A 57,671-nucleotide genomic window follows, 5' to 3' on the forward strand; every position below is an offset into this window, starting at 1 on the left:
AAAGCCGGTGATAAAGTAACGATTTCCGGTCCATTTGGCGAATTCTTTGCCAAAGATACCGATGCCGAAATGGTATTTATCGGCGGTGGTGCGGGTATGGCTCCGATGCGTTCCCACATTTTCGACCAGCTGAAACGTTTGAACTCCAAACGTAAGATTACCTTCTGGTATGGTGCACGTTCTAAACGCGAGATGTTCTATGTCGAAGACTTCGACCAACTCGCAGCAGAATTCCCGAACTTCACATGGCACGTTGCCCTGTCCGACCCATTGCCTGAAGACAACTGGGATGGTTACACAGGCTTCATTCACAACGTAGTTTACGAAAACCACCTGAAAAACCATGAAGCACCGGAAGACTGCGAATTCTATATGTGTGGCCCTCCGATCATGAACCAGTCCGTGATCAAAATGCTCAAAGATTTGGGCGTGGAAGACGAAAACATCCTCTTGGACGATTTCGGCGGCTAACAAACAAAAAGGAAGAAACTTCGGTTTCTTCCTTTTTTATTGCCAGGTCGTCTGAAAACCATACTTTCAGACGGCCTGAACCTTTCTTTTACGATACAATAAAGGCTTCAAAAAATAATCCGCGAATCCCCTATGCCGTTTCTTTCCAATTCGTTTTACCGTCCGATAATCGGCTACACCGTTGCCATCGTTTCCGCACTCACGCTCTCTGCCTGCCAACCTGAAAAACAACAAACCATCACCCTGCAAGGCGAGACCATGGGCACTACCTATACCGTCAAATACCTTTCAGATGGTCAAGACAAACTCCCCTCCCCCGCCGAAATACAAAAACGCATTGATGACGCGCTTAAAGAAGTCAACCGGCAAATGTCTACCTACCAGACCGATTCCGAAATCAGCCAATTCAACCAGCTGCGCACCGTCAATCAGGCCATGCCCATTTCCCAAGACTTTGCCTATGTAACCGGCGAAGCCTTGCGTTTAAACAAATTGACGCACGGCGCACTGGACGTAACCGTCGGCCCTTTGGTCAACCTTTGGGGATTCGGCCCGCAAAAAGAAATCACGCACGAACCGACTGCACAAGAAATCCAACATGCTTCAGAAATGGTCGGTACGGACAAACTCAAACTTTCCCAAGATGGTCAGCAGCCTACACTCGCCAAAACCCATCCCGAAGTCTATTTAGACCTATCCTCCATCGCCAAAGGTTTTGGCGTGGATAAAACCGCCGCCGAACTTGAAAAACTCAATATCGGCAATTATTTGGTAGAAATCGGAGGCGAGTTACATGGCAAAGGCCACAATGCACAAGGCAATCCTTGGCGTATCGGCATCGAGCAGCCCAATATCGTTCAAGGCGGCGCCACTCAAATCACCATTCCATTGGACAATAAATCACTGGCCACATCCGGCGACTACCGCATTTTCCATGTCGATAAGTCAGGCCGCCGCCTTTCCCATATCATCAACCCTAAAACCAAACAACCCATCAGCCACAACCTTGCTTCCATCAGCGTAGTAGCAGAAAACGCCACACTTGCAGACGGCCTTTCCACCGGATTGTTCGTCCTCGGAGAAACTGAAGCACTTAAACTTGCCGAGCAAGAAAATCTCGCCGTTTTCCTTATCATCCGGACCCCGCAAGGCGGCTACCATACTAAAATGTCCAGCGCATTCAAGAAATTATTAAACTAACCTTCAGGAATACACACATGAAAACCCTCCTCCTCACTTTCGGCATTTTTATCATTGTCATCCTTGGCATGGCAGTCGGCTATATCTTCTCCAAACGCACCATCAAAGGCAGCTGCGGCGGCATTTCCTCTCTCGGCATGAAAAAAATGTGCGATTGCGACACGCCATGCGATACCTTGCAAAAAGAGCTGGATAAAAAACAACATTCCGACGACCAAGGCATCAAGGTCGATCATTAAGTCGTTGTTGAATGTTTATTAGCGATTTAAGGCAGCTTATCCTCTATCAGGCCGTCTGAAAAATAAAAGAGCGTAATCCCAATGGATACACGCTCTTTTATTTTGCCTCCTTACAAAGCAATCCAAAAATATCTTGCATACACATTTGAAACAAGCCCCCCAAAAACCAATCAGAAAATAAAAAGAAAAGCTCCTGCAAAACAGGAGCTTTTTCTTGGAAGAAACCGGATTATTTCAATTTAGTTTCTTTGTAAATAACGTGTTTACGGGCTACTGGGTCAAATTTTTTGATTTCCAGTTTGCCAGGCATAGTACGTTTGTTTTTAGTAGTTGTGTAAAAGTGACCAGTACCAGCACTGGACTCCAGTTTGATTTTATCGCGCATTGCAGTAATCCTTAATTAATGGTGTTTAAATTAAGCTTCGCCGCGAGCACGCAAATCAGCCAATACGACATCAATGCCTACTTTATCGATGGTGCGCAATGCAGCGTTAGAAACGCGCAGGCGAACCCAGCGGTTTTCACTTTCTACCCAGAAACGACGTGATTGCAAGTTAGGCAAAAAACGACGTTTGGTTTTGTTGTTGGCGTGTGATACGTTATTGCCAGACATCGGGCGCTTACCGGTCACTTTGCAAACTCGTGCCATGGTTAGTCTCCAAACTTCTAAAATAGTAAAACGCGATTTATACCACGAAATCCGCCTTCAGTTCAAGTCGTTTGCCGAAAAAACGGGATTTATGGAAATAAATCTTCTCAATATGTTGCATCTGCGAAACGGTATTTCGCAAAGCCTTAACTTTTCAATTATAACGGATTTCTTTAAAAAAATCATCTGTCGTTTGCGTGGTCGGCGAAATAAACAGGCCGTCTGAACATTTCAGACGGCCTGTTTTATCGTCATGCTTTTTTCTTCAACGCCGCATTCAAAATGCAACCGAGTATAAAGCAGGCTAAAGAGGGAACAACCCACCCTAAACCGATATTGTAAAACGGCAATGCGCGCTCGATGGCAGCAGCGGTATCGGCATCAAATCCAAACGCGGCCTTATAGGCATCGAGCAAACCGACCACAAGAGCCGCCATCATGGTGCAGAAATAGACAATACGGCCGCCGCCAAACAATTTATCTGTCAAAGCCAGCAGAATGATGACGATGGTCAGCGGATACAACAGCATCAACATAGGGATGGAAAACTGCAAAATCGCTGACAGGCCTTTGTTGGCCAACAGAATAGACACCACCGTATTCAGTATTACAAAGGTTTTATAAGAAATACCCGGGCAAAGACGGTTGAAATATTCGGCACATGAAGTAATCAAGCCAACCGCCGTACTCAGACAGGCAAGCAGCACCATAACGCCAAGCAGCACAATACCGGCCGTACCGAAATAGTGTTGTGCAGTTTTAGACAAAACCGACGCGCCATTTTCCTGCAAGCCGATACCGGCCACACCTGTCGCGCCCATATAGCCAATAAACAGGTAAACTACTGCCAAACAAGAAGCCGCCAACACACCGGAAATCGTCGTTGTCTTCAGCAAGTCCGCGCGGTTGTCCACGCCCATGGCGCGAACGGCATCAATGACTATAATGGCAAACACCAGCGAAGCCAGCGCGTCCATGGTGCCATAGCCTTCCAAAATGCCTTTAACCAACGGATGAGTGACAAAATCGCCTTGCGCCGCCTGCGGCACGCCCATCGGGTTAATGGCGGCATAGCCGACCAATATCGCAATTGACAGCAACAAAACAGGCGTGAGAATTTTACCGATACGGTCAACCAGCTTCCCCGGAGAAATCGACAGCCAATAAGTAATGCCGAAAAACACCAGGCTGAATACTGCCAATGCGATGCTTTTCCAAGATTCATCAATGAAAGGGGAAATCGCGGTTTCAAAAGATACTGTCGCCGTACGCGGCATGGCAAACAGAGGGCCGATTGCCAGATAAAGCGCGGTAGCAAAAGTCACGCCGTACCAAGGCGCAACACGGGAGGCCAATGCTTCCACATCGCGCGAGCCGGAATAGCCGACGGCAATCACGCCCAACAATGGCAAACCTGCGCCCGTCAGCAAAAAGCCGAACATGGCCGAAAGCCAGTTATCACCGGCCTGCTGTCCCAAAAAAGCAGGAAAAATCAGGTTCCCTGCCCCAAAAAACAGGGCAAACAGCATTAAGCCCACCGCCCATAAAGAAGCTTTGTTATGACTTGTCGTCGAATTCATTTTAGTTCTCTTTTTTCAAATTTTCGTTATCGGTTTCATCGGCTTCAAGGCCGTCTGAAAACATTTCGGCTTCGTTTGTTTCCAAACCGTCTTTCAGGCTGATTTCGATTTCACCATAATTTTCAGGCTGCACGATACGCACCAAGCCTTCTTTAGCCAATTCCAGCAATGCAATAAAATTGACCACCACATATGTCGCGCCCTGCTCCGGTTTAAACAAATCGCTGAACTTGCTGATACCGCTTTCGTTCAAACGACGCAAAATCGCTGTCATCTGCGCACGAACAGAAATGGTTTCCCGCACCACTTCATGACTGCACGTATGCTTGGCACGCGACAAAATACCCAACCAAGCCTGCGTCAAATCGGCAACGTACACTTCCGGCAACTTCGCTTCGACCGCAATTTCCAACGGCAGATACGCCCAAGCAAAATCACGTCCGGCACGCGGCAACGCATCCAAACCCTGAGCCGCCAGTTTCATCTGTTCGTAAGCCAACAGACGGCGCACCAACTCGGCACGCGGATCCGCCTCTTCATCCTCAACTTCTTCAGGACGCGGCAACAGCAGGCGCGATTTAATTTCAATCAACATCGCCGCCATCAGCAGGTATTCCGCCGCCAAATCAAACTGATACGCTTCCATTTGGGCAATATAGTGCAGATACTGCTCGGTAATCTTCACCATCGGAATATCGAGGACATCGATATTCTGCTTGCGGATAAGGTACAGCAGCAAATCCAACGGTCCTTGGAAGCTGCTCAATACCACCTTCAACGCATCAGGCGGAATAAACAAATCCTGCGGCACATCGGTGACAGGCTGACCGAACACCCACGCAACGGTATGTTCAGACGGCGTTGCGGCAGTGGAAGAAATAAGGTGTTCTGAAGGCATGGTTAAAGGGTCTTTTTCTTTTTAAGTTTAGTAAGAAGTTTCATCAACAAAAGGCCGTCTGAAACGGGGACAACCCGTTTTTAATATAAAAATCAGCGTTTTTTACGATTGATTTGCAAAGAAACAATGGCGACGGCAAAGGTCTGGGCCAAGGCCATACCCCACAGCGGCAGACTGGCGAAAACTGTACCCGTCAGTACCGAGCTAATATCGCGGGACAACACAAAACCATCCCTCGCAAGCATCGCCACTATCAAAGCCAACAGTAGCAAACTTTCGCAGCCTACCAAAAACCAAATCATTTTAACCGAACGGCGTTTGCGCCATTTCATGATCCCGGCGTGCAACAGGCTGAATATCATGACGGACAGAAACGGATAAAGAAAAGCGGTGAATGGACGGGTATAACCGCTTTGCACACACAAATAATCGCCGGGCAACGTATTGCATTCCATCACATCGAGAAACATCGGATCGACGGCATACATCAACACACCGAACCATACCGCATAAATCAGGCTGGCGATAAAGTAGGCTTTAAAAAATCGGCTCTTACCCATTCCCTACCCCTCACTTCCGCCCCGCGATATGCTCCACCGCCGCCTGCGCACAATACAGCCCAAACGAAGCCGTCACCAGCATACTCGCGCCGTAGCCCGCGCAGGACAAACCTTGCGGCGCGGCATCGGCCGAACACACTTCGCCGGATTGCGGCGGCGTAATATTCTCTGTTGAATAAACGCAAGGCACGCGCATTTTTTCTTTGGTATCGCGGCTGAAGCCGTAGCGCTTGCGCAAGGTATAGCGCAAATTGGAAAGCAGCGGATCGTGGGTAACGCGGCTCAAATCGGCGGTTTGAATCAAAGCCGGATTTTTCTGTCCGCCCGCGCCGCCGCTGATAATAAACGGTTGTTTATGTTGCACGAAATACGCCGCCATAGCCGCTTTGACACGGATTTGGTCAATGGCATCGATAACGAAGTCAATAGGCCGTCTGAAAAGCTCGTCCAGATTGTCTTCGGTAACAAAATCTTCGATTTCCGTCACTTCGCATTGCGGATTGATTTGGGCAATGCGTTCGCGCAAAGCGGTAACTTTTGCCTTACCGAAATCATCGGTCAAAGCGTGCAACTGACGGTTGACATTGGACTCGGCAACATTGTCCAAATCAATCAGCGTTAAACGACCGATACCGCTCCTCGCCAACGCCTCCACCGCCCACGAGCCGACGCCGCCAACGCCGACCACGCACACATGCGCACGCGAAAAGCGCGCCAGTGCTTCGTCTCCGTAAAGTCTGGCAATGCCGCCAAAGCGGCGCAAAGAAAGAAAAGCGGCGTCCTGCATAAGTAACCTTGTGATATATCAATAAATTAATGAAAAACGCCACAGGCGAATCGGACCGATATTATACTTGAAAGCAGATGGGCTGTTGTACCTGCCCGAAAGAGTTTATAATCGTTTCACATTCAGACAAGTTCTGATTTCATATTAAACGAAAGTGCCGCTACTCGGCGCAAAAGGAGAATAAATATGTACAAACATCTGGTTGTAGCCGTTGACGGTAGCGAGACCTCCCTCAATGCATTGAAACACGCCGCCGAACTGGCAAGCCTCAACAAAGCCCAACTGACTTTGGTTCACGTTGCCAACCCTGCCGAATACATGGCTTTGGCTCCTGAATTCCTGCAACACGAAAGCTACGAAGCCGCCGCAGTGGCTCAAGGTAACGAAGTTTTGGATTTCGCAGAAAAAACAGCGCGTGAAAGCGGCGTTGAAAACATCGTAAAACACCTGTTGGTTGCCAACAAAGGCGCGCGCGAAATGGCGCAAGACTTGGTTGACTACGCCGACAACAACGGTGCAGACCTGCTGGTACTCGGTACACACGGCCGCACCGGCCTGATGCACCTGCTGATGGGCAGCTTCGCCGAGACCGTAATGCGTCAAAGCCACCTGCCTCTGCTGATTATCCGCAGCAAAGCCGAAGAAGCATAATCAAGTATTGATTTAAAATAGCGAAAGGCCGTCTGAATATTTTTCAGACGGCCTTTTTTCACATGACAGCTTCAGCTTTTATTTTGCCATTCCTTTGAACACTTCATGTGCCACAGCAATGGTTTCGTCAATCAGCTCAGGCGTATGCGCGGCGGAAACAAAACCGGCTTCATAAGCTGACGGGCCGAATGCGACATTGCGGTCGAGCATACCGTGGAAGAAATGTTTGAAACCGTCGATATTGGAACGCGCCATGTCAGCATAGTTTTGCGGCGTATGGCTGGCAAAATACAAACCAAACATACCGCCCACGCTGTCCGCCGTAAATTCAACGCCATGTGCTTTAGCCGCATCGGCAATACCGTTGGCAAGGCGTTGGGTCAAGGCAGTCAGGTTTTCATAGAAGCCTTCGCGCTGAATGATTTCCAGCGTTTTCAAACCGGCGGCAACCGCAATCGGATTGCCGGACAATGTACCTGCCTGATACACGCCGCCCAACGGGGAAATACATTCCATAATGTCTTTACGGCCGCCGAACGCCGCCAAAGGCATACCGCCGCCGATCACTTTGCCCATGGTGGTCAAATCAGGTTTGATGCCGTGCAAAGATTGCGCGCCACCCAGCGCCACGCGGAAGCCGGTCATCACTTCGTCGTAAATCAACACGGCACCGTGTTTTTCAGTCAATTCGCGCAAGGCTTTGACAAAGGCTTCAGACGGCCTAACCAGATTCATATTGCCGACAAAAGGCTCCAAAATCACACAGGCGATGTCATTGCCGCTTTGTGCAAAGGCTTCTTCCAGTTGGGCGATATTGTTGTACTCGAGTACCAAAGTGTGTTTGGTAAAATCGGCAGGCACACCGGCGGAAGAAGGATTGCCAAACGTCAGCAGACCGCTGCCTGCTTTAACCAACAGGCTGTCGGAATGGCCGTGGTAGCAGCCTTCAAACTTGATGATTTTGTCGCGGCCGGTAAAACCGCGTGCCAGACGGATGGCGGTCATCGTTGCTTCCGTACCGGAGCTGACAAGGCGCAGCTGCTCGACGGACGGCATGATTTTGGCGATTTCCTCGGCAATGACAATTTCGCCTTCAGTTGGCGCACCAAACGACAAACCGCCCAATGCTGCTTCGCGCACGGCTTCAATGACTTCAGGATGGGCATGGCCGACAATCGCAGGGCCCCAAGAGCCGACATAGTCGGTATAACGCGTGCCGTTTTCATCCCAAACATACGCGCCTTCTGCCTTTTTGATAAAGCGCGGCACGCCGCCGACGCTGCCGAATGCGCGCACAGGAGAGTTTACGCCGCCGGGAATAATGGCTTTGGCGCGGTTGAACAAGCTTTCATTACGGTTCATGGTCAATTCTTTCGTAAGAGGTCGTCTGAAAATCAAATCGGAGCCATTTTAACACCAAATCCTTTTCAGACGGCCCAAGCTTCAAAATAAGAATCGGGAGCAAAATCAAAATTATTCTTTAAAAACAAACACTCTATCCACATTTTTCCTGCTTGTGCTATAATCCGCGACCTATTGAAACAATAAAAGAAAAGCATCATGTTACGCGGATTCATACTCAGCCTCGCCCTTTTGGCGTCCTCCCTCGTCCATGCACAACGCAGCCTGCCTGATGATATGGACGTGGCCGTTTTAAAAACTGTCGATCTGCCTTATCTGAAAGTCAGCAAAGGCGGTTTTTCTTGGACGCGCCTGCTGACCTTGGGAATTGTGGACGGCAATGCGGCCAAACTGCAAATCACGCGCTTTACCAAAATCCACGATGAAAACGATCGTTTCATTCCTATGGGCCGCCTGCTGAATCAAACCGGCAAAGCCGTCGCGTTCAAATACAACGAAGAAAGCCGCCTCGTCCGCGAAATCTGGATTCTGACCGATGCCGAGGCCGACAGGTTTGCCGCTCACGCCAAAGCGCAAAAACAGGCGGAAGAATAATTTTTCAGACGGCCCAAGTATTTCACAGGCCGTCTGAACCCTTTTACAACAAGCAAGTCAATCAAAACAAACCATGAAAAAAGTATTTATCCGCACCTTTGGGTGCCAAATGAACGAGTACGACAGCGAAAAAATGCTGTCCGTCCTCGCTGAAGAACACGGCGGCATCGAGCAGGTTACCCAACCTGACGACGCCGACATCATCTTGTTCAACACCTGCTCCGTGCGTGAAAAAGCGCAAGAGAAAGTCTTCTCCGACTTAGGCCGCGTACGTCCGCTCAAAGAGAAAAACCCAAACGTAATCATCGGCGTTGCCGGCTGCGTTGCCTCTCAAGAAGGCGAAAACATCGTCAAACGCGCTCCGTATGTGGACGTGGTTTTCGGCCCGCAAACGCTGCACCGCCTGCCCAAACTCATCGTCGACAAAGAAACCACCGGCCTGTCTCAAATCGACATTTCCTTCCCCGAAATCGAGAAATTCGACCACCTGCCGCCTGCGCGCGTAGAAGGCGGCTCGGCATTCATTTCCATTATGGAAGGCTGTTCCAAATACTGCTCTTACTGCGTCGTCCCTTACACACGCGGCGAAGAATTCTCCCGCCCGCTCAACGACGTATTGACTGAAATTGCCGGTTTGGCGCAACAAGGCGTTAAAGAAATCAACCTCTTAGGCCAAAACGTCAATGCCTATCGCGGCGAAATGGAAAACGGCGAAATCTGCGACTTTGCCACTTTGTTGCGCATCGTCCACGAAATCCCGGGCATCGAACGCCTGCGCTTTACCACCAGCCATCCGCGCGAATTTACCGACGCGATTATCGAGTGCTACCGCGACCTGCCGAAGCTGGTTTCCCACCTGCACCTGCCGATTCAAAGCGGCTCCGACCGCGTATTGAGCGCGATGAAACGCGGCTACACCGCCTTGGAATACAAATCCATCATCCGCAAACTGCGTGCCATCCGTCCTGATTTGTGCCTCAGCTCCGACTTTATCGTCGGCTTCCCGGGCGAGACCGAGCGCGAGTTCGAGCAAACCTTGAAACTGGTCAAAGACATCGCCTTCGACTTGAGCTTCGTCTTTATTTACAGCCCACGCCCTGGCACGCCTGCCGCCAACCTGCACGACGACACGCCGCACGAAGAAAAAGTGCGCCGCCTAGAAGCTTTGAACGAAGTCATCGAAGCCGAAACCGCGCGCATCAACCAAACCATGGTCGGCACGGTTCAACGCTGCTTGGTTGAAGGTATCTCCAAAAAAGACCCTGACCAACTGCAAGCCCGTACCGCCAACAACCGCGTGGTCAACTTTACCGGCACACCCGACATGATCAACCAAATGATCGATTTGGAAATCACCGAAGCCTACACCTTCTCCCTGAAAGGCAAACCGGTATAAACACACACAAACAAAGGCCGTCTGAAACTGTTCAGACGGCCTTTATCTTGGTTCGGCCCGGCATTATCTGATTCATGTATTTTTATTACCCGAACAAAAGGCTTTTCAGTATAATACCGCCCGAAAATTCCCTTATCTGTTGAGAAGTTAAGGCCAAAAACCAAACTTTTTGCAGACCAATCCGACGATGCCGTCCCGCAAGCGGCTTTCCCAAAAGGAATATTTTTAAATGAGTTCTTCAAATCAAAGCGTTTTGGAACGATTGTTCAACCTGAGTGCCAATCAGACCAACGTCCGCACTGAAATCATGGCCGGTTTGACCACCTTCCTCGCCATGTGTTACATCATCATCGTCAATCCCCTGATTTTGGGCGAAACCGGTATGGATATGGGTGCCGTATTTGTGGCCACCTGTATCGCTTCCGCCATCGGCTGTTTCGTGATGGGCTTTGTCGGCAACTACCCAATCGCCCTTGCGCCGGGCATGGGCTTGAACGCCTATTTTACCTTTGCCGTCGTCAAAGGCATGGGCGTGGACTGGCGTGTGGCTTTAGGTGCCGTTTTCATTTCCGGCATCATTTTCATCCTGTTCAGCTTCTTTAAAGTGCGTGAAATGCTGGTCAATGCGCTGCCTATGGGCTTGAAAATGTCGATTGCCGCAGGTATCGGCCTCTTCTTGGCATTGATTGCACTCAAAGGCGCAGGTGTGATTGTGGCCAACCCTGCCACATTGGTCGGCTTGGGCGACATCCACCAGCCTACCGCCCTGCTGGCGATGGCAGGCTTTGTCATGGTGGTTGCACTCGGCCACTTCCGCGTCAAAGGCTCCATCATCATTACCATTCTGACGCTGACCGCCGTCTCCACCGTCTTGGGCTTGAGCGAGTTCAAAGGCGTGGTCGGCGAAGTCCCGAGCATTGCGCCAACCTTCATGCAGATGGACTTTAAAGGCTTGTTTACCGTCAGCATGGTCAGCGTGATTTTTGTATTCTTCCTGGTTGACCTGTTTGACTCTACCGGCACCTTGGTCGGCGTTTCCCACCGCGCAGGCCTGTTGCAAGACGGCAAACTGCCGCGTTTGAAACGCGCCCTACTTGCCGACTCAACCGCCATCGTTGCAGGCGCCGCCTTGGGTACGTCTTCTACCACCCCTTACGTTGAAAGCGCGGCAGGTGTTTCTGCCGGCGGCCGCACCGGCCTGACTGCCGTTACCGTCGGCATCCTGATGCTGGCCTGCCTGATTTTCTCGCCGCTGGTTCAAAGCATTCCTGCATTCGCTACCGCTCCCGCCCTGCTCTATGTTGGCGCGCAAATGTTGCGCAGCGCGCGCGAAATCGATTGGGACGACATGACCGAAGCCGCACCGGCATTCCTGACCATCGTCTTCATGCCGTTTACCTACTCGATTGCCGACGGTATTGCGTTCGGCTTTATCAGCTACGCACTCATCAAGCTCTTGTGCAACCGCACCCAAGACGTACCGCCTATGGTATGGATTGTCGCCGTATTGTGGGCATTGAAATTCTGGTTCTTAGGTTAAACCGCTCAAAAGAACAGGCCGTCTGAAAACTTTTCAGACGGCCTGTTTTATTTTACCCAGCGTTTAAAGCTGTCGGTAAAAGATTATTTTTTCACTTTTTTAGCAGCAGGTTTAGCGGCAGCTTTCGCGCCTTTGTCCAATGCGCAGAAGCGGGTAATGATTTGATCAACCACTTCTTGTTTGCCGTTTACTTCGGTAGTACCACGGATAGTCAGCATATTGCCGTCAACTTTGTCTACGTTGGCTGCAGTGGCTGCTTCAGCAACCCAAGCGACATTGCCACCCCAGAATGCGTTTACATCTTTGCTGCTGTCAGTGATACGGAACAGATTTTCAGTTAATTGACCTTTATATTTTACTTGGGCGGCAACAACTTCATTGCCTTTGAAGCCGTACATTACGCTCAGAGGCTCTTTGCCGTCTTTACCGCATTTGTAGTGAACTTCTTTAGTACCGTCGATAGAGTCTACTTTCAAAGTATTAGGTACTGGAGCTTGAGCTTGTTGAGCCTGAGCTTGAGTTTGTTGTTGCGCAGTAGGCGCAGCTTTAGCTTCAGGTTTAGCTTTAGAACCGCTGCTACATGCAGTCAGGGCAACAGCCGCCAAAACGGCAGGAACGATTAACTTAACATTCATATTCATAATTGACTCCCAAATGGTTTCAATAAAAAACTGGCAAAGGCCGGCTGACATTTACACATTAACAGAGATATTCCGTCTTGTCTTTATCTCAGACGGCATTTTTTAAGAAAAGTTCAAATAGATATTTTTATAAAATAAAATCAAATAATTATAAATATGAAATCATGTAAATTCAGGTTTGGGAATTTTTAAGATGAATACTGTTGTCAATAAATTGAGTTTTGGCAATGGTAAAATGAGATTAAAAAGCGCATATAGATGACAAAAGCCTGGACAATTTATTTTACACACTTCTGCCTCTGGATTTGCTGAGCGTTTCAGACGGCCATAAAACATACACAGCAAATACAATAAAAAAACGCAATCTGAAACAGATTGCGTTTTTTTGAAAACTGGCACGCCCACGGGGAATCGAACCCCGGTTACCGCCGTGAAAGGGCGATGTCCTAACCGCTAGACGATGGGCGCGGATAAATCTTGTGGCGCACCCGGAGCGATTCGAACGCCCGACCCTCTGGTTCGTAGCCAGATACTCTATCCAACTGAGCTACGGGTGCATCCTCATCACTTCGCAAGTGCGTTGTGAATCAAGAAGACCGAATAATATAGGCTTTACTGAAACCTGTCTACTCTTTTCACAGATATTTTTTTATATTTTTATTTAACCAATTGAAGTTAAACAATATAAAATTAACGCAAAATCCCTACTCCTGACAAATCCTGCGCCATTTTAGCGGCGGAGTTATCAGTCATGCCGCCGACAAAATCCAAAATCTTCATATAAGCCTGATACAGACTGTCTTCAGGAAGAATCGGATTGTGCTTTTTCAATAATTCCAACGCCAAAGACTGACGTGTTGCCAGCTGTTTTTCAGCAATCAGTGCATACGCGGCAGGGACAAGTAAATCTAAGATAGAGCCTAAGCATGGGAACGTGGCAATTTCGGTCAACAGCTTGGTGTGATGGCGGAAAATCCGTGTTTGCGCCAATTCTTTCGCTTTTGCCAAAGTGTTTTGCACTTGCGGGCTACACAGAGCAAGCAAGTCTTTGCCTTTGAATGTTCCGTCCAACAAATCGGACTGATGCAACATAAAGGTTTGCGCGACATCATCAATCGCCTTGCCGATCGCAATGCCACGTAACATGGCGCAACGCTGACGGCTGGAGCTGGCGTGCCATGCGCTTTCAGCAAAGGTCAGCTCGGACAAGATACTCTCCACTTCCGTATCCGTGAGCAAATCCAATTCGACGGCATCTTCCAAGTCCAGCAAGGCATAGCAAATATCGTCGGCAGCCTCCATCAAATAAGACAAAGGATGGCGCGCCCAGCTATCCACTCCTGCGGAAACCAGTCCCAATTCGTCGGCAACTTGACGGATAAATGGCAACTCTGTTTGATAAATATTGAATTTCTTTCTGCCGTTCGGATGTTGCGTTGTCCACGGATACTTCAGCAATGCGCCGATAGCTGCCGCAGTCAGGCGCATTCCGCCCGCCTCCGGATACATTTCAAGGCTGGCGACGATACGCAGGCTATGCGCATTGCCTTCATAGGTTTGAATATCGTTGCGTTCCGCTTCGTTTAATGTGTTCAGATAAATTTGATGTTCAGGCCGTCTGAACCAATCACGCAAAGCATCTTCGCCGGTATGACCAAATGGCGGATTGCCCAAATCATGCGCCAAACAGGCAACCTGCACCACGGCACCAATATCGCTGGGCGTATTGCCCTGCGGCAGAAAACCGCCGTTGTGCAACATCACGCCCACGCGGTTGCCTAAGCTCCTGCCCACGCTGGCAACTTCAACGCTGTGCGTCAGGCGGTTGTGCGTCAAGTCATGTTGCGCCAACGGATGCACCTGCGTTTTACGGCCAAGGCGGCGGAAGGCTCCGGAAAAAACAACCCGGTCGTAGTCGATGTGAAAATCCGTACGCAAGGCATCGGCACCTTCCTGAGTCGAAGGGGTAACGGTCGGCACGATTTCGCCGTTTTTAGTGCGGAAGCGTTGGGTGGATAATAAGTTTTGCCAATTCATTCGGATGGTCATAAAGGTTCCTCAAGCAAAGTAAAGGCCGTCTGAAACAAATTCAGACGGCCTTATGCTTATTTACCGCGCATCAATTCAAAGAAATCGTCATTGTTTTTAGAGTCTTTGAGTTTACCCACCAAAAACTCGGTCGCTTCGATTTCGTCCATAGGATGCAGGAATTTGCGCAAGAGCCACATACGTTGCAACTGATCGTTCGGCACCAGCAATTCTTCGCGGCGCGTACCGGATTTATTGATGCTGATGGCCGGGAACAGGCGTTTTTCTGCCATGCGGCGGTCAAGGTGCAATTCCATATTGCCCGTACCTTTGAACTCTTCGTAAATCACGTCGTCCATGCGGCTGCCGGTTTCAACAAGCGCTGTCGCAATAATGGTAAGCGAACCGCCCTCTTCCACATTACGCGCTGCGCCGAAAAAGCGTTTTGGACGGTGCAAAGCGTTGGCATCAACACCACCGGTCAGAATTTTGCCCGAAGTCGGCACGACGGTATTGTAGGCACGCGCCAAACGGGTAATCGAATCCAGCAGGATGACCACGTCTTTTTTGTGTTCGACCATACGTTTGGCTTTTTCAATCACCATCTCGGCCACTTGCACATGGCGTTGCGCAGGTTCGTCAAACGTAGAGGAAACCACTTCGCCGCGTACAGAACGGCTCATTTCGGTTACTTCTTCCGGACGCTCGTCAATCAACAGGACAATCAGCTCGACATCGGGATAATTGGCGGTAATGGCGTGGGCAATGTTTTGCAACATCACGGTTTTACCGGTTTTAGGCGGCGCCACCAACAATGCACGTTGGCCTTTACCGATCGGGGAAACCAAGTCGATGGCGCGGCCGGTCAGATTCTCTTCGGCTTTGATGTCGCGCTCGAGTTTGAATTGTTCGGTTGGGAATAAAGGCGTGAGGTTTTCAAAAAGGATTTTGTGTTTGCAGACTTCGGGCGGATCGCCGTTGATGGTGTCGAGGCGGACAAGCGCGAAATAGCGCTCGTTGTCTTTCGGCACGCGCACGCTGCCTTCGATGGTGTCGCCGGTGTGCAGATTGAAGCGGCGGATTTGCGTGGGCGAAACATAAATATCGTCAGGGCCGGCAAGATAAGAAGTATCTGCGCTGCGCAGGAAACCGAAGCCGTCAGGCAGGATTTCCAGTGTGCCCGAACAGGTAAAGCTGACATTCTGCTTCATCATCTGGCGGACGATGGCAAAAACGAGGTCTTGTTTGCGGAAACGGTTGGCGTTTTCAATGCCATGTTCTTCTGCCATTTCCAAGAGTTTGGAAATGTGGAGGGTTTGGAGTTCTGAAACGTGCATAGTATTGATATATTTTGGATGGTATCAGAGAGATGGCACACAGGCCGTCTGAAAGTATGAAATCGTGCCGCAGGATACGGTAGATTTTTGAGAAAGTTGAATTTTAGGCAGTTGGAGGCAGGGTGTCAAATTTTTAAATCGAACGCTGAGCCGAGACCATAATCTTACCTTGCAATAAGATTATGGCCGGCAACAGCTTGGCAATCGCAACCCCATCGCCCAAAATCCGAGTATTTGCCCAACTTCAGACGGCCTTCTGCCCATACCTCATCAGCGTCATGCCGCCGACTGCCGCCGCGCAGCCTGCGACCAGCGAAATATGCAGCGGTTCGCCCAAAAACCACGCCGAAGACAGCACACCGAAAATCGGCACAAGCGTAATATACGCCGCCGCACTGCCTGCGCCCAAAGTCTTTACGCCTTCGAAATACCACGCATAGGCCAATACCGTTGCGCCGATGACCAGCCACGCCAAGGCTGTCCAACCGCGCCCATCCATTGCCGCTATCGCCTCAAACGGCACTCCATCCGTCCACAACGCCACCACCGACAACATCAACGCACCAATGAACGACGTTGCCGTCGTTACCGTCAGCGCATCTATCCCACGCAAAACCGCACGACCGATTAAGGTATAAGCCGCCCAACAAACCACGCAGCCGAAAATCAGCCACTCCCCCGCCTTGATGCCGCCCGATAATACCGTCAACGGCTGCCCTTGCGTTACCACCATAATGGCACCGCCGACCGCCAGCAGCATACCCGCCAAAATCTTCGCGTTTAGACGCTCGCCGAAAAACCAAGTTGCCAACAGCAGCGTCAACACGGGGTTCACCGCCACGACCACCGCCGCCTTGCCTGCCGGCATAGTCTGCAAACCCAGCATAAAAAATACCGCATAGCCGCACACGCCGACGGAAGCGGCTGCCGTCAAACCCAGCCATTGTCGTGCCGACAAAGCCGCCAAAGTCGTGAACCTGCTACGCGCAAACAACCAGCCCAACAACAAAACCGAAGCCAGTACAAACCGAACCGCCCCGCCCGTCAGCGGTGGCAACGACTGCCCCAGCATCCGCCCCATCGGCCAAGACGCACCCCACAACACTGCCATTCCCAGCAGTTTCAAATGTACAGAATAACGTTCCATCTCATCCCTTTTATCGACAAAGGCCGTCTGAAAATGTTTCAGACGGCCTTTATCCACTTAGGATTTTACAATACGACCATTAGGGTAAATACTGCGGTAAGCAATATAAGGAGCCAGCAGTAAAACTGCGCTGACAGGTAGGAATAGTAAAAGTATGATCATGATAATCCACTGGCCTAACATGCTGCCTAATACGCCCCACATAAAAGAATAGAGAGCCACACCTACAACATAAACTAATATTGCAGGAATATTACACATAGCCGCTTTAACATTAGCTTTAATAGCCTCCCATGGCTTCAGACCATCTAAAACAATCAAAGCGGGGGTTAATAAAAATATAGACAAAAGGACAATAACAATCAATACAACACCTATCATCATTGCCCAATGACCTGCAAAATATAGCGGAATGATAAGCAAACTAACAGCTATACTGAACAGCACCTGAAGTAACAATAAAATGAAAAAACTCATTTTTTTATCTAAAAAAACAATAAAAAAATCTTTCACATCAAATGCTTTTCCATTATTGATATTGTTAGCAACATACATAGCTCCGCCTACTAAGCATGAACCCACCCAGCTGAATACAATACCTTTTAAACTAGAAAGCGCATTAATTCCTAGTAAGTCAATAATAGAAACCACAAAGCCTACGACCATATAAGCCAATAATACGCCTATCCATTTCCACGGATGAAGTTTGAAAATACCGAAAGCGTCGGTAATCCACTTGATGCCTGCAGAAGCAGGAAGGCGTTTGGGTTCGTGATATCGAACTTCCTGTGAAGTGGGTATTTGGTTTTCCATAAAATTCCTATTATAAAATCAAAAATTTAAACACAATAAAGGCAGCCAGTGCATACTGACTGCCTTCTTACCAATTATTTTGCCTGCCAAGAATCTTTCAGCGTTACCGTGCGGTTAAACACCGGCGTGTCTTTGCTGTGGTCTTTGCGGTCGGTGACGAAATAGCCGATGCGTTCAAACTGCCAACGGCTCTCCGCCGGCAAATCTTTTGCGACAGGCTCGGCGTAGGCGGTGATTTCCTTAATGGATTCAGGGTTGAGGAAATCGGTAAACGGCAGGTAGTTGCCGTCTTCGCCACGCACGGCATCGGGACGCTCGACGGTAAAGAGGCGGTCGTAGAGGCGGACTTTGATTTCGGCGGCGTGTTCGGCGGAAACCCAGTGAATCACGCCTTTGACTTTTCGGCCTTCGGGATTTTTGCCCAAGGTATCGTGGTCGATGCTGCACTTGAGTTCGACTACATTGCCTGCCTCGTCTTTTACTACCTCATCGCACTTGATGACATAGCCGTGGCGCAAGCGCACTTCGCCGCCGGGAATCAGGCGTTTGAAGCCTTTGGGCGGATTTTCGGCAAAGTCGTCGGCTTCGATGTAGATGGTCTGGGAAATAGGCACTTCGCGATCGCCCATTTCTTCGTGGTTCGGATGGAACGCGGCACGGCGGCTTTGGGTTTTGCCGGCTTCAAAGTTGGTCAGAGTGACTTTGAGCGGGTTCAAAACCGCCATCAGGCGCGGCGCGGAGTTTTCCAGCTCTTCACGAATCGCGCCTTCCAACACGCTCATATCGACCACGTTTTCAGATTTGGAAATACCGGCGCGTTTGGCAAACAGGCGCAGACCTTCGGGCGTGTAACCGCGGCGGCGCATACCGGAAATCGTCGGCATACGCGGATCGTCCCAGCCGGAAACGTGGCCGTCTGAAACCAGCTGGTTTAGCTTGCGTTTGGATGTGATGGAATACAAAAGCTCCAAACGGGAAAACTCGTATTGGCGCGGACGTGTGGCGTGCGGCGCAGGGATGTTGTCCAACACCCAGTCGTAAAGCGGACGGTGGGCTTCAAATTCGAGCGTACACAAGGAATGCGTGATGCCTTCGATGGCATCGGAAATGCAATGCGTGTAGTCGTACATCGGGTAGATGCACCATTTGTCGCCGGTGTTGTGGTGATGGGCGCGGCGGATGCGGTAGATGACGGGATCGCGCATATTGATGTTGCCCGAAGCCATATCGATTTTCAGACGCAGGGTTTTGCTGCCATCGGGGAACTCGCCGTTTTTCATGCGTGTGAACAGGTCGAGGTTTTCTTCGATACTGCGGTCGCGGTAAGGGCTGTTTTTGCCTGCTTCGGTCAGCGTACCGCGGTATTCACGCATTTCTTCGGGAGTCAAATCATCGACATACGCTTTGCCGTCTTTGATCAAGCCGACTGCGTAATCATAAAGCTGATCGAAATAGTTGGAAGCGAAACGCGGCTCACCCGCCCAATGGAAACCGAGCCACTCAACGTCTTCTTTGATGGCGTTGACGTATTCATCGTTTTCTTTTTCAGGGTTGGTATCGTCAAAACGCAGGTTGCACAAGCCGTCATAAATATACGCCAAACCGAAGTTCAAGCAGATGGATTTGGCGTGGCCGATGTGCAAGTAACCGTTTGGCTCAGGCGGAAAACGGGTTTGGATGGCTGTATGTTTACCGCTTTTGAGGTCTTCTTCGATAATGGTGCGGATAAAATGGTTGTCCGCGAATTGGTCTTTATTCAACATAATATTTCTTTGATGGAAAGATGATTTTCTGTTTTCAGACGGCCTGGGCATTCAATCAGGCCGTCTGAAAGGAATGGAATGATGGCTCAATTGTACCCGACTTGGCTACTTTGATACAGGGTCGGCAACCTGCCACGCCACGCCGCGCTCGTTTAGGGTTTTCTGCATGGCGGCGGATGGTGTGCGGTCGGTAAACAACTTATCGAATGCGCCGATATCGCCCAGTCGGACCAAGGCATTGCTGTTGAATTTACTGTGGTCGACGCCGAGATAGCGCACGCGGGCATTGTTCACCATCGCCTGCATCACGCTGACTTCCTTGTAATCGTCATCCAAAAGCGAGCCGTCGTTTTCTATGCCGTGGGTACTCATGATGGCATAGTCGACTTTGAATTGGTTGATGAAATCGACGGTCGCCACGCCCGTAATGCCGCCGTCCAAGGGGCGGACCACGCCGGAAGCGATGATGACCGTGTAGTCGGTACGCGCCGCAGTGATGGAGGCAGCGTAGATGTTGTTGGTGATAATCCGCAGGTTTTTACGCTGTCTGACCAACTCGGCGGCGACGGCTTCCATGGTTGTGCCGATGCTGATAAACAGCGAGGCATTATCGGGAATGGTGGCAGCAATCAGACGGGCAATGGCGTTTTTTTCCTGCTGCTGATGGTTGCGCCGCTCCTGCCCTGCCGTTACGACTGAAACGTCTCCCAAAGATGCGCCGCCGTGATAGCGTTTGAGCTGCCCGGTTTCGCTCAATTCCTGCACATCGCGGCGTATGGTTTGCGGCGTCACATCCAAATTCGCCGCCAGCTCTTCCACCGTCATGAAGTTATGTTCGCGGATAAGGGTGAGGATATGTTCGTGTCTTTGGATTTTGGGTTTCATGGCGTTTTGCTTTGCAGGGATAAACCAATGGCCGTCTGAATATTTCAGACGGCCTTTTTATTGTCAAACCGATTACATTTCGAGTTTCTGTTCCAAGCGTTCGATGCACGCGCTCAAGTGGCGGCGCATGACTTTGGTCACACGGTTGCGCTTGCCGGCCACTAATAAATCGAGGATTTCGCGGTGTTCATGGTGCGAATTGGAATTAATGGTGCGCTTTTCTTTGCGAAGCGGATCGGAAACGGCCACAATCAATGAAGAGCGCGCGCACAAGGTATTCATGATTTCAAACAGAACATCGTTGTCCAGCAGCCGCGCCAATTCGACATGGAAGGCATTGGACAGGCGGTTCCAACCCACGCGGTCTCCGCTTTCGGAGGCTGCGCCCTCTTGCTCAATCATGGCGTAAAGCGGTTGCAGGCGCGTTTCCAAATCAGGCATATCGATAAGGACGCTCAGAATCATGCTTTCCATTTCGATACGCGTGTTGAACACGTCTTTCATTTCTTTCAAGTCCGGCACATGGACAAATGCGCCGCGGTTGGGCTGCAAATCGACGATTTTATCGTGCGCCAAAAGCGATAATGCGCCACGCACGGTATTGCGCGAGCAAACCATTTGCCGGCAAAGCTCGGACTCGGTCAGTTTTTTACCCGGCAGCAGCAGATGGTCGGTAATCCCGTCCAAAATCAATGCGTACACGCGGAAGAGTTCGGAATCGTGACGCTCTTCCAAAATAAGTGATGAAGTTGCAGGCGCAACATTGGTATTATTTTCGTAATCCATAATGTTTCCCCAGTATCCGTATTAAGGCGCAAGCGTTTACAAACCAGCATCTTTCGGGGTTGTTTAAAATATAATTAAAAATTGTTGACAATGTTAAACGAAACTTGCACAATGAGATCAACAAGCCAAGTTATAAAGGCTGATAGAGAGAGAAGAAAAAGGAATAAAAAGCAAGCAGATATATTCATGTTAATGCGTGAATATATCTGCTTTTTTTGTGGGTAGCCGGTTCACGCTCCTGCACGCCCACCCTAAAACCGCCCTATTCTGTTTCAACTATCTCGAAGCTGTGGCTCATTTTTGCCGCTTTGCCCAGCATAATCGATGCGGAGCAATATTTTTCGGCAGACATCTGTACGGCGCGTTCAATCGCGCTTTCTTGCAAATCCCGACCATACACTTTGAAATGGATATGGATTTCGGTAAACACGCGCGGCGCGGTGTCGGCGCGTTTGGCAGTCACTTCGGCACGGCAGTCGGTGATTTTTTGGCGTTGTTTCTCGGCAATCATCACGACATCGATACTGGAACAGCCTGCTACACCCAACAACAGCATTTCCATCGGGCTGGGGCCGCGTTTGACTTTGCCTTCAGCCGCCGCACCTTCCATCACAACGCTGTGTCCGTTTGCCGTTGTACCGACGAAGCACATTCCGTCTATCCATTTTGAAGTAACTTGCATGGTGTCTTTTTTATCCGTAAAAGCATTAATCCGATATTGTAAACAATTTCAAGTGATAAACCTAGTCAGGCCGTCTGAAAAATACAATCAATTACAATCGGCCTGAACGCATTATTCGTCCCGATACGCCCAGTGGTTGACCGGCCCGTGCCCTGCCCCGATGCCCAAAGGATGGGAAATGGCGGCGGCAATATAGTTTTTTGCCGTTTGAACTGCCTCGGGCACGCTAAACCCTTTTGCCAACTCGGCCGTGATGCAGGCAGAAAATGTGCAGCCTGTGCCATGCGTATGCGGCGTTGGGAAACGTTTGCTGTTCAGCTCGATGGTCTCGTATGGCGTAAACAGCCAGTCGGTGCAATATTCGCTTTGGCTGTCGGCAAGATGGCCGCCTTTAATCACCACATTTTTTACGCCCCAATCCTGAAGAATTTTGGCGGCACGTTCCGCATCTTGGCGGTTTTCAATATTGATGCCCGTCAAGGCCTGCGCTTCGGGCAGATTGGGCGTCAAGACGTCCGTATGCGGCAGCAACAGGCGTTTCATGGCTTCGACGGCTGAGTTTTCCAACAACGGCGCGCCGCCTTTGGCAATCATGACCGGGTCCAACACGCGTTTGCCGAAGTCGCATTCGGCCGTTTGTTCCGCCACGCATTCGATAATTTCCGCCGTACCCAGCATGCCGATTTTATAAGCGCGGATGTGGAAATCCTCCTGAATCGCGGCAATCTGCGCGGCAATCATGTCGGTCGGTATCGGATGCACCGCCGATACGCCCAAAGTATTTTGTGCGGTAACCGCTGTCAGTACGCTGGTGCCGAACACGCCGCGCATCTGAAATGTCTTTAAATCCGCCTGTATGCCCGCGCCGCCTCCGGAATCTGAGCCGGCAATCGTCAGCGTTTGAATAAAAAGTTCGTCCATCATATCCTCCTGTTTTTCAGACGGCCTTGTGTTTATCGTTGTTGAGAGCAGTTTGGTTTTATCCGCAAACAAAGGCATGCGCCGTTTATCTTTCCGAAAGTCTTATTTGTTGTTTTACCCAAAACAAACGTACGTTCTCGGGCGGAATATCTTAACAAACAAAAGGCCGTCTGAAAACTATTTTCATTTTCAGACGGCCTGTTCAATTTTAAACCTATTCAGGCTTAATCTTCGTATGCATCAATCGGCAAGCAGGAGCAAACCAGATTGCGGTCGCCATACACTTCATCTACCCGTTTGACGCTCGGCCAGAATTTGTGTTCGCGGACGAACGGCAATGGGAAGACGGCTTCTTCGCGGGAGTACGGATGCGCCCATTCGCCGGTTACGTCGGATGCGGTATGCGGAGCGTTGACCAGCGGGTTGTCGTCTTTCGGCCATTCGCCGCGCTCGACTTTCAGCACTTCCTGTTTGATTTGTTTCAGGGCGGCGATGAAGCGGTCGAGTTCGGCTTTGCTCTCGCTTTCGGTCGGTTCGATCATCAGCGTGCCGGCAACAGGGAAGGAAACCGTCGGCGCGTGGAAGCCATAGTCCATCAGGCGTTTGGCGATGTCGGTTTCGGTGATGCCGCTTTCGGCTTTGAGCGGACGCAAATCGACGATACATTCGTGCGCGACGCGGCCGTTTTTGCCTGTATACAGAATCGGATAGTCTTCACTCAGGCGTTTGGCAACGTAGTTGGCGTTGAGCAATGCCCAGCGTGTCGCCTGCTCCATGCCTTGTTTGCCCATCATGGTCAGGTACATCCAAGTAATCGGCAGGATGGACGCAGAACCGAAGGCCGCAGCAGCAACGGCGGTTTGGTCGGCACTGGCGCTGTGGGTGTCGGTCAAAGCGTGTCCCGGTGCAAACGGGGCAAGGTGGGCTTTCAAACCGATAGGGCCGACGCCCGGACCACCGCCGCCGTGAGGGATACAGAAGGTTTTGTGCAGGTTCATGTGCAACACGTCCGCGCCGACTTCGGCAGGCTGCATGATGCCGATTTGGGCGTTGAGGTTGGCGCCGTCCATGTAAACCTGTCCGCCGTTTTCATGGATGATGCGGCAGATGTCGCGGATGCCTTCTTCGTACACGCCGTGGGTGGACGGATAGGTAATCATGATGGCGGACAAAGCGTCGCGGTATTGCTCGGCTTTGGCTTTCAAATCGTCGATGTTGACGTTGCCGTGTTCGTCGGTATCGACAACGACGACTTTCAAACCCAGCATAGCGGCAGTCGCTGGGTTGGTGCCGTGGGCGGATTTAGGAATCAGGCAGATATTGCGGTGTCCCTCGCCGTTGGCTTCTTGATAGCGACGGATGGACAGCATGCCGCTGTATTCGCCCTGCGCGCCGGAGTTGGGCTGGAAGGAAATCGCGTCAAAGCCGGTGATGGCTTTCAGGCTGTTTTCCATATCAGCAAGCAATTCGCGGTAGCCGGCGGTTTGCGCTTCAGGAGCATAAGGGTGGATGTCGGTGAACTCTGCCCAAGTAATCGGCAACATTTCCGCAGTCGCATTGAGCTTCATGGTACAGCTGCCCAATGAAATCATGCTGCGGTTCATCGCCAAATCGCGGTCTTCGAGTTTTTTCAGGTAGCGCAGCATTTCGTGTTCGGTGTGGTAACTGTTGAACACAGGATGTTGCAGAATGTCGTCTTGACGCAGCAATTCGGCATTCAGACGGCCTTTGACGTCATCGGCAAATGTGAACGTATCCTTGCCGGTAAACGCGCGGTACAAATCAACCAAATCTTCGTATGCCGATGTTTCATGGAATGCAGCCGCAACTTGAGTATCATTGACGCGGCGCAGGTTGTAACCCGATTCCAAAGCAGCGGCAAACACTTGGTCTGCTTTCTCTTTGCTGCCGAAATCAACGGTAACGGTATCGAAGAAGACCTTGTGAACCACATTCAGGCCGTCTGAAACCAGCGCATCGGCAAAGGCAGAAGCCAGCGCATGAATGCGGTTGGCAATGCGTTTCACGCCTTCAGGGCCGTGGTAAACGGCATACATACCGGCCAAGTTCGCCAGCAATGCTTGTGCGGTACAAATATTTGACGTGGCTTTTTCGCGGCGGATGTGTTGCTCGCGGGTGGACAAAGCCATGCGCAAGGCAGGCTTACCCGATGCGTCTTTGGATACGCCGATGATGCGGCCCGGGGCGGAACGTTTGAACTCGTCTTTAAACGCGAAATAAGCGGCGTGCGGACCACCGAAGCCCATCGGCACGCCGAAGCGCTGGGTGTTGCCCAAAGCAATATCTGCACCCAATTCAGCCGGAGACTTCAGCAAAACCAAACTCATGATGTCGGCGGCAACGGCAACGATTGTGCCTTTTGCTTTCAGACGGCCGATAACGTCCTGCAAGTCTTGCACATCGCCGTCTTTGCCGACGTATTGGAACAGCGCGCCGAAGTATTCGCCTTCATCTGCTTGGGCAAAATCGCCGACCACCAGCTCGAAGCCGAAATATTTAGCACGGGTTTTCATCACGTCCAAAGTTTGCGGATACACACGCTCGTCCACAAAGAAACGCTCGGATTTCACTTTGCCCACGCGGTGCGCCATCGCCATCGCTTCGGCGGCAGCGGTTGCCTCATCCAGCAAAGACGCGCCTGCCACAGGGAAACCGGTCAAATCGATACACACCTGCTGGAAGTTCAACAAAGCTTCCAAACGACCCTGAGCAATTTCCGCCTGATACGGGGTGTAGGCAGTGTACCAACCCGGATTTTCCAATACGTTACGCAAAATCACATTTGGCACGCGGGTCGGGTAATAACCCAAGCCGATATAGGACTTGTTGATCACGTTTTTCGACGCAATGCCTTTCAGTTTCGCCAATGCGTCCGCCTCGGTCAACGCTTCTGGTAAATTGAGTTCGGACGGCATACGGATGCTTTGCGGCACGGTATTGCCGACAAAATCATCCATGCTCTTCTCGCCGAGCGCTTCCAAAAGCGCAGCCTCGTCGCCAAAGCTCAAATGGCGCGCGGCAAATTCGTTCGGGTTGAACAATTCAGATAGTTTCATTTCTACTCCTTCGGTGTTATCGATATCAACACTGTTTTTTCTTGCAGATGTTGTTTCAGACGGCCTCCGCCCACTTTGGACGACATGCCAATATTTCCCTATAAACCGGACAGGTTTCCACATGTGCGCCGGGTAGGTAGCCGGTACTCATCAGAAATTCGCCGACGATTTCGCCGCCGACAAATTTGAAATGTTTTTTAAACAGCTTCACCCATTCAGCCTTGTCGAGCGGATGGTGTGTATCCAGCCAGTTTTTGAATGAGCCGTATTCTTGCTGTATTTGTTTGATTTGTCGCGCATTGTAGATGGCTGCGTTGATTTTCAGGCGGTTGCGGACGATGCCTGCATCGGCAAGCAGCCGCTCAATATCGGTTTCGTCAAATGCGGCGACCATATCGATATCGAAACCTTTAAATGCCGTCTGAAATGCCTGCTGCTTTTTCAGCATCAGCGTCCAGCTCAATCCTGCCTGATTGATTTCCAACACCAGCCACTCAAACAATTCATTGTCGTCCTCAATCGGAAAACCGTATTGCGTGTCGTGATAATGTTTGTTGGGGTTGTCCGTATCGTCGGGAAGCGTGGCGACAAATTCGCAGTAATTCATGTTTGCTGAGGAAAAATTGAAACAAAGGCCGTCTGAAAGCATTTTTCAGACGACCTAAGACCTGCAATATCAAACAGATGAAAAACCTGTTTGAATGTTTGCAAAAATCAAGCTACTTCGCCTGCGTATTGTTCGGCAGTCAGCAGACCGTCGTAATCGGCAGGGTTGGCAGGTTTGATTTTGAAGAACCAGCCTGCGCCGTAAGGGTCGCTGTTGGCAGTTTCCGGAGCGCTTGGTAAATCTTCGTTGACGGCAACGATTTCGCCTGCAATCGGAGCGTATACGTCAGATGCGGCTTTTACAGACTCAACCACACCGGCTTGCTCTTCGGCAGCCAGGTTTGCGCCGACTTCTGGCAGCTCGACAAACACGATGTCGCCCAACAGCTCTTGCGCGTGATGGGTAATGCCGACGGTGATGGTACCGTCTTCTTCAAGGCGCAGCCATTCGTGGCTGGCAACGTATTTCAGTTCTGCTGGGATGTTGCTCATGGTTTGATACTCCATTAATAGGGGGTTATTTTCAGACGGCATCTTCATGAATCAATATCCACAGATGCCTTGTTCAATGCTTTCTACAAACGTCCGTACCGGACGACAATTAAAACCTGCTTTCAGACGGCCCTTAACAAATAAAGGCCGTCTGAACCGATATTAATCAAACTGTTTTTGACCGTTGCGGACGAACGGCAGCTTCAGTACGCGTACGTCCACTTCTTTGCCGCGAATCAGGACTTTGGCGGTATCGCCGTCAAAGTCTTTCGGTACGCGCGCGATGGCGATGGATTGTTTCAGGCTTGGAGAGAATACGCCGCTGGTGGTTTCGCCTTGGCCTTTGTCGGTCAACACTTCCATATGCGCGCGCAGGATGCCGCCTTTTTCGAGCAACAGGCCGACCTGTTTGACGGCAACGCCTTTTTCTTTCAATGCCAGCAAGGCGGCTTTGCCGACGAAATCGCGGCTTTCGTCTTTTAAGTCAACGGTCCAACCCATGCCTGCTTCGAGCGGGCTGGTATTGTCGTCCATATCGTTGCCGTAGAGGTTCATACCGGCTTCCATGCGCAGGGTGTCGCGTGCGCCGAGGCCGCAAGGTTGTACGCCTGCTGCTTGCAGGGCTTTGAAGAATGCGACGGCTTCAGTGCCCGGCAGAATCACTTCGACGCCGTCTTCGCCGGTATAGCCTGTACGGGCGACAAACCAGTCGTTACCCAAGTCTGCACCTTGGAACGGTTTGAGGCCGTGAATCACGTCCGCCCATTCAGGTTTGACGGTCAGGAGTTTTTCGATGGCTTTCGGGCCTTGTACGGCGAGCATACCGAGGTCGTAGCGCGGATTGAAGGCAACGCCGAACTCTTGGCCGACTTTGTGGAATTGCGCCGTGTCTTTTTCGCGGGTCGCGCCGTTGGACACGATGCGGTATTGTGTTTCGGCTTCGTTGGTGCGGTAAACGATCAAGTCGTCAATCACGCCGCCGTTGTCGTTGAGCAAAGCGGAATAAAGGGCTTTGCCGACAAAAGCGAGTTTGGCGACATCGTTGGCAATCAATTTGCGGAAAAAAGCTTTGGCATTTGCGCCTGCTACGTCGGTAACGAGCATATGGGATACGTCAAACATACCGGCGTCGGTACGCACGGCTTCGTGTTCGGCGATTTGTGAACCATAATGGATGGGCAGCTCCCAGCCGGCAAAATCTACCAGCTTCGCGCCTGCATCTTGATGGGCTTGATGAAATGGGGTGGTTTTCAGAGCAGTCATTCTCAAGTTTCTCCGGATTTTTTGTTCAGATGCCGCCCGCGCACCTATGCGCGGATGACCCTATCTGTCCTTGAACCTGAGATTTTCGGCCGTATCCGCATGATGGCAAACCAGTCTGCTCACTGCTTTGCGCGGTTGTCTGAATGGTGGTTCAGACGGCCTTCTCCCCTTCGGTGGACGTTATTCCAACGCCGCTCTCCAGATTGTTTGTTTCAATGTGCAGTCCCTGATACCTGAGCGATTTAAGGGTGTCTGCGCCTTCGGTGGTTACATTGTAGTTGGGTGTAACACTCTCCTGCACATTTCCCGATTATGTCTTGAATCGGCGGTTTGGGCAAGTAGCCGACGAATATTTATGATGTGAATATTCGTCTTTTTATTGGGGCGGCAAAACCTGAGCCTTTATAAAATTGTTAACTATGCGGCAAATGTTTTTGCAAAAGTCTCAGGCCGTCTGAAGCCCTTACCCGTTTTTCCTATATAATTCTGTTTTTTCGATTTATCCGCGTCCATCATGAACCGCCTCAAACGCATTAAAACCATCCTCTGCACGCTCTACCGCTACCGCCTTGCCGAGCTGATTGCCTCGCTGGTCCGTCCGGGTTGGGCGCGGACTTTCCTCAATATGCTGCCGCAGTCGTCCAAGTTCAAACACGAGACGCCTGCCGTGCGCCTGCGTTTGGCGTTGGAAAGCCTGGGGCCGATTTTCATCAAATTCGGACAGGTATTGTCCACGCGCCCCGATTTGATTCCGCATGATTACGCGGTCGAACTGGCAAGGCTGCAAGACAAAGTGCCGCCGTTTGACGCACAGCTTTCGCGCTCGCAAATCGAAAAATCTTTGGGCCAATCCATCGACACTTTATACGCGGAATTTGAAACCGAGCCTGTCGCCAGCGCGTCCATCGCCCAGGTACACAAAGCCCGCCTGCATTCGGGCGAACAGGTCGCCGTGAAAGTCTTGCGCCCCAACCTTTTGCCCGTTATCGAACAGGATTTGTCGCTGATGCGCTTTGGCGCAGGCTGGGTGGAACGTTTGTTTTCAGACGGCAAGCGTTTGAAGCCGCGCGAAGTGGTGGCCGAATTTGACAAATACCTGCACGACGAGTTGGATTTGATGCGCGAAGCTGCCAATGCCAGCCAACTCGGGCGCAATTTCCAAAACAGCAATATGCTGATTGTGCCGAAGGTGTTTTACGATTACTGCACCAGCGACGTACTGACCATCGAATGGATGGACGGCACGCCGGTATCCGATATCGCCAAACTCAAAGCCGACGGCATTGATTTGCACAAACTTGCCGATTACGGCGTGGAAATCTTCTTTACCCAAGTCTTCCGCGACGGCTTTTTCCATGCGGATATGCACCCCGGCAATATTCTGGTCGCCGCCGACAACCGCTACATCGCCCTCGATTTCGGCATCGTCGGCACGCTGACCGATTACGACAAACGCTATCTCGCCATCAACTTCCTCGCCTTCTTCAACCGCGATTACCACCGCGTCGCCACCGCCCACATCGAATCAGGTTGGGTGCCTGCCGACACGCGCGCGGAAGAATTGGAAGCCGCTGTCCGCGCCGTGTGCGAACCTGTGTTCAACAAACCGATTTCACAGATTTCCTTCGGCTTGGTACTGATGCGCCTGTTTGAAGTCAGCCGCCGCTTCAATGTCGAAATCCAACCGCAGCTGGTATTGCTGCAAAAAACGCTGCTCAACATCGAAGGCTTGGGCCGCCAGCTTGATCCCGATTTGGACTTGTGGAAAACCGCCAAACCGTTTTTGGTGCGCTGGATGAACGAACAGGTCGGCCCCAAAGCCCTTTGGCGCAACCTCAAAAACGAAGCCCTCGACTGGGCGCAAATCATCCCTTCCCTGCCGCGTAAAATCAGTGCGCTGGTTGATGAAAACCGCCAACAGGAAATGCGTGATGCCTATGTACATCTGGTCAAAGTACAGCAACGCCAAAGCCTGTGGCTGGGTGTGATTGCGGTCGTTTTGCTGCTGATTTTGCTGTTTAAGTAAACCGTAATACAGCTTTAAACGACATAATAAAGGCCGTCTGAAATCTGATTTTCAGACGGCCTTTTATATACCAAACCTATTCTTTTTTCTCGTGCTGAACATTTCCGCTTTCGGCTTCGATATGCCGTCTGAAGCGCAAACCTGCGGCATGGTAAAACGGATGCGGCGAGAATTGGCGCGAGACTTGCGAAGCGAAGATGCAAGTCAGCAGCATCCAAAACAGTAAATTCTGTCCGCCCGTCATTTCCATTACCACCACGGCGGCGGTCAACGGCGATTGGGTCGCGGCGGCAAGGAACGCGGCCATGCAAAGCAAAACCGCGACATTGGACGCATCGCCCAGTTGCGCGAAAGAGGCCATGTGTTCGCCTATCATCGCGCCAATGGTTAAAGACGGCGTGAAGATACCGCCGGGAATACCTGCCCAGTAGCTGAACACGGTTGCCGCCCATTTTGCGGCGGCCAAACCGAACGGCGCTTCATACGCGCCTTTAAGTGCGGCTGCGGCTTCGTGATAGCCCGTACCATAGGTTTTGCCTTGATAAAACGTACCGAGCAGCGCCAGCAAGATACCCATTGCAAAGGCGACCACCAACAAATGACGACGGATGAAACTGCGCCAGCGTACCGGTGCGAATGCCGCCGCGCCGCGATACAAAAAGCTACTGAACAATCCGCCTGCCACACCGCAGACGATGCCCGACACCGCGGCCCACATCAGCATATCTGGCAGCTCATGCCCTTGAAACCCTGAAAAATACGGGTTGTTACCCTGTATTGCCACTTGAATGAAACCGGCCGCCAAAACGCCCATCAGGATTTGGCGTTCCCAACGCAAAATCACGCCGCGCCCCAATTCTTCGATGGCAAACACCACGCCGGCCAAAGGCGCGTTAAACGCCGCCGCCAAACCGCCGGCCGCGCCTGCGGCAATCAAATCGTTTTCCTGCATGCCCCTAAACGCCAGCCCGTGCTTTTTACACCACGCGCCCCAAGCGTTCATGACCGCCGCACCCACTTGTACAGACGGCCCTTCCCTACCGATCGACGCCCCCAAAATCATGCCCAAAAACGTCAGCGGAATCTTAAAAAAGGTTTCGCCCAGACGAATCAAACGGGTTTTCTGCGCGCCATACGGCAAAGACAAAGAAGCGATGACCTGCGGAATACCGCTGCCGGAAGTGTACGGCGCAAATTTGCGCGTAAACCACGCCAAAAGCGGCAAGCCCAGCGGCAAGGCCACCCACGCAAACCACGGATATTTGCCCACCAACAAAGCATTCCATTCCAAAGCCAAATCCGCCAAACGCGCAAACAGCAAAGCCGTCAGGGCAACCAGCGCCGAGCCTGCCAGCAAAAATAGAAAGGCCATGCTCTTTTTCGACAGGCGTTTGGTTTGGCGGATTTTGTGGGCGAGGCGCGCCGCCCAAGTCTGTGGAAATTTCATAATAGGCATGCAGTCAATGTGTTCAGACGGCCTTGATACTTTTCTCAAAGGCCGTCTGAAAACAAGGATAAAGGTTTTTAAGAACGGTAATCCGCGTTAATCGACACATACTCGTGCGACAAATCGCAGGTATAGACAACCGCCTCCGTATCGCCGCGTTGCAAATCGATGCGGACGGTGATTTCCGGACGGTTCATCACCGCTTGCCCTGCCTCTTCGGTATAGCTTCCCGCGCGGCCGCCGTTTTCGGCAACCAACACATCATCCAGCCACATTTTCAAAGCATCGACATCCAAGTCTTCAATACCGGCATAGCCGACGGCGGCCAACAGACGGCCCAAGTTCGGGTCGGAGGCAAAGAACGCGGTTTTTACCAAAGGCGAATGGGCGACGGCATAAGCCACCTTGCGCGCTTCTTCGCGGGTTTTCGCGTTTTGCACTTCAATCGTGATGAACTTGGTCGCACCCTCGCCATCACGGACAATCGCCTGCGCCAATTCCAAAGCCAGCGAACCGAGCAAGGCTTTGAGCTGCGCATAGCGCGGATCGGCGGTATTGTCGATTTCGCTCTGACCGCAACGGCCTGTCGCCATAATGACGAAGCTGTCGTTGGTGCTGGTATCGCCGTCCACGGTAATCGTATTGAAACTTTCGTCTGCGATTTCTTGCGTCATCAGCTGTAAAATCGGCTGGGACACTTTGGCATCGGTGGCGATAAACGACAACATGGTCGCCATGTTCGGATGAATCATGCCCGAGCCTTTGGCGATACCGGTAGCGCGGACTGTGTGTTTTTCGCCGACCAGGCCTGTGCGTGAAGCAGCTTTCGGTACAGTATCCGTCGTCATGATGGCACGCGCCGCGTCCGACCAGAATGCAGGGCGTACTTGCGGCAAAGCGGCCACAATTTTATCCACAGGCAGCGGCTCCAAAATCACGCCGGTCGAAAACGGCATAATCTGATTGGATTGGCAGCCGACCTGTTCTGCCGCCGCCGCGCACACTTTAATCGCGTCCAGACGGCCTTGTGCGCCGGTACCCGCATTGGCATTGCCCGTATTGATGACTAAGGCACACACACCGTCTTGGTCAAACAGATGCGACTTGGCAATATGCACCGGCGCGGCGCAGAAACGGTTTTGCGTAAACACCGCGCCCACCGTATGACCGCCGCCCAACACCATCAGCGTCAAATCGTCGCGGTCTTGTTGCTTGATGCCGGCACGACCTGTAAACAGACGGATGCCGTCGATTTCCAACAATTCGTCTGCACGTTTTTCAGTCAAATTTACAGCCATATCATTTTCTCCTGTTTACACTATTTTCAGACGGCCTAAACGCTATACGCCCAATAAGGGAATCAAGATAGGCACCAATATCGCCGTCAACACGCCGTTGAGCGTCAAGCCCAAACCGGCATATGCGGCCATACGGCGGCCGTATTCCAAAGACGCCGCAATACCCATCGCATGTGAGGCCGTACCCAAAGACATTCCTACTGAAGAAGGCATATACAACGCCCCTTTCAACACTTTATATCCGACCATCTGTCCAAAAAGCCCGGCAATAATCACCGTTGCTGCCGTAATCGCCGGAATACCGCCGATAGACGCCGTGATTTCAATCGCAATCGGATTCGTCACGGATTTAGAAGCCAGCGACAGAATCACTTCGCGCGAAGCGCCCAGCCATTTGGCAAAATACACGCCCGTAACAATACCTGTCACGCTGCCCGCCAACTGCGACAGCACCACCGGCAACCACTGGCTGCGGATACGGTCCCAATTTCGATAAAGCGGCACGGCCAGCAACACGACTGCCGGTTTCAACCAAAAATCAATAAAGTGAGAAGCAGAATGGTACAGCTCGTAATCGATGGCAAATACCTTCAAATACCCCATCAACACCAGCGTACTGATCAATACCGGATTACACAGCACATTCCCCGTGCGCGCCCGAATCTGCACTGCCAAAGCATATACGGCCAAAGTCAGGAACAACATGACCGAGGGCATACGCAACAGCCCGTCTATGTTCATCACATCCACCTCCTGACCCACTCATGCACTTTGCCGGTCACCAACAATACGCAGATCGTACTGCCGATTGTGGCCGTCAAAATCGAAAACCAGTCGTTTGCAATCACGTCCAAATAGCTGATGACGGCCACGCAAGGCGGCACCAAAAACAAAGTCAGGTTCGCCATCAAAATATCTGCCAGCTCTCCCACCCAAGACAATTTGACCCAGCCGGCCTGAAGCGCGGCAAACAGCAAAGCCATGCCGACAATACTGCCCGGCAGCTTCAACCCCAAAATCCAAACGGCCGTCTCGCCCAAAGCCAGGCAACCCAATACCACCAATAAGGCACGAATAATATTCATTAAGCCGGTTTCTCCTTATCCTTTTTCAGACGGCCTCAAAAAATTTATTAATCATTGAATCATATCGTGCCACAGGCCGTCTGAAAAGGGAAGAAACGCCTTCCTACAAGTTTAATGAAAGATAAGTATGATTACTCTAGCGGGTTGCTTAGGCAATGTCGAAACCCTTACCCTGCTTTTTGTCTTTAACGGCCGCCGCAAACCGGGCATTCGGGATTACGTCTTACCCCGTATTGCTGCCATTTTCCACTCAACGCGTTATAGGTGGAAAGTTTGCCGTGCGACGGCGTACCGATACCGATCAGCACTTTAAGCGCTTCGGCGGCTTGGGTCGTTCCGATAACGCCGACCAATGGTGAAAAAACGCCGAACAATGCACAAGCGCCGTCGCTGGCTTGTTCGCCGTCAAACAGACAGGCATAGCAAGGCGTATCAGGAAGATCGGGACGGTACACGGCAATTTGTCCGTCAAAGCCGACGGCCGCGGCGGAAACCAAAGGCGTGCGCGTGGCAACGGCGGCACGGTTGACCGCCTGGCGTGTGGGATAATTGTCGGAACAATCAAGAATGATGTCGGCGGCATTTGCCAATTCGACAAGCTTGGCTTCATCGAGAAATTCGGCAATGGCGGTAATATGTGTTTGGCTGTTGATCTGTTTCAGACGGCCTTGCATGACCAAAGCCTTGTTTTTACCGATGTCGGCTTCGGTAAACGTGATTTGGCGTTGAAGGTTGGTTTCGTCGATAGTATCGGCATCGGCAATCGTCAGGCGGCCGATACCGGCGGCGGCAAGATACGGCAAGGCCGCCGCACCCAGCCCGCCGCAACCGACAACGAGCGCATGGGCGGCCAAGAGTTTTTCTTGGCCTTCGATACCAATTTCGTCAAGCAGGATATGGCGGCTGAACCGCAAAAGTTGTTGATCGTTCATCATAATAATAAGGCCGTCTGAAACCCAACGTTCAGACGGCCTGAGTGGTTTAGAAATTAATATTTTCGTATGCGTTGTCAAACAGGAAAGGACGGCCTTCGCTGCTGGTTTCGGATTCGAGGCGGATGCCGCTGAGCATCATATTGCGGTCAACGTCTTTCATCATGTCGTAAACGCTCAAGAGTGCCAAATTGAGGCCGGTCAGGGCTTCGGTGGCAATGCTGCCGTTGCTGTGCGCTTGGACGGTTAATGTGGCTTTCAGGCAGGCCAGCTCAACGTTAATATCGAAATCAACCTGCACGCCGATGATGCGTCCGGGCAGGTGCAGCGGAATCAGGTTGGCGGTCTGTTTGATGCTCTGAATGGCGGCAACGCGGGCGATGGTCAGGATACTTGCCTTTTCGGTGGCATTCTCTATCAACACCCGTATCGCCTGCTGGCTCATGTTGACGGTGCCGACGGCGACGGCGGTGTGTTGTTCAGGAAAATCGGGCTGGTTGGGAAATTCAATCATGGGTTTCTCGCCTCTGTTTTGATGGGCAATATTTTACGGCATTTTACAGACAGCGACCACGCAGCGGATACGGACGGCTGTTTTCCGGTTTGAAATGTATCGGACGGCAGCATTGGCAGTTTACAAAAATTTGCTATACAATGGATTCAGGACAAACCCAAATTAACATTTAAATAAGAGAAAAATCATGCAACTGCATATCTTAAATAATCCAAAAGATGCCGCTCTGGCGGCGGATGCGGAATTTTTAAAACAGTCTCTTTTCAATCTGCTGCATGAGGAAGCGTCGCCTTTGGTGGTCGAAACCGTTAAGTTATTATCGACTTCAGACGACAGCGCTGCCCTAATTGAGAAGGTGTTGCCGCAATTGGACGAACAACAAACCCACGATTTAACCTTAGCCTGCGGCCTGTTCGCACAGATTTTGAACATCGCCGAAGACGTGCACCACGAACGCCGCCGCCAAATCCACGAAGATGCCGGCCACAGCGCAGCAGAAGGCAGTCTGACGGAAACAGTGCGCAAGCTCAAAGCCGGAAAAGTCAACGGCAAAGCGGTGCAACAACAACTGGACAACACGGTCGTTACCGCCGTTTTGACCGCGCACCCGACCGAGGTGCAACGCCAAACCGTCTTGAGCTTCAACCGCCGCATCCGCGCGCTGCTGCCGCAACGCGAACGCTGCACTAATCCTGATGCACTGGCTCAATTGCGCCGCGAAATCGACACAGTCCTTTTGGGCTTGTGGCAGACCAGCGAAACGCGCCGCCACAAACTTAGCGTCAACGACGAGATCAACAACGGTGTATCCATCTTCCCGATGAGCTTCTTTGAAGCCCTGCCTAAACTCTACCGCACAATGGAACGCGATTTTCAGACGGCCTATCCCGGCGTCCGCGTTCCGAATATCCTTAAAATCGGCGGCTGGATCGGCGGCGACCGCGACGGCAACCCGTTCGTTTCTGCCGAAACCTTGCGTTTTGCGTTCAGACGGCATGCCGACGCCGTATTCCGTTTCTATCGCGGCGAACTCGACAAACTCTACCGCGAATTGCCGCTCTCCATCCGCCGCGTCAAAGTCAATGACGATGTGATGGCACTTTCCGCCCAGTCTCCCGATGAAGAAATCGCCCGCGCCGAAGAACCCTACCGCCGCGCCATCGCCTACATCATGGCACGCGCTATGGGCAAGGCACGTTCACTCGGTTTGGGCATGGGCTGCAAATTCGGCTTCCTCGAGCCTTATGCCACGGTTGAAGAGTTCCTCAACGACCTGAAAAAACTGCAACGCTCGCTCCACGAAAACGGCAGCCAACTGCTGGCAGAAGGCCGTCTGGCCGACATTATCCGCAGCGTGTCCGTGTTCGGTTTCCACATGATGCCGCTCGACCTGCGCCAACACGCAGGCAAACACGCCGATGTGGTTGCCGAGCTTTTCCAACACGCAGGTTTGGAAGACTACAACAGCCTGAACGAAGAGCAAAAACAAGCCGCCCTGTTGCGCGAATTGAGCCATCAACGCCCGTTGTACAGCCCGTTCATCACATACAGCGACCATACCCGCCACGAGCTGGCAATTCTCAACGAAGCACGCAAAATCAAAGACGAATTCGGCGAAGATGCCGTGACGCAAAGCATTATTTCCAACTGCGAACAACCCAGCGACCTACTCGCCTTGGCATTGCTGCTGAAAGAAAGCGGCCTGTTGACGGTTGAAAACGGCAAACCGCGCAGCCGCATCAACATCGTGCCTCTGTTTGAAACCATCGAAGCGCTCGAAAACGCCTGTCCGGTCATGGAAACCATGTTCCGCCTCGACTGGTATGACGCCCTGCTCGAAAGTCGCGGCAACATCCAAGAAATCATGCTCGGCTACTCCGACTCCAACAAAGACGGCGGCTACGTTACCAGCTCATGGTGTCTGTATCAGGCCGAATTGGGCTTGGTCGAACTCTTCAAAAAATACGATGTACGCATGCGCCTGTTCCACGGCCGCGGCGGCAGCGTAGGCCGCGGCGGCGGCCCGTCTTACCAAGCCATTTTGGCGCAACCCGCAGGCAGCGTTGCCGGACAAATCCGCATTACCGAGCAAGGCGAAGTCATTACCGCCAAATACGCCGACCCGGGCAATGCCCAACGCAACTTGGAAACCTTGGTCGCCGCGACTTTGGAAGCCAGCATCCTGCCGGACAAAAAAGACCCTGATGCCAAACTGATGCAGGATTTGTCGGACGTATCGTTCAAATACTACCGCGAACTGATTACCCACCCCGACTTCATCGACTACTTCCTGCAAACTAGCCCGATTCAGGAAATCGCCACCCTCAACCTCGGCAGCCGTCCCGCCAGCCGCAAAACCCTAGCGCGGATTCAGGACTTGCGCGCGATTCCGTGGGTATTCTCCTGGATGCAAAACCGCCTCATGCTGCCGGCTTGGTACGGTTTCGGCAGCGCAGTGGAAACCTTGTGCGAAGGCAAACCCGAAACCCTCTCCGCCCTGCGCGAACACGCCCAAAACAACCCGTTCTTCCAAGCCATGCTCTCCAATATGGAACAAGTGATGGCAAAAACCGACATCACTTTGGCGGAAAACTATGCCGGCTTGAGCGAATCGCCCGACAAAGCAAAAGTCATCTTCGGCATGATCAAGGAAGAATACCAACGCAGCCGCAAAGCACTGCTCGACCTGCTGCAAACCGAAGAGCTTCTGCGCGACAACCGCAGCCTTGCCCGTTCGCTTGCCTTGAGGATTCCATACCTGAACGCCCTCAACGGCCTGCAAGTCGCCATGCTCAAACGCCTACGCAAAGAGCCCGACAATCCGCACGCCCTGCTGATGGTTCACCTGACCATCAACGGCGTAGCGCAAGGTTTGCGTAATACCGGTTAAAGCAGTACGGAAAAAAAGGCCGTCTGAAACAGTTTTCAGACGGCCTTTCAACCAACTGCGAACCATAGCAAAGGCTTTATCCATAAGCCTCATAATGTTTTTCAACCTGCTTGCCACTCTTACCCTATTCATTTAACTTACCCTGTATTTCAAACCATTGTGGGCAACAGCAGATAATCCACTGCTAAATCAAAGTGTTCACTTAAGTATGGCAACCGCTTCAGCATGATGGATGGTCGACCTACTGACATACCTTACCGCGGCACTGCCACATATCGCCGCACAATAAGCTTTCAGACAATCCTAAGGCCGTCTGAAAAACGAAAACATCTTACGCCAAGGCAACTATCATTATGTTTGACATTGTATTTATCTTGTTATTCGGCAGGCTTCAGCCACACAAAACACCCGATTCATCCGACACGCCCGTCCCTTTTGGGCATTCGGCAGCAGGCTCGGCTTTAATTTATTTATGCATACGCATAGGGATAATCATCCTTCATGATTCGATTTCCGGAGCCATTGACAGCCTCCCCCTCATTCTGTTTCAAACAATCTGCATGTTCGGCTGTCTGGTTTTGTATTTCAAAATGTTACGTACCGCATCCAACCCGAAATACCGTCAGATGATTTATTGGGTACTGGGCATTCTTTTGGGTTTGATCTTAAGCCTCCTATCCGGAAATTTGTTTTATTTAATGGCTTTATTCATTTTCTCATTCTTCGGAAGCACAATAAGCTGAATGCCTGCCCCTCTTTTTTCAGACGGCCTTTTATCATAAGAACACACCAGCATTGCGGCTGTTTTGAGTACCTCCACAATATGCTATAATCCGCCGTTAAACTTTTATCTTTTCAGGAAAAACCATGAGCTTGAAATGCGGCATCGTCGGTTTGCCCAACGTCGGCAAATCCACCCTCTTTAACGCGCTGACCCAATCGGGTATCGAAGCGGCAAACTATCCTTTCTGTACCATCGAACCCAACGTCGGCATCGTTGAAGTCCCCGACCCGCGCATGGCGGAGCTCGCGAAAATCGTCAATCCGCAAAAAATGCAGCCCGCCATCGTCGAGTTCGTCGACATTGCCGGTTTGGTTGCAGGCGCGAGCAAAGGCGAAGGCTTGGGCAACCAGTTCCTCGCCAACATCCGCGAGACTGACGCGATTGTTAACGTCGTGCGCTGCTTTGACGACGACAACATCGTCCACGTCGCAGGCAAAGTCGATCCGATTGCCGACATCGAAACCATCGGCACCGAACTAGCGCTTGCCGACCTCGCCAGCGTCGAAAAAGCCATCGTCCGCGAAGAAAAACGCGCCCGCTCAGGCGACAAAGATGCGCAAAAACTGGTCGAACTGTGCAAAAAACTGCTGCCGCATCTGGACGAAGGCAAACCCGTCCGCTCCTTCGGTTTGGACGCGGAAGAACTCGCCATGCTCAAGCCACTGTTCCTGCTGACCGCCAAACCCGCCATGTATGTCGGCAACGTTTCCGAAGACGGTTTTGAAAATAACCCGCACCTCGACCGCCTGAAAGAATTGGCTGAAAAAGAAAACGCGCCGGTTGTGGCCGTATGCGCCGCGATGGAAAGCGAAATCGCCGAATTGGAAGACGACGAAAAAGCCGAATTCCTCGCCGAAATGGGCTTGGAAGAACCGGGCCTGAACCGCCTGATTCGTGCCGGCTACGACCTCTTGGGCCTGCAAACCTACTTCACTGCCGGCGTCAAAGAAGTCCGCGCTTGGACCATCCACAAAGGCGACACCGCGCCACAAGCCGCCGGCGTGATTCACACCGACTTTGAACGCGGCTTCATCCGTGCCCAAGTTATCTCCTACGAAGACTTCATCGCTTTAGGCGGCGAAGCCAAAGCCAAAGAAGCAGGCAAAATGCGTGTGGAAGGCAAAGAATACGTCGTACAAGACGGCGATGTGATGCACTTCCTGTTTAACGTATAAAATCAGCATAACGCTTTTTCAGACGGCCTTTTCTAAGATTAAGGCCGTCTGAATTTATTTTCAGACGGCCTCATGTATTGAAATATCAACAAAACAAGACATTATCTCTATAATGAATGCGGGCATAGCCCGTAATTTTTCTTTCTTAAAATCTCTCATTTCTTGCCGACGCCTTAACTAAAAATAGCGCAAGATTACATCATCAATAACAATACCACTGATATGACAATAAATAATTAAACAATACCACATCGTATTGATTCATTATAAAAACAACATATTAAACATTATGTTGAAACTATCAACCGTATTCCTACTCTAATCTATTACTATTCAAACGCATATCATCAGCAATCATTCTAAGAAGGCAAACAAACTGCCCAGTACTGACAAACAATGGCCGACCTCCGAAATGCCCCCACTCTCGGCAGGAATCACTTTTCAGACGGCGCCATTAAAATAAACTAATTAAAATCAAAATATTATGAGCAAAGTTTTATCTTACCGCCCAGATATTGATACATTGCGTGCCGTTGCTGTTCTATCCGTTGTCGTTTTCCATATTGAAAAAAACTGGCTGCCTGGCGGCTTTCTTGGTGTCGATATCTTTTTTGTCATTTCCGGCTTTCTGATCACGATGATTATCCATCGTGAAATGAGCAGCGGGATTTTCTCGTTCAAAAAATTTTACATCCGCCGTATCAAGCGGATACTGCCCGCATTTTTTACCGTATTGACGGTAACGCTGATATGCGGCTTTCTTTTATTCACCAAAGATGATTTCTTCCTTTTATGGAGGACAGCTCTGTCCACCTTGGGGTTCATCTCCAATATCTTTTTTGCAAAGGGTCAGGGCTATTTCGATCCCATACAAGAAGAAAAACCTTTGCTTCACATTTGGTCTTTATCGGTCGAAGAACAATATTATTTCGTCTTCCCGATATTGCTGTTGCTGGTTGTCCGCAAAAGCTGGCGCACCCAGTTTGCCTTCCTCATCACGCTATGCGTATTCAGTATTTTGGCTTCTTTTATACCGACTGCGCTGGATAAATATTACCTTCCCCATCTGCGCGCCTGCGAAATGCTGATCGGCTCGTTGACGGCAGTGTGGATGCAATATCGGCAACAACAAGGGCTGGATACCGGCAAACAATATGCAGCGGCAGGCGCATTACTTTCCGTATGCGTACTGTTTGCCTGCCTGTTTACCTATACGGAAAAAACTGCCTATTTCCCGGGGCCTGCCGCCATGATTCCTTGTTTGGCCGCCGCCGCATTCATTTATTTCAATCAATTTGAACACCGGCTGAAAAAATTTTTCCAATGGAAGATTACTGTCGGTATAGGCTTGATTTCCTATTCACTGTATCTGTGGCATTGGCCTGTATTGGCTTTTATGAGATACATCGGTTCAAACAATCTGCCTTCTTATTCGACTGCAGCCGCGATTGTCTTAATGTTTGCACTCTCCCTGCTTTCTTATTATTTTGTCGAGAAGCCGTTTAAAAACTGGAAAGGCTCTTTTGCCCAATCTGTGACATGGGTTTATGCCGTCCCCATGCTTGTTTTGGCCATTATGCCTTTTCTTGCCATGAAGCTCCCGTTTATGCAGCAATACGACCGTATGGGATTGGCACGTTCCTACACTTCTTGTCACAACAATACCGACAAACAGTGTATTTGGGGCGATACAGACAAACAGCCGGAATTACTGATTCTAGGCGATTCGCATGCCGACCAATATAAAACGTTTTTTGATACCGTCGGCAAAAAAGAAAAATGGTCGGCAGCGATGGTTTCCGCGGACAGTTGCGCCTATGTAGAGGGTTATGCCGCCCCCGTATTCAAGCAAAACGCCTCCTGCCGTGCCGTTTATCAGTATGCCAAAGAGCATCTGCCCCAATACTCAAAAGTGCTTTTGGCCATGCGCTGGGGCAACCAAATGCCTGAAAACAGCAACTCCCTTGCTTACGATCCCGATTTTTTCAAAAAATTCGACCTCATGTTGCAAAAACTTTCTTCGGAAAAACAAGCGGTTTACCTGATGATAGACAACCCTAATCTGTCATACAACGGCTTGCGCGCCTATATTCTGTCTTACCGCATACCGGGATTTAGTCAAAATCTTGCCATTGATGAAACAGTCACTTCAAAAGGAAATGAACGCATCAAAGAATTGGCAGAAAAATATGCCAACGTGCATATTATCGATGCTACCGCCTATATTCCGGAGAACTTCAAAATCAACGGATTTCCGGTTTATTCCGATAGAGACCACATCAACCCTTACGGCGGCAGAGAACTGGCCAAGCGTTTTTCTGAAAAACACACGCTTCTTCAATAAGCCATAGCCATTCATCCGATGAAATTTGTTACAATTAGCAGTTTGTAAAACTGCTAATTTTTTTGGAAGATATCAATGAGCGTCATCAAAGACCTACAATCGCGTGGCTTAATCGCGCAAACTACCGACATCGAAGCCTTAGACGCTTTGCTAAACGAACAAAAAATTTCCCTCTATTGCGGTTTTGACCCGACAGCCGACAGCCTGCACATCGGCCACTTGCTGCCTGTATTGGCATTGCGCCGTTTCCAACAAGCCGGCCATACGCCGATTGCTTTGGTGGGCGGTGCGACCGGCATGATTGGCGACCCAAGCTTTAAAGCAGCCGAACGCAGCTTGAATTCTGCCGAAACCGTTGCCGGTTGGGTAGAAAGCATCCGCAACCAACTGACCCCTTTCTTAAGCTTTGACGGCGACAATGCGGCCATTATGGCCAACAACGCCGACTGGTTCGGCAGCATGAACTGCCTCGACTTCCTGCGCGACATCGGCAAGCATTTCTCTGTCAACGCCATGCTGAACAAGGAATCCGTCAAACAGCGTATCGAGCGCGACGATGTGGGCATTTCCTTCACCGAATTCGCCTACTCCCTGCTGCAAGGCTACGACTTTGCCGAATTGAACAAACGCCATGGCGCGGTTTTGGAAATCGGTGGCTCCGACCAATGGGGCAACATCACTGCCGGTATCGATTTGACTCGCCGCCTGCACCAAAAACAAGTATTCGGCCTGACCCTGCCTTTGGTAACCAAATCAGACGGCACTAAATTCGGTAAAACCGAAGGTGGCGCGGTATGGTTGAACGCGAAGAAAACTTCTCCGTATCAGTTCTACCAATTCTGGCTGAAAGTAGCCGATGCCGATGTGTATAAATTCCTGAAATACTTTACCTTCCTGTCCATCGAAGAAATCGACGCCATCGAAGCCAAAGACAAAGCCAGCGACACCAAGCCAGAAGCGCAACGCATTCTCGCCGAGGAAATGACCCGTCTGATTCACGGCGAAGAGGCCCTTGCCGCTGCACAACGCATTTCTGAAAGCCTGTTTGCCGAAGACCAAAGCCATCTCACCGAAAGCGACTTCGAGCAGCTGGCACTCGACGGACTGCCGACTTTTGTAGTTTCCGAGAGCATCAACGTGGTTGAAACTTTGGTGAAAACCGGTTTGGCGTCTTCCAACAAAGAAGCGCGCGGTTTTGTAAACAGCAAAGCGGTTTTGCTCAATGGCAAACCTGCTGAAGCCAATAATCCGAACCATGCCGCTGAAAAACCTGACGATGCCTACATGCTGACCGACGAACACAAACGTTTCGGCAAATACACCATCGTCCGTCGCGGCAAACGCAACCACGCTTTGTTGGTTTGGAAATAATCGTTAAACATTAAACGCACCGTTTAAAATAATCATGCCGTCTGAAATCAGCCACGCTTTTTTCAGACGGCATTTTCTATTGATAATATCCAATTTTCCAAAAAGAAAGGACAGGTTTTACACCTGCCCTTCTATTAAGCCAATTTCCTTAAGAAACTTTTATCCCACACTTACTGCAAACGCTCATTTTCTTGACGTACGGCATTCACCACATCCGCGCCAAACAAAGCGTTGACATCGGTTTCATCAAACACATACTTAGTATGGCAGAAATCACAATCGATTTGAATGCTGCCTTGTTCTGCCACCACGCCGCCGACTTCCTGACCGCCAAGCATCAACAGCATATCACTGACTTTGCCGCGTGAGCAGGTGCAGGCAAATTCAATGGTCTCTGGTTCAAAAACGCGGGGCGGGGTTTCATGGTAAAGGCGGTAAAGGGCGTGATGCGCGTCCAAACCGGTCAATTCTTGCGGAGTAAGCGTTTGCGCAAGCGTAGTCACATGCTCCCATGCAGCATCATCCAATTCTTCCTCCGGCAGACGTTGCAGCAATAATGCACCTGCGGCTTGGTCGTCGGCGGCAAGCGTAATATAGGTATCGAGCTGCTCGGAACGTTTCATATAGTTGACCAACATTTGCGCAATGCTGTCGCCTTCCAGCGGTACAACACCTTGCCATGGGTCGGCATCTTTAGGCTGATGGGTCAAAACGAACACGCTGTTTTCGCCCAACAGCTCAGTCAGGCTTTCATCATCACGGATTTCAGCAGTTTCGTCCCAACGCGCGGTAGCACGGACAGTATTTTCAGAAGTCGCTTCCACCACCAACATTTTCAGACGGCCCTGACCTTGAACCTGAACAATCAGCGCGCCTTCATTTTTAAGGTTGGCAGACAATAAAGAACCAGCAGCCAACAATTCGCCCAATGCGCGACGGATGGCGACAGGATAATGTTTTTGGTTGACGATGTGGTGCCAAACCTTTTCGAGGCGGATGTGCATGCCGCGGATAGGCATATCGTCGAAGATAAAGCGTGTACGGATATCGCTGTGATTTTGTGTCATGTCAGTCTCTGAAAATAAATCAATGAATGCCGCTTATATGGTTGCAGCATCGGATAAATCAAGCGAAACCGCATTTAATGTTTTTCTAGTTTGTTTGGAAACAAGGGTTTAACGCAAAATAACAGCAGTTTTTTTGCCAAAAAGACGGTTTTTGAATACAATCAAGCAGATAACAAGAGAATGATACGGGATAACATCTCAGAAACCGGCAATGTGCCTGCAATCGGCAGGGAATGCCTTCTGAAACGGAAGTTTTTATAATGAATTTTTTACTCCGGCTCGCAGCAGTTTGGACTTCGGTCGCCATGCTCGCGAGCGTCAATTTTTCTTACGCCGATGATTTGGAAAACCTGATTACCACCCGTCAGCATGTTTTAAACCAATTCAACGACAACGCCAACGTTTACGGCAATACGCGTCAGGCAACCCCTGTCCACCCCGTCAATACACACCCCGCTTCAAGCAACAATACGCGCGCATCCTCAGGCAATGCAGACGAATTGATCGGCAGCGCCATGGGCTTGCTCGGCGTAGCCTACCGCTACGGCGGCACATCGGCTTCTACCGGCTTTGACTGCAGCGGCTTCATGCAACACATCTTTAAACGCGCCATGGGCGTAAACCTGCCGCGCACATCTGCCGAACAGGCGCAAATGGGCGTTGCCGTGAGCCGTTCGGAATTACAGCCGGGCGACATGGTCTTTTTCCGCACCATGGGGCGCGGCCGCATTTCCCACGTCGGCCTTTACATTGGCAACAACAATTTCATTCATGCGCCGAGAACGGGCAAACGTATCGAAATTACCAGCCTCAGCCACAAATATTGGAACGCGAAATACGCCTTCGGCCGCCGCGTGAAGAAAAACGATCCATCCCGCTTCTTGAATTGAGGTGCATAATGGCGATGCCGCAAATGCCCAAATGGTATGACGACGACGGTCAGATTGTTTCCTGCACCGAAAAAGTTAAAGTCATGACCGAAAACTTGAACGAACTGTACCAAATAGCGCAGGACGCATTTGAAGATGCGCTGCTGATGGGTTGCTCCGAAAAACAGTTGCGCGAATACTTCCGCGACTTAATGGCCGGACTGGAAAACCCTTATCAAAAAAACGGTTAGTTATTCGATCCATACAAAAAAGGCCGTCTGAAAGTTTTTCAGACGGCCTTTTTTATCGTGCAGATCCCCTACCCTATTGCTAACATTCCACCACGCGCACGGATACCGGTATGGCTTTTTTCTGCAAGGTAATGGCTAGGCCTGCGAGTGAGGTTTCTTTGTAGGTTGCCTTCATATCGCGGCCGGTTTGCAACATGGTTTGAATCACTTCATCAAGTGAGACTTTTTTATCTGTGCCGTCTTCCAAAAGCGCGAGGGTGGCGAGCTTGAGGGCTTTTTCGGCGGCGATGCCGTTGCGCTCGATACAGGGGATTTGCACCAAGCCGCCGACAGGGTCGCAGGTCAGACCCAAGTGGTGTTCCATGGCCATTTCGGCGGCGTTTTCCACTTGTTTCGGTGTACCGCCGATGACTTCGGCGTATGCGCCCGCCGCCATGGAACATGCTACGCCAACTTCGCCTTGGCAGCCGACATCCGCGCCGGAAATTGACGCATTGGTTTTATACAAAATACCGATGGCACCGGCAGTCAGCAGGAAATCCTCAACACGAGATTGGTTAGCGTGCGGATTAAATTTGCGGAAATAGTGTAAGACGGCAGGAATAATGCCTGCTGCGCCGTTGGTCGGTGCGGTGACAACGCGGCCGCCGGCGGCATTTTCTTCATTGACCGCCATGGCGTACACCATCGGCCAAAGTTGGGTATTGACGATTTCGCTCTCGCGCAGGACTTTGAGTTTGGCCGCCAACTGCGGCGCGCGGCGGCGGACGTTCAAGCCGCCCGGCAATTGCCCTTCCGCACCCAAGCCGCGCTTGATGCAGTTTTCCATCACATCGGCCACAGCGGCCACACGACGGCGGACTTCCTCCTCATCGCAACCTGCCAACGCCGCTTCATTAGCCAACACGACTTCGGAAATATTCAACTGGTTCAGACGGCATTGTGCCAACAACTCGTCGCAGTTTTCGTAAGGGTATGGCACGTCTGAATTTTCCTGCGCTTCTTGTGCAAACCCTTCGTCTGTTACGATAAAACCGCCGCCAACCGAATAATAGATCTGTTCTTTCAGCTTCAGGCCGTCTGAATTATAGGCGATAAAGTTCAAACCGTTCGGATGTTTGGGCAACACTTTGTCGCCGCGGATATCCAAATCTTTTTCGGGATTGAAGGTCATTTCACGGCCGTTGAATTTTAAAACGTGCTGCGTGCGGATGCGTTCCAAGCGTTGGGGGATGTCTGCAAGCGGAATATCGTGCGGCAGGCTGCCTTCCAAACCAAGCAATAATGCATCGAATGTACCGTGTCCGATACCGGTCAAAGCAAGCGAGCCGTACACTTCACTGACAATACGTGCCACTTGTGTATCTAAGTTTTCGGCATGCAGCAAATCGGCAAAAGCGGCCGCGGCCTTCATCGGGCCGACGGTGTGCGAGCTGGACGGGCCGATGCCGATTTTGAAAATATCAAAGATGCTGATCATAATTTTCCTATCATTGTGTGTGCGGGCGGGCTGTTTTTCAGACGGCCTTAAGGCCTAAAGAGGAATCTTTTGCACCGCTTGCCAATGCAAGTACCAAATGTCCGACAGTCATCAAAGGATCGCCTGCTTCCGGCGAGGTGTATTTCAGCGTCAGCGGTTTTTTACGCAAGGGTTCGTAATGGCTGACTTTACAATGCGGGTCTTCCAAACTTGTAGAACCGGCGCGGTATCTGTATGCCAACAGCCGTAAATCGTTCAAGTCCATCTTCATGCCGTTATCCAACAATTCGCGCAACTGGTTTTCCCAGGCAATATCGGTACTTCCGTCTTTAATGGCAATCAAGATGGACTTTTCGAGGATTTTTTTGATGTGCTGGTTCAAGGAGCGGATTGGGAAATGCCCCAGCCACAACAAATTGGTCTCTGCAAATTGTGCGGAAAACTGCTCGATAAACCAGGAATGTAAACCTCGATAATTCGGCGAATGAAACAGGGTTGATTTAACCTTGTTGCCATCTTTATCCAACATGTAATGGCAGCCGATAATCACGCTGCAAGATTCGGCAGCCCATCTGGGAATAATGACTTTGGGGGTAAAGAGCGTTTCGAGGCGTTGCTCGGTAAATTGTGTGGTGAAATCGGGGTTGTATTGCAACGATGTCGGTAAATAGCCGCGCCAAAGGTACATGCCGATCCTGTTTTCGCCGATGACATCCAAAAGTTGTTCCAGCATGATACGGCTAGGACATGAAATAAATTCGTCCGCATCCAGCGGAAAAACGAAATCTATCGCTTCATCTTTTGCTACAAGCTGCTTCATAAGCAGGTTTACCAATTGCTCTTGATTGTACTTGAGCGCTTGATATTGATAGATAAATACCGGTAAACCTTCTTCTTTCAATTGAATCAAGATTTCCCTTGTGCCATCGCTGCTGCCATGATCGATGATGTGCATTTCATCCATCAGCTCGAGATTATGACGGACAAACGATTCGATAACGTCGTTTTCGTTGCGCACCATACTGATGCTGATTAATTTTTTTCCCATAAATTACGCAATGTATTGAGATGTTTTAATATTTTTCAGACGGCCTCTATCCAACCGGCAATGCGTTTTTCAACGGCTTCGGCATTCAGCCCCAAATCGGCTAAGAGTTTTTTCGGATCGCCGTGTTCGGTAACTTTGTCTTCTACACCCAGCAGCAATACCGGTTTGCAGATGCCGTGTTTCCCCAACACTTCCAACACCGCGCTGCCTGCGCCGCCTTGTTCGGCGTTTTCTTCGGCGGTAACGACGTAATCGTGGCTTCTGGCGAGACGGACGATCAGTTCTTCGTCTATCGGTTTGACAAAGCGCATATCGGCAACGGTCGCGTTCAGCTTGTCGGCAGCGGCCAATGATGGGGTAACCATGCTGCCAAAGGCGATAACGGCAATTTTCTCGCCTTCGCGACGGATGATGCCTTTGCCGATTTCAACGGTTTCCAGGCCGTCTGAAACGGTTGCACCCGTACCTGTACCGCGCGGATAACGGACGGCGGACGGCGAATTTGCCTGATAGCAGGTTGAGAGCAGCAGGCGGCATTCGTTTTCATCGCTTGGTGCGGCAATAATCATGTTCGGCACGCAACGCAAAAAGCTCAAGTCGTACAAACCGGCATGGGTCGGGCCGTCTGCACCGACAATACCTGCACGGTCGATAGCGAACAAAACAGGCAGGTTTTGCAAGGCAACGTCGTGTACCAACTGGTCGTAAGCGCGTTGCAGGAAAGTGGAGTAAATCGCCACGACGGGCTTGATGCCTTCACATGCCAAACCGCCCGCAAAGGTAACGGCGTGTTGCTCAGCGATTCCGACGTCGAAATAGCGGTCGGGGAATTGCTGTTCAAACTCAACCAAGCCGCTGCCCTCGCGCATGGCAGGCGTGATGGCAACCAGACGCTCGTCCGCCGCCGCTTGGTCGCACAGCCATTGGCCGAATACTTGCGTATAAGTCGGTTTGGCCGCGGCAGGTTTGACTTCCGGCGCAGGCACTTCGCTCGGCAGCTTGGCGACAGCGTGGTATTTGACAGGATCGTTTTCGGCGAATTTGTAGCCGTTGCCTTTTTTGGTGATGACGTGCAGCAACTGAGGGCCTTTGCGGCCGCGCAAGTCTTTTAATACATCCACCAGATTTTCAACGTTGTGTCCGTCCACCGGGCCTGTATAACGGAAACCGAAGTTTTCAAACAAAGACAGCGACTGTTTTGCGTGTTCCGCTTCGCCTGCCAAGGTTTTGATTTTATTTTCAACTTTTTGGGCAAGCTCCATCGCACCGGGCAATTTATCCAATACTTTGCTCGATTGGGCTTTGATGGTGCTCAATAGGCCGTGCATATCGCGCACGACGTTACTGGCGAGATATTTCGGCAGCGCGCCGACATTGGGGGAAATCGACATTTCGTTGTCGTTGAGGATGACCAGCAAATCGACATCCATATCGCCTGCGCAATTCAGGGCTTCAAACGCCTGACCTGCCGTCATGGCTCCGTCGCCGATGATGGCAACGCTGCGGCGGTTGTTGCCCAACTGTTTGTCCGCAACAGCCATGCCCAAGGCCGCACCGATGGATGTGGAAGAATGGCCTACGCCGAACGCGTCGTATTCCGACTCGCTGCGTTTTGGGAAACCGGCCAAACCGCCGTATTGGCGCATGGTGTGCATTTGATTTTTGCGGCCGGTCAGGATTTTGTGCGGATAGCTTTGATGGCCGACATCCCAGACCAAATGGTCTTCGGGCGTGTCGTACACATAATGCAGTGCCACCGTCAGCTCGACCGCGCCCAAGTTACTGGCGAAATGGCCACCCGTCTTACCGACGGAATCCAACAGAAATTCGCGCAATTCGGCGGCGACTTGCGGCAGCTGTTTTTTCTCCAGACGGCGCAAATCCTGAGGCGTATCGATAATATCGAGCAAAGGGCTTGGGTTCATGATTTTTGGCGGTGATTTTTTGTGTAACGGACGATTATATCAAGAGATTGCACAACTTGTTACAAATGCTTTCAGACGGCCCGAACCTTTATCCTTTATAATACTGCCAACTGAAAACACAAGGCCGTCTGAAATGACCCAAAACGCAAACAATCTCTGCTGGCTCGATATGGAAATGACCGGCCTCAACCCGGAACACGACCGCATTATCGAAGTCGCCATGATCATTACCGACTCCGATTTGAACGTACTGGCGCAATCGGACGTATACGTCATCCATCAAAGCGACGAGTTGCTCAACAGCATGGACGAGTGGAACACCGCCACCCACGGCCGCACCGGCCTGACCCAACGCGTGCGCAAATCCAAACTGACCGAAGCCGAAGTCGAGCAAAACCTGTTGGACTTCATGTCCGCATGGATACCTGAGAAATCGACGCCCATGTGCGGCAACTCCATCCATCAAGACCGCCGCTTCATGGTCAAATACATGCCGCGTTTGGAAGCCTATTTCCACTACCGCAACTTAGACGTATCCACGCTGAAAGAATTGGCCAAACGCTGGAATCCGGCCGTTGCCAAAAGCGTGGTCAAACGCGGTTCGCACAAGGCATTGGACGATATCCTCGAAAGTATCGAAGAAATGCGCCATTATCGCGAGCATTTCCTCAAACTCCCTTCCGAACAATAATCTTAAGGCCGTCTGAAACCGGTTTGACACCGTTCAGACGGCCTCATCGGCTTCCCTCATCTCATGAAAATCACCAAAATCTTTACCTTCGATTCCTCGCACATGCTCGACGGGCATGACGGCAAATGCCAAAACCTGCACGGCCACACCTACAAACTCGAAATCATCGTCTCCGCGCCCGTTATCCAAGGCGGCGCAAAAGACGGCATGGTGATGGACTTTACCGACCTGAAAACCATCGTCAAACAACACATTACCGACCCGTTCGACCATGCCTTCATCTATCACGGCAACAACGAACGCGAAAGCCAAATCGCCGCGCTTTTGGAAAGTTGGAACATGAAAACCCTGCGCCTGCCCTGCCGCACCACAGCCGAAAACATGAGCGTAGAAATGTATGGCCGTCTGAAAAATGCCGGTGTCAAAGTGTGCAGCGTGAAACTATGGGAAACGCCGACGTCGTGTGCGGAATATGAAGGAGACTAAACCAGCATTTTGTATTTTTCAGACGCCCTGTTCCACAAACACACCCATCCGCTAAACATCAAAAGGAATCTTCATGAAAATCATCTCCACCCTCCTCGTCCTCTTCGTCGCTGTCGAACATTTCTACGTCGCCTGGCTCGAAATGACGCAAATCCCAAGCGAAAAAGCGTCAGAGCTGTTCAACATGCCTTACGAATTTATGGAACAAAAGCGCGTGCAAACCCTGTTTTCCAACCAAGGCCTGTACAACGGTTTCCTCGCCATCGGCTTGGTATGGGCGCGCTTTGCCGCACCCGACAACGCGGTTTACGGCGCGACCATCCTGTTCCTCGGCTTTGTCCTCATCGCCGCCGCATGGGGCGCGTTTTCATCCGGCAACAAAGGCATTTTGCTCAAACAAGGCTTGCCGGCATTTTTGGCCGCCGCAGCCGTCATTGCCGCTTAAACACACCAGCCGTTCTTTCCACTCGAACTAACAGAAAGAATGGCTGCCTCAACCGATTTCTTAAAACGCTTCACCACAACAATTAAAACCCCACACCCGACATTCATGACCATTCACATCACGCCGAACAATCCCCAATACCGCATTGTCGAAATCTTTGAAAGCCTGCAAGGCGAAGGCTGGAATACAGGCATGCCCGCCGTTTTCATCCGTTTGGGCAAATGCAATCTCGCGTGCAGCTGGTGCGATACCGACTACCTCAAATTCGGCATGATGAGCCTGTCCGATATTTTGGGCCGTCTGAAAACCTACACGGCGCGCAACATCATCATTACCGGCGGCGAGCCTACCATCCAACCGCATTTGGATACCCTGCTCAACACACTCAAAGCCGAAGGCTATTTCCTGTGTATCGAAACCAACGGCCTCAACCCCGCGCCGCCGCAAATCGACTACGTTGCCACCAGCCCTAAAGCCTGCTACGCCGCCAAATATGAATCCAGTTGCATCGAGAAAGCTAATGAAGTGCGCATTGTTGCCGACAGCGATGTCGTTGCATTTTGCCAAGAGATGGAACGCAAAATCCGCGCCCAACATTACTACCTCTCGCCTTGCGAGAAAGATGGTGTGATGAATATCTACGACACCATCCGCCAAATCGGTGTGTTAAACAGCCGACCCGATGCACTCGTCCATTGGCAATTGAGCGTACAAACGCATAAATGGGCAGGAATAGAATAATTCGTTTGAAATCAATTAAAAACAAAATCTTTACAAAATATTGAATGTAAATACCATTCGATATTCGACCAAATGCACTACTGGCAATGCTCTCAGGCTGTCTGAAAACCCAATTTCAGACAGCCTTTTTTGTTACAAACCTCTTGACCGATTACATAAGATTACGTAAAGTGTGCAACAGTTTTCATAAATTGGTAAAACCAATTTACCTGATAACTGGTTGCATCTAAAAAAATAGCAATCCTTATTCGAAAAACATTAACTACTCAACACATCGCATCAAACCCCATTGATTGACGGTTATGATGCTTGTTGCCCCGAGGATAATCCCATGGCTCTCTTTCTCAGTATTTTTCCCATCGTGCTGCTGATCTGGCTGATGGTTAAGAAAAACAGTATGCCGTCCTACGTCGCGTTGCCGATTACCGCCGCGCTGATTTATGCCATCAAACTGTTTTATTTCGGCGACGACGCCATGTTGCTCAACGCAACAGCCGCGTCCGGCCTCGTCTCTACCCTGACCCCGATTACCGTAATTTTCGGTGCCATTATGTTTAACCGCATGATGGAAACCACCGGCTGTATCGATGTCATCCGCAAATGGCTGGCCACCATCAGCCCGAATCCGATTGCCCAGTTGATGATCATCGGCTGGTCTTTCGCCTTTATGATTGAAGGCGCATCCGGTTTCGGCACACCTGCCGCCATTGCCGCGCCAATCCTGATGAGCTTGGGCTTCAACCCATTAAAAGTAGCCATCTTCACTTTGGTCATGAACTCCGTACCCGTATCCTTCGGTGCAGTAGGTACCCCGACTTGGTTCGGCTTCGCTCCTTTGGGCTTGGATCAAAAGAGCATTATGGAAATCGGTATGCAAACCGGCGTAATGCACTTCTTTGCTGGTTTCATCATCCCTGTTATCGGCTTGAGCTTCATCGTACCTTGGGCTGAAATCCGCAAAAACTTGGGCTTCATCGGTATCGCCGTATTCTCCTGTACCCTTCCTTACGTTGCATTGGCGATGGTCAATGAAGAATTCCCATCTCTGGTTGCCGGCGCAATCGGCCTGATGGTATCCGTATTCGCCGCAAACCGCGGCTGGGGCTTGAGCAAAGATTACGCCAAAGACCCGAATGCAGAAAAAGTACCTTTCGCACAAGTTGCCAAAGCACTTGCTCCTTTGGGTATGCTGATCGGCATGCTGGTGATAACCCGTATCAAACAGCTGGGCATCAAAGGCCTGCTGACCAGCAAAGAAGAATGGTTCAGCTTCCAACTGCCGTTTGATTTGTCCAAAATCACCGTCAGCGACTCCCTGACCATCACCTTCGGCAACATCTTCGGTCAAGGCGTAAACGCTTCCTACCAAACCCTCTACGTTCCGGCTTGGATTCCGTTTGTCTTCACCGTTTGGATTTGCATCCTGCTGTACAAAACCAAATTCAAAGATGCATGGTCTTTCTACGCTGCAACCTTCAACCAAACCAAAAAACCTCTGCTTGCCCTGATGGGTGCGCTGATTATGGTTCAACTGATGATGGTTGGCGGCGACGACTCCATGGTGAAAATCATCGGTAAAGAATTTGCCAATATGGCTGGCGAACACTGGGTGTACTTCTCCCCATACCTGGGTGCAATCGGTGCATTCTTCTCCGGCTCCAACACTGTATCCAACTTGACCTTTGGTCCGATTCAACAACAAATCGCGCTTGATACCGGCCTGTCCGTTACCCTCATCCTCGCCCTGCAATCCGTAGGCGGCGCAATGGGTAACATGGTCTGCATCAACAACATCATCGCCGTATGCAGCGTGTTGAACGTAAACAACGCCGAAGGCGCGATCATCAAGAAAACTGTCATCCCGATGAGCATCTATGGTGTCATCGCCGTGACTATCGCTTCAATTTTCTTCTTGTAAACCGCTTCATATCAAAGGCCGTCTGAATATTCAGACGGCCTTTTTTGTATTCTTTTGCTATATTTCTTAAAGAATCATTAATGTATATATTCCGCAACAATCCGCATAACCACTTTGCAACACCAAATTACAAACAACTTTCTATTAATAAACAATCGGGTAAGCATAAGTAAACACTGTTTTGCAATTTACCTAATTGCCACTACCGACAAAACGCCTAAAATACGCTTCATCTGCAAACGGAAACCCTTTCTCATTTTGCAAGATAACACACAACCCTCATATGGAGCTTAGATCATGAAATTACTTTCTGTTATCACTGCAGCCGCATTGGCTACTGTTTCCTTCTCTGCTGCCGCTGCACCTGCCGGCTTCGTTTCTTACCATTGTGACGGTGGCAAATCACTGAACGTGATGTACGGCTTTGACCGTAGCGGCCGTGCAGTTACTGCTGACGTAAACGCCGGTGGCAAAAAAGCCTCTTTGGTTGTCAACAAAAAACGTTCTGACAGCACTGGCACTACTTTCACCAACCGTCAAGGTTATGCAATGTCTGCCGGTTTCATCGACAAAAACACCCACACTACTTCTGAAGTAGTTGGCGTGAACGCCCCTAACGGCTCATTCCTGGTGAAAAACTGCGAACCACGTCCACGTTAATCCCAGTTTTCCTATTTAACCGAATCATCCCGGTTTAATCAAAAGGCCGTCTGAAAAACAATTTTCAGACGGCCTTTTGATTCAATCCTATAAAAAAGAGCGTGTCCCGTACACGCTCTTTTTGTTTGTTCACCCAATTAAATACGCATCGGCATCACGATGTATTTGAAATTCGGATTGTTCGGCACAGTAAACAGCGTTGAACGGTTGGCATCGCCGAAAGCAAGCTGCATATCATCGGAGTGGATGTTACGTAACACATCCATCAAGTAGCCGATGTTGAAACCGACTTCGAGTTCTCCGCCTTGATAAGCGATTTCAAGCTCTTCGCGTGCTTCTTCCTGCTCGTTGTTGCTACATACAACACTCAGCAAACCAGGCTGCAGGAACAGTCGCGCGCCGCGGAATTTTTCATTGGCAAGAATGGCGGCACGTTCAAGCGCACCCAAAAGCTGGGTACGGGATACGAGGAAAATCTTGTCGTTATCCAAAGGAATCACGCGGTTAAAGTCAGGGAATTTGCCATCGATGACTTTGCTGACAATGGTCGTGCCATTGCATTGGAAGCGTACTTGATTGTCCAAAAGCTCAACGGTGATGGACTCGGACGGATTGTTCAGCAGCTTGAAGAGTTCCAATACCGTTTTGCGCGGCAGGATTACTTCCGTTTTCGGCAGTTCTGCTTCAATTTGGCTGGCCGCATAAGCAAGGCGGTGGCCGTCGGTTGCAACAAGGCGCAGCTGGTTTCCTTCAACCTGCATCAGTAAGCCGTTGAGGTAATAGCGGATATCTTGAACCGCCATGCTGTATTGCACTTGCGAAAGCATGATTTTGAAGGTTTCTTGAGTCAGCGAGAAAGTCGCGCTGACGTCGCTGCCGACGTTCATTAATGGAAAGTCTTCAGCCGGCAGGGTTTGCAGGGCAAAACGGGATTTTCCCGCGCGCAGAGTCAAACGGTTGTCCGCCCAATCCAGTGACACCAGCGCACTGTCAGGCAGGGCGCGCAAAATGTCTTGGAATTTTTTAGCGTTGGTCGTAATACGGAAATCGCCTGCCTGACTTTCAGGGCCGGCGGTATTGATTTGGATTTCCAAGTCGGTTGCCAAAAGTTTGGTTTGTCCGTCTTTGCTTTCCAGCAACACATTGGACAAAATCGGCAGAGTATGGCGACGTTCGACAATACCGGTAACGGCTTGCAACGGCTTGAGCAGACTGTCGCGATCGGCTTGTAAAATCAGCATGTTCCATTCCTTTGAATTTGAAATCGGTTGATTTGGGTATTTTAAAATATTTTTTGTATTCAGACGGCCTCACATTGACATCAGGCCGTCTGAATATTGCATTGGGTCAGTTCTGAATCAAAATCAGCAGTTTTTCGTAGTCTTGCGCCAATTCGGGATCTTCTTCACGCAGTTTCGCCACCGCTTTAACACCGTGCATCACAGTCGTGTGGTCGCGGCCGCCAAAGGCATCGCCAATAGAAGGCAGACTGAGCGTGGTCAGCTCTTTGGTCAGGCTCATGGCAACTTGGCGCGGACGGGCGATGTTGCGCGTACGTTTTTTGCCTAATATATCGCTGATTTTAATACGGTAGTATTTGGCTGTCGCATCTATGATGATGTCGGCAGTAATGACTTTGTGTTTCTCGGCAATAATATCCTGCAAAGCCGTACGCGCCAAATCCATGTCGATGACAGGACGGTTCATAAAACGGCTGCTGGCGCTGACACGGTTGAACGCGCCTTCCAGCTCACGCACATTGGAGCGGATCAGATTGGCGATAAACAGAGCGGCTTCGTCTTCGATACTGATGCCGGCTGCTTCTGCCTTTTTCTGCAAAATCGCCACGCGCATTT

At 50.8% G+C, this 57,671-nt stretch carries 53 protein-coding genes, 2 tRNA genes and 1 riboswitch (2 of these 56 cut by a window edge); of the genes, 20 read left to right on the forward strand and 35 right to left on the reverse strand.

Features of this window, described 5'->3' with window-relative positions; all coding sequences use genetic code 11:
* The 3 genes from nqrF to nqrM form a co-directional block, all read left to right on the forward strand.
* On the forward strand, window positions 1–471 hold the final stretch of the coding sequence (gene nqrF, locus LPB400_RS10175) for an NADH:ubiquinone reductase (Na(+)-transporting) subunit F (RefSeq protein ID WP_049323894.1). 747 nt of this gene lie to the left of the window's left edge; only the last 471 of its 1,218 coding nucleotides appear in the window; its start codon lies beyond the left edge, outside the window; it ends in the stop codon at window positions 469–471.
* 132 nt (window positions 472–603) lie between these two features.
* Window positions 604–1,671, forward strand: a complete 1,068-nt coding sequence (locus LPB400_RS10180; RefSeq protein ID WP_083290029.1) for an FAD:protein FMN transferase — start codon at window positions 604–606, stop codon at window positions 1,669–1,671.
* Between the two features lie 17 nt (window positions 1,672–1,688).
* Window positions 1,689–1,910: a (Na+)-NQR maturation NqrM gene (gene nqrM, locus LPB400_RS10185; RefSeq protein WP_070460328.1), complete on the forward strand. Its 222-nt coding sequence runs from the start codon at window positions 1,689–1,691 to the stop codon at window positions 1,908–1,910.
* A gap of 229 nt (window positions 1,911–2,139) precedes the next feature.
* On the opposite strand, the gene rpmG is transcribed toward nqrM, so the two are convergent.
* The 6 genes from rpmG to LPB400_RS10215 form a co-directional block, all read right to left on the reverse strand.
* The gene (gene rpmG / locus LPB400_RS10190; RefSeq protein ID WP_003684373.1) at window positions 2,140–2,295 is read right to left on the reverse strand and encodes a 50S ribosomal protein L33; all 156 of its coding nucleotides are present in this window, start codon (window positions 2,293–2,295) and stop codon (window positions 2,140–2,142) included.
* A 30-nt stretch (window positions 2,296–2,325) separates the two neighbouring features.
* Window positions 2,326–2,559, reverse strand: a complete 234-nt coding sequence (rpmB, locus tag LPB400_RS10195; protein ID WP_002216391.1) for a 50S ribosomal protein L28 — start codon at window positions 2,557–2,559, stop codon at window positions 2,326–2,328.
* A 251-nt stretch (window positions 2,560–2,810) separates the two neighbouring features.
* On the reverse strand, window positions 2,811–4,139 hold the full coding sequence (gene brnQ / locus LPB400_RS10200; protein WP_070460332.1) for a branched-chain amino acid transport system II carrier protein: 1,329 nt from the start codon (window positions 4,137–4,139) through the stop codon (window positions 2,811–2,813).
* Between the two features lies 1 nt (window position 4,140).
* Window positions 4,141–5,037: a segregation and condensation protein A gene (locus LPB400_RS10205; RefSeq protein WP_070460334.1), complete on the reverse strand. Its 897-nt coding sequence runs from the start codon at window positions 5,035–5,037 to the stop codon at window positions 4,141–4,143.
* A 92-nt stretch (window positions 5,038–5,129) separates the two neighbouring features.
* Window positions 5,130–5,597, reverse strand: coding sequence for a hypothetical protein (locus LPB400_RS10210; RefSeq protein WP_107769168.1), 468 nt, complete (start codon window positions 5,595–5,597; stop codon window positions 5,130–5,132).
* Window positions 5,598–5,607: 10 nt separating this feature from the next.
* Window positions 5,608–6,384 (reverse strand): tRNA threonylcarbamoyladenosine dehydratase, encoded by a 777-nt coding sequence (locus LPB400_RS10215; protein WP_107697156.1) that lies wholly within the window; start codon window positions 6,382–6,384, stop codon window positions 5,608–5,610.
* Window positions 6,385–6,570: 186 nt separating this feature from the next.
* Here LPB400_RS10215 and LPB400_RS10220 point away from each other — a divergent pair, with 186 nt between their 5' ends.
* Complete coding sequence (locus LPB400_RS10220) at window positions 6,571–7,035, forward strand: universal stress protein (protein WP_003680896.1); 465 nt, start codon at window positions 6,571–6,573, stop codon at window positions 7,033–7,035.
* Window positions 7,036–7,113: 78 nt separating this feature from the next.
* On the opposite strand, the gene hemL is transcribed toward LPB400_RS10220, so the two are convergent.
* On the reverse strand, window positions 7,114–8,397 hold the full coding sequence (gene hemL / locus LPB400_RS10225; RefSeq protein WP_107697155.1) for a glutamate-1-semialdehyde 2,1-aminomutase: 1,284 nt from the start codon (window positions 8,395–8,397) through the stop codon (window positions 7,114–7,116).
* A gap of 198 nt (window positions 8,398–8,595) precedes the next feature.
* Here hemL and LPB400_RS10230 point away from each other — a divergent pair, with 198 nt between their 5' ends.
* From LPB400_RS10230 to LPB400_RS10240, 3 genes are all read left to right on the forward strand, one after another.
* Complete coding sequence (locus LPB400_RS10230) at window positions 8,596–8,991, forward strand: hypothetical protein (protein ID WP_004519559.1); 396 nt, start codon at window positions 8,596–8,598, stop codon at window positions 8,989–8,991.
* 73 nt (window positions 8,992–9,064) lie between these two features.
* Complete coding sequence (gene miaB, locus LPB400_RS10235; protein WP_004519557.1) at window positions 9,065–10,387, forward strand: tRNA (N6-isopentenyl adenosine(37)-C2)-methylthiotransferase MiaB; 1,323 nt, start codon at window positions 9,065–9,067, stop codon at window positions 10,385–10,387.
* A 229-nt stretch (window positions 10,388–10,616) separates the two neighbouring features.
* Window positions 10,617–11,927, forward strand: coding sequence for an NCS2 family permease (locus LPB400_RS10240; RefSeq protein ID WP_003748830.1), 1,311 nt, complete (start codon window positions 10,617–10,619; stop codon window positions 11,925–11,927).
* A gap of 83 nt (window positions 11,928–12,010) precedes the next feature.
* Here LPB400_RS10240 and LPB400_RS10245 read toward each other — a convergent pair whose 3' ends face one another.
* The 16 genes from LPB400_RS10245 to gcvT all read right to left on the reverse strand — a co-directional run bounded on the left by LPB400_RS10245 (window position 12,011) and on the right by gcvT (window position 28,368).
* The gene (locus LPB400_RS10245; RefSeq protein WP_219088903.1) at window positions 12,011–12,568 is read right to left on the reverse strand and encodes a hypothetical protein; all 558 of its coding nucleotides are present in this window, start codon (window positions 12,566–12,568) and stop codon (window positions 12,011–12,013) included.
* 393 nt (window positions 12,569–12,961) lie between these two features.
* Window positions 12,962–13,036 (reverse strand) — tRNA-Glu (locus LPB400_RS10250).
* A gap of 12 nt (window positions 13,037–13,048) precedes the next feature.
* Window positions 13,049–13,125 (reverse strand) — tRNA-Arg (locus tag LPB400_RS10255).
* Between the two features lie 133 nt (window positions 13,126–13,258).
* Entirely contained in the window at window positions 13,259–14,617 is a 1,359-nt protein-coding gene (locus LPB400_RS10260) for a deoxyguanosinetriphosphate triphosphohydrolase (protein WP_049336415.1), read from the reverse strand.
* Between the two features lie 56 nt (window positions 14,618–14,673).
* Window positions 14,674–15,933, reverse strand: coding sequence for a transcription termination factor Rho (gene rho / locus LPB400_RS10265; protein WP_003748836.1), 1,260 nt, complete (start codon window positions 15,931–15,933; stop codon window positions 14,674–14,676).
* A 244-nt stretch (window positions 15,934–16,177) separates the two neighbouring features.
* Window positions 16,178–17,080 carry a DMT family transporter gene (locus tag LPB400_RS10270; RefSeq protein ID WP_219088906.1) on the reverse strand — a complete coding sequence of 301 codons (903 nt, stop codon included), beginning with the start codon at window positions 17,078–17,080 and terminating at the stop codon, window positions 16,178–16,180.
* A 57-nt stretch (window positions 17,081–17,137) separates the two neighbouring features.
* Complete coding sequence (locus LPB400_RS10275) at window positions 17,138–17,893, reverse strand: hypothetical protein (protein WP_219088907.1); 756 nt, start codon at window positions 17,891–17,893, stop codon at window positions 17,138–17,140.
* 74 nt (window positions 17,894–17,967) lie between these two features.
* On the reverse strand, window positions 17,968–19,656 hold the full coding sequence (locus LPB400_RS10280; RefSeq protein ID WP_219088910.1) for a glutamine--tRNA ligase/YqeY domain fusion protein: 1,689 nt from the start codon (window positions 19,654–19,656) through the stop codon (window positions 17,968–17,970).
* Window positions 19,657–19,761: 105 nt separating this feature from the next.
* Complete coding sequence (locus tag LPB400_RS10285) at window positions 19,762–20,541, reverse strand: DeoR/GlpR family DNA-binding transcription regulator (protein WP_219088912.1); 780 nt, start codon at window positions 20,539–20,541, stop codon at window positions 19,762–19,764.
* A gap of 72 nt (window positions 20,542–20,613) precedes the next feature.
* Window positions 20,614–21,327 (reverse strand): GntR family transcriptional regulator, encoded by a 714-nt coding sequence (locus LPB400_RS10290; RefSeq protein ID WP_003748847.1) that lies wholly within the window; start codon window positions 21,325–21,327, stop codon window positions 20,614–20,616.
* 262 nt (window positions 21,328–21,589) lie between these two features.
* Window positions 21,590–22,009 carry an OsmC family protein gene (locus LPB400_RS10295; RefSeq protein WP_070649419.1) on the reverse strand — a complete coding sequence of 140 codons (420 nt, stop codon included), beginning with the start codon at window positions 22,007–22,009 and terminating at the stop codon, window positions 21,590–21,592.
* Between the two features lie 111 nt (window positions 22,010–22,120).
* Complete coding sequence (gene thiD, locus LPB400_RS10300; RefSeq protein WP_070607028.1) at window positions 22,121–22,930, reverse strand: bifunctional hydroxymethylpyrimidine kinase/phosphomethylpyrimidine kinase; 810 nt, start codon at window positions 22,928–22,930, stop codon at window positions 22,121–22,123.
* Between the two features lie 224 nt (window positions 22,931–23,154).
* The gene (gene gcvP / locus LPB400_RS10305; RefSeq protein WP_219088914.1) at window positions 23,155–26,007 is read right to left on the reverse strand and encodes an aminomethyl-transferring glycine dehydrogenase; all 2,853 of its coding nucleotides are present in this window, start codon (window positions 26,005–26,007) and stop codon (window positions 23,155–23,157) included.
* 55 nt (window positions 26,008–26,062) lie between these two features.
* On the reverse strand, window positions 26,063–26,614 hold the full coding sequence (locus LPB400_RS10310) for a DNA-3-methyladenine glycosylase I (protein ID WP_219088916.1): 552 nt from the start codon (window positions 26,612–26,614) through the stop codon (window positions 26,063–26,065).
* Between the two features lie 107 nt (window positions 26,615–26,721).
* A complete protein-coding gene (gene gcvH, locus LPB400_RS10315) occupies window positions 26,722–27,120 on the reverse strand; it encodes a glycine cleavage system protein GcvH (protein WP_063068454.1) in 399 nt (132 codons plus the stop codon).
* Between the two features lie 147 nt (window positions 27,121–27,267).
* Entirely contained in the window at window positions 27,268–28,368 is a 1,101-nt protein-coding gene (gcvT, locus tag LPB400_RS10320) for a glycine cleavage system aminomethyltransferase GcvT (protein ID WP_063068453.1), read from the reverse strand.
* A 210-nt stretch (window positions 28,369–28,578) separates the two neighbouring features.
* Window positions 28,579–28,676: riboswitch (glycine riboswitch) on the reverse strand.
* Window positions 28,677–28,882: 206 nt separating this feature from the next.
* Here gcvT and ubiB point away from each other — a divergent pair.
* Window positions 28,883–30,394 (forward strand): ubiquinone biosynthesis regulatory protein kinase UbiB, encoded by a 1,512-nt coding sequence (gene ubiB / locus LPB400_RS10325; protein ID WP_219088918.1) that lies wholly within the window; start codon window positions 28,883–28,885, stop codon window positions 30,392–30,394.
* 76 nt (window positions 30,395–30,470) lie between these two features.
* Here the strand turns inward: ubiB and LPB400_RS10330 are convergent, their stop codons facing one another.
* The 6 genes from LPB400_RS10330 to LPB400_RS10355 form a co-directional block, all read right to left on the reverse strand.
* Window positions 30,471–31,841 (reverse strand): chloride channel protein, encoded by a 1,371-nt coding sequence (locus LPB400_RS10330; protein WP_219088920.1) that lies wholly within the window; start codon window positions 31,839–31,841, stop codon window positions 30,471–30,473.
* A gap of 77 nt (window positions 31,842–31,918) precedes the next feature.
* Entirely contained in the window at window positions 31,919–33,139 is a 1,221-nt protein-coding gene (argJ, locus tag LPB400_RS10335; protein WP_219088922.1) for a bifunctional glutamate N-acetyltransferase/amino-acid acetyltransferase ArgJ, read from the reverse strand.
* A 42-nt stretch (window positions 33,140–33,181) separates the two neighbouring features.
* Window positions 33,182–33,880 carry an LrgB family protein gene (locus tag LPB400_RS10340; protein ID WP_413231329.1) on the reverse strand — a complete coding sequence of 233 codons (699 nt, stop codon included), beginning with the start codon at window positions 33,878–33,880 and terminating at the stop codon, window positions 33,182–33,184.
* Window positions 33,880–34,224: a CidA/LrgA family protein gene (locus LPB400_RS10345; protein WP_107769156.1), complete on the reverse strand. Its 345-nt coding sequence runs from the start codon at window positions 34,222–34,224 to the stop codon at window positions 33,880–33,882. Before LPB400_RS10345 ends, LPB400_RS10340 begins: the two co-directional genes overlap by 1 nt.
* A 185-nt stretch (window positions 34,225–34,409) precedes the next feature.
* Window positions 34,410–35,156 carry a HesA/MoeB/ThiF family protein gene (locus tag LPB400_RS10350; protein ID WP_199901395.1) on the reverse strand — a complete coding sequence of 249 codons (747 nt, stop codon included), beginning with the start codon at window positions 35,154–35,156 and terminating at the stop codon, window positions 34,410–34,412.
* A 49-nt stretch (window positions 35,157–35,205) separates the two neighbouring features.
* Window positions 35,206–35,670, reverse strand: a complete 465-nt coding sequence (locus LPB400_RS10355; RefSeq protein WP_070607056.1) for a cyclic pyranopterin monophosphate synthase MoaC — start codon at window positions 35,668–35,670, stop codon at window positions 35,206–35,208.
* A gap of 187 nt (window positions 35,671–35,857) precedes the next feature.
* Between LPB400_RS10355 and ppc the strand changes: the two genes are divergently transcribed.
* The 4 genes from ppc to tyrS all read left to right on the forward strand — a co-directional run bounded on the left by ppc (window position 35,858) and on the right by tyrS (window position 44,234).
* Window positions 35,858–38,560, forward strand: a complete 2,703-nt coding sequence (gene ppc, locus LPB400_RS10360; RefSeq protein WP_219088924.1) for a phosphoenolpyruvate carboxylase — start codon at window positions 35,858–35,860, stop codon at window positions 38,558–38,560.
* An 867-nt stretch (window positions 38,561–39,427) separates the two neighbouring features.
* On the forward strand, window positions 39,428–40,519 hold the full coding sequence (gene ychF, locus LPB400_RS10365) for a redox-regulated ATPase YchF (RefSeq protein WP_003748877.1): 1,092 nt from the start codon (window positions 39,428–39,430) through the stop codon (window positions 40,517–40,519).
* A 484-nt stretch (window positions 40,520–41,003) separates the two neighbouring features.
* A complete protein-coding gene (locus LPB400_RS10370) occupies window positions 41,004–42,863 on the forward strand; it encodes an acyltransferase family protein (RefSeq protein ID WP_219088926.1) in 1,860 nt (619 codons plus the stop codon).
* A 75-nt stretch (window positions 42,864–42,938) separates the two neighbouring features.
* The gene (gene tyrS, locus LPB400_RS10375; protein WP_219088929.1) at window positions 42,939–44,234 is read left to right on the forward strand and encodes a tyrosine--tRNA ligase; all 1,296 of its coding nucleotides are present in this window, start codon (window positions 42,939–42,941) and stop codon (window positions 44,232–44,234) included.
* A gap of 170 nt (window positions 44,235–44,404) precedes the next feature.
* Here the strand turns inward: tyrS and hslO are convergent, their stop codons facing one another.
* Window positions 44,405–45,301 (reverse strand): Hsp33 family molecular chaperone HslO, encoded by an 897-nt coding sequence (gene hslO, locus LPB400_RS10380; RefSeq protein ID WP_219088931.1) that lies wholly within the window; start codon window positions 45,299–45,301, stop codon window positions 44,405–44,407.
* Between the two features lie 260 nt (window positions 45,302–45,561).
* Between hslO and LPB400_RS10385 the strand changes: the two genes are divergently transcribed.
* Window positions 45,562–46,191, forward strand: a complete 630-nt coding sequence (locus tag LPB400_RS10385) for a C40 family peptidase (RefSeq protein ID WP_219088933.1) — start codon at window positions 45,562–45,564, stop codon at window positions 46,189–46,191.
* Between the two features lie 8 nt (window positions 46,192–46,199).
* Window positions 46,200–46,421, forward strand: a complete 222-nt coding sequence (locus LPB400_RS10390; RefSeq protein WP_004519529.1) for a hypothetical protein — start codon at window positions 46,200–46,202, stop codon at window positions 46,419–46,421.
* 79 nt (window positions 46,422–46,500) lie between these two features.
* Here LPB400_RS10390 and LPB400_RS10395 read toward each other — a convergent pair whose 3' ends face one another.
* The 3 genes from LPB400_RS10395 to dxs are packed head-to-tail and all read right to left on the reverse strand — an operon-like array spanning window position 46,501 to window position 50,874.
* Complete coding sequence (locus LPB400_RS10395) at window positions 46,501–47,901, reverse strand: L-serine ammonia-lyase (RefSeq protein ID WP_219088935.1); 1,401 nt, start codon at window positions 47,899–47,901, stop codon at window positions 46,501–46,503.
* A 37-nt stretch (window positions 47,902–47,938) separates the two neighbouring features.
* The gene (locus tag LPB400_RS10400) at window positions 47,939–48,949 is read right to left on the reverse strand and encodes a glycosyltransferase family 2 protein (protein ID WP_107792202.1); all 1,011 of its coding nucleotides are present in this window, start codon (window positions 48,947–48,949) and stop codon (window positions 47,939–47,941) included.
* A gap of 35 nt (window positions 48,950–48,984) precedes the next feature.
* Window positions 48,985–50,874 (reverse strand): 1-deoxy-D-xylulose-5-phosphate synthase, encoded by a 1,890-nt coding sequence (gene dxs / locus LPB400_RS10405; protein WP_107792203.1) that lies wholly within the window; start codon window positions 50,872–50,874, stop codon window positions 48,985–48,987.
* A 133-nt stretch (window positions 50,875–51,007) separates the two neighbouring features.
* Between dxs and orn the strand changes: the two genes are divergently transcribed.
* From orn to LPB400_RS10435, 6 genes are all read left to right on the forward strand, one after another.
* Window positions 51,008–51,565, forward strand: coding sequence for an oligoribonuclease (orn, locus tag LPB400_RS10410; protein WP_107792204.1), 558 nt, complete (start codon window positions 51,008–51,010; stop codon window positions 51,563–51,565).
* Between the two features lie 63 nt (window positions 51,566–51,628).
* Window positions 51,629–52,051, forward strand: a complete 423-nt coding sequence (queD, locus tag LPB400_RS10415; RefSeq protein ID WP_107792205.1) for a 6-carboxytetrahydropterin synthase QueD — start codon at window positions 51,629–51,631, stop codon at window positions 52,049–52,051.
* Between the two features lie 73 nt (window positions 52,052–52,124).
* Window positions 52,125–52,496 carry a DUF1304 domain-containing protein gene (locus LPB400_RS10420; protein ID WP_107792206.1) on the forward strand — a complete coding sequence of 124 codons (372 nt, stop codon included), beginning with the start codon at window positions 52,125–52,127 and terminating at the stop codon, window positions 52,494–52,496.
* Window positions 52,497–52,601: 105 nt separating this feature from the next.
* Window positions 52,602–53,237, forward strand: coding sequence for a 7-carboxy-7-deazaguanine synthase QueE (locus LPB400_RS10425; RefSeq protein ID WP_107792258.1), 636 nt, complete (start codon window positions 52,602–52,604; stop codon window positions 53,235–53,237).
* Between the two features lie 331 nt (window positions 53,238–53,568).
* On the forward strand, window positions 53,569–55,155 hold the full coding sequence (locus tag LPB400_RS10430) for an L-lactate permease (RefSeq protein ID WP_070460394.1): 1,587 nt from the start codon (window positions 53,569–53,571) through the stop codon (window positions 55,153–55,155).
* A gap of 297 nt (window positions 55,156–55,452) precedes the next feature.
* A complete protein-coding gene (locus LPB400_RS10435; protein WP_070460395.1) occupies window positions 55,453–55,815 on the forward strand; it encodes a DUF7606 domain-containing protein in 363 nt (120 codons plus the stop codon).
* A 137-nt stretch (window positions 55,816–55,952) separates the two neighbouring features.
* On the opposite strand, the gene dnaN is transcribed toward LPB400_RS10435, so the two are convergent.
* Together dnaN and dnaA are read right to left on the reverse strand one after the other, a co-directional pair.
* Window positions 55,953–57,056, reverse strand: a complete 1,104-nt coding sequence (gene dnaN, locus LPB400_RS10440; protein WP_107769142.1) for a DNA polymerase III subunit beta — start codon at window positions 57,054–57,056, stop codon at window positions 55,953–55,955.
* 106 nt (window positions 57,057–57,162) lie between these two features.
* A protein-coding gene (gene dnaA / locus LPB400_RS10445; protein ID WP_107769141.1) for a chromosomal replication initiator protein DnaA crosses the window boundary here: on the reverse strand, window positions 57,163–57,671 show its end. Its footprint extends 1,063 nt past the window's final position; the window shows 509 of its 1,572 coding nt (coding positions 1,064–1,572); its start codon lies beyond the right edge, outside the window — the gene reads right to left on this strand; it ends in the stop codon at window positions 57,163–57,165.

The organism is Neisseria perflava (genome assembly GCF_019334725.1).
GTDB lineage: Bacteria > Pseudomonadota > Gammaproteobacteria > Burkholderiales > Neisseriaceae > Neisseria > Neisseria subflava_A.

Coding starts and splice junctions, on each gene's coding strand:
- LPB400_RS10180 (WP_083290029.1), top strand. CDS start 604: ATGCCGTTTCTTTCCAATTCGTTTTACCGTCCGATAATCGGCTACACC.
- nqrM (WP_070460328.1), top strand. CDS start 1,689: ATGAAAACCCTCCTCCTCACTTTCGGCATTTTTATCATTGTCATCCTT.
- rpmG (WP_003684373.1), bottom strand. CDS start 2,295: ATGCGCGATAAAATCAAACTGGAGTCCAGTGCTGGTACTGGTCACTTT.
- rpmB (WP_002216391.1), bottom strand. CDS start 2,559: ATGGCACGAGTTTGCAAAGTGACCGGTAAGCGCCCGATGTCTGGCAAT.
- brnQ (WP_070460332.1), bottom strand. CDS start 4,139: ATGAATTCGACGACAAGTCATAACAAAGCTTCTTTATGGGCGGTGGGC.
- LPB400_RS10205 (WP_070460334.1), bottom strand. CDS start 5,037: ATGCCTTCAGAACACCTTATTTCTTCCACTGCCGCAACGCCGTCTGAA.
- LPB400_RS10210 (WP_107769168.1), bottom strand. CDS start 5,597: ATGGGTAAGAGCCGATTTTTTAAAGCCTACTTTATCGCCAGCCTGATT.
- LPB400_RS10215 (WP_107697156.1), bottom strand. CDS start 6,384: ATGCAGGACGCCGCTTTTCTTTCTTTGCGCCGCTTTGGCGGCATTGCC.
- LPB400_RS10220 (WP_003680896.1), top strand. CDS start 6,571: ATGTACAAACATCTGGTTGTAGCCGTTGACGGTAGCGAGACCTCCCTC.
- hemL (WP_107697155.1), bottom strand. CDS start 8,397: ATGAACCGTAATGAAAGCTTGTTCAACCGCGCCAAAGCCATTATTCCC.
- LPB400_RS10230 (WP_004519559.1), top strand. CDS start 8,596: ATGTTACGCGGATTCATACTCAGCCTCGCCCTTTTGGCGTCCTCCCTC.
- miaB (WP_004519557.1), top strand. CDS start 9,065: ATGAAAAAAGTATTTATCCGCACCTTTGGGTGCCAAATGAACGAGTAC.
- LPB400_RS10240 (WP_003748830.1), top strand. CDS start 10,617: ATGAGTTCTTCAAATCAAAGCGTTTTGGAACGATTGTTCAACCTGAGT.
- LPB400_RS10245 (WP_219088903.1), bottom strand. CDS start 12,568: ATGAATATGAATGTTAAGTTAATCGTTCCTGCCGTTTTGGCGGCTGTT.
- LPB400_RS10260 (WP_049336415.1), bottom strand. CDS start 14,617: ATGACCATCCGAATGAATTGGCAAAACTTATTATCCACCCAACGCTTC.
- rho (WP_003748836.1), bottom strand. CDS start 15,933: ATGCACGTTTCAGAACTCCAAACCCTCCACATTTCCAAACTCTTGGAA.
- LPB400_RS10270 (WP_219088906.1), bottom strand. CDS start 17,080: ATGGAACGTTATTCTGTACATTTGAAACTGCTGGGAATGGCAGTGTTG.
- LPB400_RS10275 (WP_219088907.1), bottom strand. CDS start 17,893: ATGGAAAACCAAATACCCACTTCACAGGAAGTTCGATATCACGAACCC.
- LPB400_RS10280 (WP_219088910.1), bottom strand. CDS start 19,656: ATGTTGAATAAAGACCAATTCGCGGACAACCATTTTATCCGCACCATT.
- LPB400_RS10285 (WP_219088912.1), bottom strand. CDS start 20,541: ATGAAACCCAAAATCCAAAGACACGAACATATCCTCACCCTTATCCGC.
- LPB400_RS10290 (WP_003748847.1), bottom strand. CDS start 21,327: ATGGATTACGAAAATAATACCAATGTTGCGCCTGCAACTTCATCACTT.
- LPB400_RS10295 (WP_070649419.1), bottom strand. CDS start 22,009: ATGCAAGTTACTTCAAAATGGATAGACGGAATGTGCTTCGTCGGTACA.
- thiD (WP_070607028.1), bottom strand. CDS start 22,930: ATGGACGAACTTTTTATTCAAACGCTGACGATTGCCGGCTCAGATTCC.
- gcvP (WP_219088914.1), bottom strand. CDS start 26,007: ATGAAACTATCTGAATTGTTCAACCCGAACGAATTTGCCGCGCGCCAT.
- LPB400_RS10310 (WP_219088916.1), bottom strand. CDS start 26,614: ATGAATTACTGCGAATTTGTCGCCACGCTTCCCGACGATACGGACAAC.
- gcvH (WP_063068454.1), bottom strand. CDS start 27,120: ATGGAGTATCAAACCATGAGCAACATCCCAGCAGAACTGAAATACGTT.
- gcvT (WP_063068453.1), bottom strand. CDS start 28,368: ATGACTGCTCTGAAAACCACCCCATTTCATCAAGCCCATCAAGATGCA.
- ubiB (WP_219088918.1), top strand. CDS start 28,883: ATGAACCGCCTCAAACGCATTAAAACCATCCTCTGCACGCTCTACCGC.
- LPB400_RS10330 (WP_219088920.1), bottom strand. CDS start 31,841: ATGAAATTTCCACAGACTTGGGCGGCGCGCCTCGCCCACAAAATCCGC.
- argJ (WP_219088922.1), bottom strand. CDS start 33,139: ATGGCTGTAAATTTGACTGAAAAACGTGCAGACGAATTGTTGGAAATC.
- LPB400_RS10340 (WP_413231329.1), bottom strand. CDS start 33,880: ATGAACATAGACGGGCTGTTGCGTATGCCCTCGGTCATGTTGTTCCTG.
- LPB400_RS10345 (WP_107769156.1), bottom strand. CDS start 34,224: ATGAATATTATTCGTGCCTTATTGGTGGTATTGGGTTGCCTGGCTTTG.
- LPB400_RS10350 (WP_199901395.1), bottom strand. CDS start 35,156: ATGAACGATCAACAACTTTTGCGGTTCAGCCGCCATATCCTGCTTGAC.
- LPB400_RS10355 (WP_070607056.1), bottom strand. CDS start 35,670: ATGATTGAATTTCCCAACCAGCCCGATTTTCCTGAACAACACACCGCC.
- ppc (WP_219088924.1), top strand. CDS start 35,858: ATGCAACTGCATATCTTAAATAATCCAAAAGATGCCGCTCTGGCGGCG.
- ychF (WP_003748877.1), top strand. CDS start 39,428: ATGAGCTTGAAATGCGGCATCGTCGGTTTGCCCAACGTCGGCAAATCC.
- LPB400_RS10370 (WP_219088926.1), top strand. CDS start 41,004: ATGAGCAAAGTTTTATCTTACCGCCCAGATATTGATACATTGCGTGCC.
- tyrS (WP_219088929.1), top strand. CDS start 42,939: ATGAGCGTCATCAAAGACCTACAATCGCGTGGCTTAATCGCGCAAACT.
- hslO (WP_219088931.1), bottom strand. CDS start 45,301: ATGACACAAAATCACAGCGATATCCGTACACGCTTTATCTTCGACGAT.
- LPB400_RS10385 (WP_219088933.1), top strand. CDS start 45,562: ATGAATTTTTTACTCCGGCTCGCAGCAGTTTGGACTTCGGTCGCCATG.
- LPB400_RS10390 (WP_004519529.1), top strand. CDS start 46,200: ATGGCGATGCCGCAAATGCCCAAATGGTATGACGACGACGGTCAGATT.
- LPB400_RS10395 (WP_219088935.1), bottom strand. CDS start 47,901: ATGATCAGCATCTTTGATATTTTCAAAATCGGCATCGGCCCGTCCAGC.
- LPB400_RS10400 (WP_107792202.1), bottom strand. CDS start 48,949: ATGGGAAAAAAATTAATCAGCATCAGTATGGTGCGCAACGAAAACGAC.
- dxs (WP_107792203.1), bottom strand. CDS start 50,874: ATGAACCCAAGCCCTTTGCTCGATATTATCGATACGCCTCAGGATTTG.
- orn (WP_107792204.1), top strand. CDS start 51,008: ATGACCCAAAACGCAAACAATCTCTGCTGGCTCGATATGGAAATGACC.
- queD (WP_107792205.1), top strand. CDS start 51,629: ATGAAAATCACCAAAATCTTTACCTTCGATTCCTCGCACATGCTCGAC.
- LPB400_RS10420 (WP_107792206.1), top strand. CDS start 52,125: ATGAAAATCATCTCCACCCTCCTCGTCCTCTTCGTCGCTGTCGAACAT.
- LPB400_RS10425 (WP_107792258.1), top strand. CDS start 52,602: ATGACCATTCACATCACGCCGAACAATCCCCAATACCGCATTGTCGAA.
- LPB400_RS10430 (WP_070460394.1), top strand. CDS start 53,569: ATGGCTCTCTTTCTCAGTATTTTTCCCATCGTGCTGCTGATCTGGCTG.
- LPB400_RS10435 (WP_070460395.1), top strand. CDS start 55,453: ATGAAATTACTTTCTGTTATCACTGCAGCCGCATTGGCTACTGTTTCC.
- dnaN (WP_107769142.1), bottom strand. CDS start 57,056: ATGCTGATTTTACAAGCCGATCGCGACAGTCTGCTCAAGCCGTTGCAA.